48 protein-coding genes are annotated in these 57016 nt (G+C 71.0%); 36 read left to right on the forward strand and 12 right to left on the reverse strand.

Annotation, left to right across the window (positions count from 1 at the left end; translation table 11 throughout):
• Positions 1-117 precede the first annotated feature (117 nt).
• Together rplQ and truA are read left to right on the forward strand one after the other, a co-directional pair.
• The gene (gene rplQ, locus ACFWY6_RS03875) at positions 118-606 is read left to right on the forward strand and encodes a 50S ribosomal protein L17 (protein ID WP_360768549.1); all 489 of its coding nucleotides are present in this window, start codon (positions 118-120) and stop codon (positions 604-606) included.
• A gap of 82 nt (positions 607-688) precedes the next feature.
• On the forward strand, positions 689-1543 hold the full coding sequence (gene truA, locus ACFWY6_RS03880; protein ID WP_266869999.1) for a tRNA pseudouridine(38-40) synthase TruA: 855 nt from the start codon (positions 689-691) through the stop codon (positions 1541-1543).
• Positions 1544-1573: 30 nt separating this feature from the next.
• On the opposite strand, the gene ACFWY6_RS03885 is transcribed toward truA, so the two are convergent.
• Positions 1574-2422 carry a hypothetical protein gene (locus ACFWY6_RS03885; RefSeq protein ID WP_384686077.1) on the reverse strand — a complete coding sequence of 283 codons (849 nt, stop codon included), beginning with the start codon at positions 2420-2422 and terminating at the stop codon, positions 1574-1576.
• Positions 2423-2496: 74 nt separating this feature from the next.
• On the opposite strand from ACFWY6_RS03885, the gene ACFWY6_RS03890 reads away from it, so the two are divergent.
• From ACFWY6_RS03890 to glmM, 4 genes are all read left to right on the forward strand, one after another.
• A complete protein-coding gene (locus ACFWY6_RS03890; protein ID WP_384686079.1) occupies positions 2497-3732 on the forward strand; it encodes a glycosyltransferase family 87 protein in 1236 nt (411 codons plus the stop codon).
• A gap of 222 nt (positions 3733-3954) precedes the next feature.
• Positions 3955-4398 carry a 50S ribosomal protein L13 gene (gene rplM, locus ACFWY6_RS03895; RefSeq protein ID WP_135336143.1) on the forward strand — a complete coding sequence of 148 codons (444 nt, stop codon included), beginning with the start codon at positions 3955-3957 and terminating at the stop codon, positions 4396-4398.
• Between the two features lie 46 nt (positions 4399-4444).
• Positions 4445-4966 (forward strand): 30S ribosomal protein S9, encoded by a 522-nt coding sequence (gene rpsI, locus ACFWY6_RS03900; RefSeq protein ID WP_360768561.1) that lies wholly within the window; start codon positions 4445-4447, stop codon positions 4964-4966.
• 134 nt (positions 4967-5100) lie between these two features.
• Positions 5101-6459: a phosphoglucosamine mutase gene (gene glmM, locus ACFWY6_RS03905; protein ID WP_384686082.1), complete on the forward strand. Its 1359-nt coding sequence runs from the start codon at positions 5101-5103 to the stop codon at positions 6457-6459.
• Positions 6460-6473: 14 nt separating this feature from the next.
• On the opposite strand, the gene ACFWY6_RS03910 is transcribed toward glmM, so the two are convergent.
• Together ACFWY6_RS03910 and coaA are read right to left on the reverse strand one after the other, a co-directional pair.
• Positions 6474-7421: a DUF389 domain-containing protein gene (locus tag ACFWY6_RS03910; RefSeq protein ID WP_384686084.1), complete on the reverse strand. Its 948-nt coding sequence runs from the start codon at positions 7419-7421 to the stop codon at positions 6474-6476.
• Positions 7422-7441: 20 nt separating this feature from the next.
• The gene (coaA, locus tag ACFWY6_RS03915) at positions 7442-8422 is read right to left on the reverse strand and encodes a type I pantothenate kinase (protein ID WP_360769024.1); all 981 of its coding nucleotides are present in this window, start codon (positions 8420-8422) and stop codon (positions 7442-7444) included.
• Positions 8423-8525: 103 nt separating this feature from the next.
• Here coaA and ACFWY6_RS03920 point away from each other — a divergent pair, with 103 nt between their 5' ends.
• From ACFWY6_RS03920 to tsaE, 6 genes are all read left to right on the forward strand, one after another.
• Complete coding sequence (locus ACFWY6_RS03920) at positions 8526-8894, forward strand: holo-ACP synthase (RefSeq protein WP_266870012.1); 369 nt, start codon at positions 8526-8528, stop codon at positions 8892-8894.
• Positions 8895-8965: 71 nt separating this feature from the next.
• A complete protein-coding gene (locus ACFWY6_RS03925; protein ID WP_384686086.1) occupies positions 8966-10465 on the forward strand; it encodes an NAD(P)H-hydrate dehydratase in 1500 nt (499 codons plus the stop codon).
• A gap of 151 nt (positions 10466-10616) precedes the next feature.
• Positions 10617-11273 carry a L,D-transpeptidase gene (locus ACFWY6_RS03930; protein WP_384686088.1) on the forward strand — a complete coding sequence of 219 codons (657 nt, stop codon included), beginning with the start codon at positions 10617-10619 and terminating at the stop codon, positions 11271-11273.
• Positions 11274-11323: 50 nt separating this feature from the next.
• Complete coding sequence (gene alr / locus ACFWY6_RS03935) at positions 11324-12493, forward strand: alanine racemase (protein WP_384686090.1); 1170 nt, start codon at positions 11324-11326, stop codon at positions 12491-12493.
• A gap of 13 nt (positions 12494-12506) precedes the next feature.
• Positions 12507-13718, forward strand: a complete 1212-nt coding sequence (locus ACFWY6_RS03940; protein ID WP_384686092.1) for an alpha/beta fold hydrolase — start codon at positions 12507-12509, stop codon at positions 13716-13718.
• Positions 13719-13740: 22 nt separating this feature from the next.
• A complete protein-coding gene (gene tsaE, locus ACFWY6_RS03945; protein WP_384686094.1) occupies positions 13741-14253 on the forward strand; it encodes a tRNA (adenosine(37)-N6)-threonylcarbamoyltransferase complex ATPase subunit type 1 TsaE in 513 nt (170 codons plus the stop codon).
• A gap of 410 nt (positions 14254-14663) precedes the next feature.
• Here tsaE and ACFWY6_RS03950 read toward each other — a convergent pair whose 3' ends face one another.
• On the reverse strand, positions 14664-15218 hold the full coding sequence (locus ACFWY6_RS03950; RefSeq protein ID WP_384686096.1) for a hypothetical protein: 555 nt from the start codon (positions 15216-15218) through the stop codon (positions 14664-14666).
• A 108-nt stretch (positions 15219-15326) separates the two neighbouring features.
• Here ACFWY6_RS03950 and tsaB point away from each other — a divergent pair, with 108 nt between their 5' ends.
• From tsaB to ACFWY6_RS03970, 4 genes are read left to right on the forward strand one after another with little or no spacing between them, the layout of a single operon-like run.
• Positions 15327-15983 carry a tRNA (adenosine(37)-N6)-threonylcarbamoyltransferase complex dimerization subunit type 1 TsaB gene (gene tsaB, locus ACFWY6_RS03955; protein WP_384686098.1) on the forward strand — a complete coding sequence of 219 codons (657 nt, stop codon included), beginning with the start codon at positions 15327-15329 and terminating at the stop codon, positions 15981-15983.
• A 29-nt stretch (positions 15984-16012) separates the two neighbouring features.
• Positions 16013-16495, forward strand: a complete 483-nt coding sequence (gene rimI / locus ACFWY6_RS03960) for a ribosomal protein S18-alanine N-acetyltransferase (protein ID WP_384686170.1) — start codon at positions 16013-16015, stop codon at positions 16493-16495.
• The gene (gene tsaD, locus ACFWY6_RS03965; RefSeq protein WP_384686100.1) at positions 16488-17597 is read left to right on the forward strand and encodes a tRNA (adenosine(37)-N6)-threonylcarbamoyltransferase complex transferase subunit TsaD; all 1110 of its coding nucleotides are present in this window, start codon (positions 16488-16490) and stop codon (positions 17595-17597) included. Before rimI ends, tsaD begins: the two co-directional genes overlap by 8 nt.
• A complete protein-coding gene (locus ACFWY6_RS03970) occupies positions 17594-17851 on the forward strand; it encodes a hypothetical protein (protein WP_384686101.1) in 258 nt (85 codons plus the stop codon). The genes tsaD and ACFWY6_RS03970 overlap by 4 nt, the downstream gene beginning before the upstream one ends.
• Positions 17852-17890: 39 nt before the next feature.
• On the opposite strand, the gene ACFWY6_RS03975 is transcribed toward ACFWY6_RS03970, so the two are convergent.
• Positions 17891-18589, reverse strand: coding sequence for a TetR/AcrR family transcriptional regulator (locus ACFWY6_RS03975; RefSeq protein WP_384686103.1), 699 nt, complete (start codon positions 18587-18589; stop codon positions 17891-17893).
• A 56-nt stretch (positions 18590-18645) separates the two neighbouring features.
• Here ACFWY6_RS03975 and ACFWY6_RS03980 point away from each other — a divergent pair, with 56 nt between their 5' ends.
• The 3 genes from ACFWY6_RS03980 to ACFWY6_RS03990 all read left to right on the forward strand — a co-directional run bounded on the left by ACFWY6_RS03980 (position 18646) and on the right by ACFWY6_RS03990 (position 21914).
• Positions 18646-20136, forward strand: coding sequence for an MFS transporter (locus tag ACFWY6_RS03980; protein WP_384686105.1), 1491 nt, complete (start codon positions 18646-18648; stop codon positions 20134-20136).
• A gap of 45 nt (positions 20137-20181) precedes the next feature.
• On the forward strand, positions 20182-20538 hold the full coding sequence (locus tag ACFWY6_RS03985) for a YciI family protein (protein WP_266870032.1): 357 nt from the start codon (positions 20182-20184) through the stop codon (positions 20536-20538).
• Positions 20539-20684: 146 nt separating this feature from the next.
• A complete protein-coding gene (locus ACFWY6_RS03990; RefSeq protein WP_384686172.1) occupies positions 20685-21914 on the forward strand; it encodes an RNA polymerase sigma factor in 1230 nt (409 codons plus the stop codon).
• A 25-nt stretch (positions 21915-21939) separates the two neighbouring features.
• Here the strand turns inward: ACFWY6_RS03990 and ACFWY6_RS03995 are convergent, their stop codons facing one another.
• Complete coding sequence (locus tag ACFWY6_RS03995; RefSeq protein WP_384686107.1) at positions 21940-23151, reverse strand: methyltransferase domain-containing protein; 1212 nt, start codon at positions 23149-23151, stop codon at positions 21940-21942.
• Positions 23152-23233: 82 nt separating this feature from the next.
• Here ACFWY6_RS03995 and ACFWY6_RS04000 point away from each other — a divergent pair, with 82 nt between their 5' ends.
• From ACFWY6_RS04000 to groL, 3 genes are all read left to right on the forward strand, one after another.
• Entirely contained in the window at positions 23234-24169 is a 936-nt protein-coding gene (locus ACFWY6_RS04000) for a polysaccharide deacetylase family protein (RefSeq protein ID WP_384686109.1), read from the forward strand.
• Between the two features lie 508 nt (positions 24170-24677).
• A complete protein-coding gene (groES, locus tag ACFWY6_RS04005; protein ID WP_006347174.1) occupies positions 24678-24986 on the forward strand; it encodes a co-chaperone GroES in 309 nt (102 codons plus the stop codon).
• A gap of 116 nt (positions 24987-25102) precedes the next feature.
• Positions 25103-26725 (forward strand): chaperonin GroEL, encoded by a 1623-nt coding sequence (gene groL, locus ACFWY6_RS04010; protein ID WP_384686111.1) that lies wholly within the window; start codon positions 25103-25105, stop codon positions 26723-26725.
• Between the two features lie 157 nt (positions 26726-26882).
• Here the strand turns inward: groL and ACFWY6_RS04015 are convergent, their stop codons facing one another.
• Together ACFWY6_RS04015 and ACFWY6_RS04020 are read right to left on the reverse strand one after the other, a co-directional pair.
• Positions 26883-27656, reverse strand: coding sequence for an SDR family NAD(P)-dependent oxidoreductase (locus ACFWY6_RS04015; protein ID WP_384686113.1), 774 nt, complete (start codon positions 27654-27656; stop codon positions 26883-26885).
• 80 nt (positions 27657-27736) lie between these two features.
• Complete coding sequence (locus ACFWY6_RS04020) at positions 27737-28411, reverse strand: MOSC domain-containing protein (protein ID WP_384686115.1); 675 nt, start codon at positions 28409-28411, stop codon at positions 27737-27739.
• A 79-nt stretch (positions 28412-28490) separates the two neighbouring features.
• On the opposite strand from ACFWY6_RS04020, the gene ACFWY6_RS04025 reads away from it, so the two are divergent.
• Positions 28491-29387 (forward strand): LysR family transcriptional regulator, encoded by an 897-nt coding sequence (locus ACFWY6_RS04025; RefSeq protein WP_266870042.1) that lies wholly within the window; start codon positions 28491-28493, stop codon positions 29385-29387.
• Positions 29388-29409: 22 nt separating this feature from the next.
• On the opposite strand, the gene ACFWY6_RS04030 is transcribed toward ACFWY6_RS04025, so the two are convergent.
• Positions 29410-29760, reverse strand: a complete 351-nt coding sequence (locus tag ACFWY6_RS04030) for a WhiB family transcriptional regulator (protein WP_384686117.1) — start codon at positions 29758-29760, stop codon at positions 29410-29412.
• Between the two features lie 391 nt (positions 29761-30151).
• Here ACFWY6_RS04030 and ACFWY6_RS04035 point away from each other — a divergent pair, with 391 nt between their 5' ends.
• The 4 genes from ACFWY6_RS04035 (at position 30152) to ACFWY6_RS04050 (ending at position 34552) form a co-directional block, all read left to right on the forward strand.
• Complete coding sequence (locus ACFWY6_RS04035; protein WP_003948568.1) at positions 30152-30763, forward strand: response regulator transcription factor; 612 nt, start codon at positions 30152-30154, stop codon at positions 30761-30763.
• Positions 30764-31029: 266 nt separating this feature from the next.
• Positions 31030-31605 (forward strand): sigma-70 family RNA polymerase sigma factor, encoded by a 576-nt coding sequence (locus ACFWY6_RS04040; protein WP_055549856.1) that lies wholly within the window; start codon positions 31030-31032, stop codon positions 31603-31605.
• A gap of 152 nt (positions 31606-31757) precedes the next feature.
• Positions 31758-33266, forward strand: a complete 1509-nt coding sequence (guaB, locus tag ACFWY6_RS04045; protein WP_360768626.1) for an IMP dehydrogenase — start codon at positions 31758-31760, stop codon at positions 33264-33266.
• Between the two features lie 161 nt (positions 33267-33427).
• Positions 33428-34552, forward strand: coding sequence for a GuaB3 family IMP dehydrogenase-related protein (locus ACFWY6_RS04050; RefSeq protein WP_266870046.1), 1125 nt, complete (start codon positions 33428-33430; stop codon positions 34550-34552).
• Positions 34553-34637: 85 nt separating this feature from the next.
• On the opposite strand, the gene ACFWY6_RS04055 is transcribed toward ACFWY6_RS04050, so the two are convergent.
• Positions 34638-35891, reverse strand: a complete 1254-nt coding sequence (locus ACFWY6_RS04055) for a nucleotide sugar dehydrogenase (protein WP_384686120.1) — start codon at positions 35889-35891, stop codon at positions 34638-34640.
• A gap of 228 nt (positions 35892-36119) precedes the next feature.
• Here ACFWY6_RS04055 and ACFWY6_RS04060 point away from each other — a divergent pair, with 228 nt between their 5' ends.
• A complete protein-coding gene (locus ACFWY6_RS04060) occupies positions 36120-37826 on the forward strand; it encodes a glycerol-3-phosphate dehydrogenase/oxidase (RefSeq protein WP_384686122.1) in 1707 nt (568 codons plus the stop codon).
• A gap of 74 nt (positions 37827-37900) precedes the next feature.
• On the opposite strand, the gene ACFWY6_RS04065 is transcribed toward ACFWY6_RS04060, so the two are convergent.
• A complete protein-coding gene (locus tag ACFWY6_RS04065) occupies positions 37901-39154 on the reverse strand; it encodes a serine hydrolase domain-containing protein (RefSeq protein WP_384686124.1) in 1254 nt (417 codons plus the stop codon).
• A 134-nt stretch (positions 39155-39288) separates the two neighbouring features.
• On the opposite strand from ACFWY6_RS04065, the gene ACFWY6_RS04070 reads away from it, so the two are divergent.
• The 8 genes from ACFWY6_RS04070 (at position 39289) to ACFWY6_RS04105 (ending at position 55625) form a co-directional block, all read left to right on the forward strand.
• On the forward strand, positions 39289-41460 hold the full coding sequence (locus ACFWY6_RS04070; protein WP_384686126.1) for a serine/threonine-protein kinase: 2172 nt from the start codon (positions 39289-39291) through the stop codon (positions 41458-41460).
• A gap of 239 nt (positions 41461-41699) precedes the next feature.
• A complete protein-coding gene (locus tag ACFWY6_RS04075; RefSeq protein WP_384686128.1) occupies positions 41700-45002 on the forward strand; it encodes a protein kinase in 3303 nt (1100 codons plus the stop codon).
• 189 nt (positions 45003-45191) lie between these two features.
• Positions 45192-46814, forward strand: coding sequence for a serine/threonine-protein kinase (locus ACFWY6_RS04080; RefSeq protein ID WP_384686174.1), 1623 nt, complete (start codon positions 45192-45194; stop codon positions 46812-46814).
• A gap of 93 nt (positions 46815-46907) precedes the next feature.
• Positions 46908-48533 carry a protein kinase gene (locus ACFWY6_RS04085; RefSeq protein WP_384686130.1) on the forward strand — a complete coding sequence of 542 codons (1626 nt, stop codon included), beginning with the start codon at positions 46908-46910 and terminating at the stop codon, positions 48531-48533.
• Positions 48534-48637: 104 nt separating this feature from the next.
• Positions 48638-50344, forward strand: coding sequence for a serine/threonine-protein kinase (locus ACFWY6_RS04090; RefSeq protein ID WP_384686132.1), 1707 nt, complete (start codon positions 48638-48640; stop codon positions 50342-50344).
• Between the two features lie 6 nt (positions 50345-50350).
• A complete protein-coding gene (locus tag ACFWY6_RS04095) occupies positions 50351-52015 on the forward strand; it encodes a serine/threonine-protein kinase (RefSeq protein ID WP_384686134.1) in 1665 nt (554 codons plus the stop codon).
• A gap of 139 nt (positions 52016-52154) precedes the next feature.
• Complete coding sequence (locus ACFWY6_RS04100; RefSeq protein ID WP_384686136.1) at positions 52155-53771, forward strand: succinic semialdehyde dehydrogenase; 1617 nt, start codon at positions 52155-52157, stop codon at positions 53769-53771.
• A gap of 27 nt (positions 53772-53798) precedes the next feature.
• Entirely contained in the window at positions 53799-55625 is a 1827-nt protein-coding gene (locus ACFWY6_RS04105; protein WP_384686138.1) for a GMC oxidoreductase, read from the forward strand.
• Between the two features lie 134 nt (positions 55626-55759).
• Here the strand turns inward: ACFWY6_RS04105 and ACFWY6_RS04110 are convergent, their stop codons facing one another.
• On the reverse strand, positions 55760-56887 hold the full coding sequence (locus tag ACFWY6_RS04110; protein WP_384686140.1) for an LAETG motif-containing sortase-dependent surface protein: 1128 nt from the start codon (positions 56885-56887) through the stop codon (positions 55760-55762).
• Between the last annotated feature and the right edge of the window lie 129 nt (positions 56888-57016).

Raw genomic sequence — 57016 nt, forward strand, 5'->3', positions numbered from 1 at the left:
TTTTTTGGGGTGGGCGTGCGTTGTGGTGGCGCGCGCTGTCCCCCGCCCCCCTTACGGGGCGCGGTTCCGCTGACCCCGGTACCTGATACGGCCGGGGCAGACATCAAGGAGAAACACATGCCGAAGCCCACCAAGGGTGCCCGTCTGGGCGGCAGCGCCGCGCACGAGAAGCTTCTGCTGGCGAACCTTGCCAAGCAGCTCTTCGAGCACGGTCGCATCACGACCACCGAGGCGAAGGCCCGTCGTCTGCGTCCCTACGCGGAGCGTCTGGTCACCAAGGCGAAGAAGGGTGACCTTCACAACCGCCGCCAGGTGCTGTCCGTCATCACCGACAAGAGCATCGTGCACACGCTCTTCACGGAGATCGGCCCGCGCTACGAGAACCGCCCGGGTGGTTACACCCGTATCACCAAGATCGGTAACCGTCGTGGCGACAACGCGCCCATGGCGATCATCGAGCTGGTCGAGGCCCTGACCGTGGCGCAGGCTGCCACCGGTGAGGCCGAGGCGGCCACCAAGCGTGCCGTCAAGGAAGACGCCCTCAAGAAGGACGCGCCCGTCGAGGACGCTCCGGTTGAGGCCGCCGAGGAGTCCAAGGACGCCTGAGGCATAGCGCTTCTGTGAGCGGGTCCGCCCCCTGGGGGGCGGGCCCGCTTTCGTATGCACCTGGTGCTGAGAGGATTGCGGTGTGAGTGATGAAGTAGAGCCCGGCTTTGTGCGGGTGCGTCTCGACCTTTCGTACGACGGCAAGGACTTCTCCGGCTGGGCCAAGCAGCGGCAGGGGCAGCGGACCGTCCAGGGGGAGATCGAGAGTGCGCTGCGGACCGTGACGCGGTCGCAGGAGACGTACGAGCTGACCGTCGCGGGGCGGACCGACAGCGGGGTGCACGCCCGGGGGCAGGTCGCCCATGTCGATCTGCCGGAGAGCGTGTGGGCCGAGCACGGTGACAAGCTGCTGCGGCGGCTCGCCGGGCGGCTTTCGCACGATGTGCGGATCTGGAAGGTGGCCGAGGCGCCCGCCGGGTTCAATGCGCGGTTCTCGGCCGTGTGGCGGCGCTACGCCTATCGCGTGACCGACCATCCCGGCGGTGTCGACCCGCTGTTGCGCAGTCATGTGCTGTGGCACGACTGGGAGTTGGACCTCGACGCGATGAACGCGGCTGCCGAGCGGCTCATCGGGGAGCACGACTTCGCCGCCTACTGCAAGCGGCGCGAGGGTGCCACGACCATTCGTACGCTGCAGGAACTGCGGTGGGAGCGGCGGGACGACGGGATCCTCGAGGCGACCGTGCGGGCCGATGCCTTCTGCCACAACATGGTGCGGTCGTTGGTGGGTGCGATGTTGTTCGTGGGGGACGGTCACCGGCCCGTGGAGTGGCCCGGGAAGGTGCTCGCCGCCGGCGTTCGGGACTCCGCCGTGCATGTCGTGCGGCCGCACGGGCTGACCCTTGAGGAAGTCGGTTATCCCGCCGACGAGTTGCTCGCCGCGCGCAGCAAGGAAGCGCGCAACAAGCGGACGTTGCCCGGCGCCGGGTGCTGCTGAGCCCCGGTCGCCGGACCGTCGACTTCCGGTCTACTGCGGGGCGTTGGCCGCGGCGGAGGCCTGCGTCTCGCCCCGCCGGTTGATCTGCTGGAAGGTGAAGCGGGCCAGGTCGTCGCCGACGGAGTAGACCTTGCGGTCCTTCGTCGTGACGTCCTTGTCGCTGGTGAAGCCGGTGGTCGTGAAGTAGGCGTAGCGGCCGTACGCGTTGTACGTGCCGCGGCAGACCGCCGTACGGCAGAAGCTGGGCACGCCCTTGCCGGGGAGCGAGACGACGAGGCCCTTCTCCGCCTGCTTGTTGACCTTCTCGGCCTGGGCCGCGGTGTCGAAGACGGCCACACCGACCGTCACCGCCACGTTGTCCTTCACATAGCTGGCGCGGTACAGCGTCGTGCAGTCGTGCTTGGTGAGGAGCGCGCCCAGGGCGGCCTGGGTGACGCTCGCGCACTTCTTCGTGCCGCTGGTGGCGCCCTTCTTGTAGACGCTGTCGCCCGAGGTCAGCGTCTTGCCGGGGAAGAGGGTGTCGGCGCTGAGCGGCGCCTTGTCCTTCTTGGCGCTGGAGATGAACTCCTTGGGGTCCGGCGGGGGCGGCGGCGTCGTCTCCTCGAAGGACGGGCCGGGGTTCGTGCTCGCCCCGGGGATGTCCGCGGTCGTCGGCAGCTCGCTGGCCGGCTTGTTCGACGCGGAGGAGTTGTCGCTGTTCGCGGAGACGACCGCCACGGCCACGGCGGCGGCGACCGCGACCGTGGCGAGCGCGCCACCGCCGATCATCAGCCACTTGCGGCGCCGGGCGCGCGACTCGGACGCCTCGGCGAGCGCCGCCCAGTCAGGGGTCTGTCCATCGCCCGGACCCCACTGAGGTCCCCCTTGCCCAAAGCTCATGCGCCGCATCTTAGACGGGGAGTTGGGGATGTTGAGCCGGGGCCGGGGGAGGCTTCCGACCTAGCCTGATCTGTATGAATACGGGCAAAAGCGCTCTTAGTGGGGCTGATGGTGGGGCTCTTGGTGGGTGGTTGTCGCGGCCTGCGACCTGGCATGCCTGGGCGGCGCTCGGGGCGGTGCTGCTCGCCGCGGTCGTCCGGGTGGGGCTGCGCGGCCCGGACGGCGGGATGGACAACGCGATCGTGGTGCGGGCCGCCGAGGCCTGGCTGGACGGGCGCTCGCCCTACGCCGACCGGCATTTTCTGTATCTGCCGGGGGCCGTGCTCGCCGCGCTGCCCCAGGCGCTGCTCCCGCAGTCCGTCGTGCGGTTCCTGGTGCCGGGCGGAGTCACCGCCGCGCTCGTCGCCGGGTGGGCGTGCGCGCTGCGGATCCACGCGGTGCCGTGGCGCAGCCGGTTCGCGGCCCTTGGTCTTCTCGCGCTCGCCGTGGGGTTCGCGCCGTTCGGGCACCTCGTCGACCTTGGCAACTGGACGGTGGCGTCGGCGGCCGCGCTGCCCCTCGCGCTGTTGCTCGTGTGCCGGGGGCGGTGGGTGGCCGCGGGCCTGGTGATCGGGGCGGCCGTCGCCGTGAAGCCGCTGCTCGCGCCGGTGGTGCTGCTCTTCGTCTTCGCGCGGCGGTGGCGGGGGCTCGCGGGGGCCGTGCTCGTGCCCGGGGCGGTGTCCGTGGGGTCGGCGCTGCTCATGCCGGATCCGGCGGGGTTCTTCACGCGGACGCTGCCGTTCCTGCTGCGGGGCGACGACCGCTTCGTACGGCTCTATGAGGCGTCGCCCGCGGCGGTGCTTCCGCGTCTGGGGGTGCCGCAAGGGGCGGCTTCGCTGCTGGCCGTCACGGCTGCGGCGGCGGGGGTGTGGTGCGCCTGGCGGCGGTGGGGGAGCGGCGGCGCGGGGCCGCTGCGGGTGGTCGAGACGGCCGTGATGCTGATGCTGGCGGCCTTCCTGGTGTCCAGGCCGTCGTACGACCACTATCTGCTGGTCGTCGTGCCGCTGCTGCTCGCGGGGGCGCTCGTGCCGGGTGCGGTGGCCAGGGGGCCGTGGTTCTGGGTGGCGCTCGTGCCGCAGGTTCCGGGGTTCAGCTGGCCCTGGCTTGAGCCGGGTACCAGGAGGGCCTTCCGGGACTTCGTGACGCTCTGTGTGCTGGCTCTCACGGTCGCCCGGAGCTGCGCCCGGACGACGGGCGGGGCCGGCCCGGAAAGTGCAGAGCCGCCTGTGGTGGGGGAGTCGCCGGTGCGGGTCTCCAGGGCCGCGTTTTGACCCGTACGGGGCGGCGCGGGTACTCTCGGGGATTGTTATGCGTATTGGCTTCGTCGTTCTCACGCGAAGGGCCCATACGTAGGTTCCCTGGAGCAGTCACCAGTGGCTCGCATACGGGCAGCGTCCCCGGCATTGTGAGCCCCAGCTGCATGATCACTTCGTGATCGCTTCTGGGGTGCCGTGTGTCTGGACCCCATCCACTGAAGAAGCGAAGGCTACGAAGTGCGTACGTACAGCCCCAAGCCCGGCGATGTCACTCGCCAGTGGCACATCATCGACGCGCAGGACATCGTCCTGGGCCGTCTGGCGACCACGGCAGCGAACCTCCTCCGGGGCAAGCACAAGCCGACCTATGCGCCGCACATGGACATGGGTGACTTCGTCATCATCATCAACGCCGAGAAGATTCACCTCTCCGGCAACAAGAAGACCCAGAAGCTGGCTTACCGCCACTCCGGCTTCCCGGGCGGTCTTCGTTCGGTGCGCTACGACGAGCTTCTCGCGAAGAACCCCGAGAAGGCCGTCGAGAAGGCCATCAAGGGCATGATCCCCAAGAACACCCTGGGTCGTCAGATGCTCTCGAAGCTGAAGATCTACTCGGGCGACCAGCACCCGCACGCTGCCCAGCAGCCGGTGCCGTTCGAGATCACCCAGGTCGCGCAGTAGTTCCGGCCACACCCCCTAAGACGTAAAGAAAGATCTGAGGAGAATCGTGGCCGAGACCACCGTTGAGCAGCCGGTCGAAGAGACCGAGGTTGTTGACGTCGAGCAGTACACCACCGAGTCCGAGGCGCCCGTCGAGGGCGAGTACACCTCGGAGTCGAACGCCGCGCGCTTCGGCGACCCGCAGCCGGCCGCCGGCCTGGGCCGTCGCAAGAACGCCATCGCCCGCGTCCGGATCGTCCCGGGCACCGGCAAGTGGAAGGTCAACGGGCGCACGCTCGAGGACTACTTCCCGAACAAGGTCCACCAGCAGGAAGTCAACGAGCCCTTCAAGGTGCTCGAGCTCGACAACCGCTACGACGTCATCGCCCGCATCTCGGGTGGCGGCGTCTCCGGCCAGGCCGGTGCGCTCCGTCTCGGTGTCGCCCGTGCGCTGAACGAGGCCGACGTCGAGAACAACCGTGGCGCCCTCAAGAAGGCCGGTTACCTCAAGCGTGACGACCGTGCGGTCGAGCGCAAGAAGGCCGGTCTCAAGAAGGCCCGCAAGGCTCCGCAGTACAGCAAGCGCTAATCTGCCTGCTTGTACTTTCGCTCGCCCCGGCGGCACGTTGTTGTGCTGCCGGGGCGTTCGTTTATCGGAAACCCTGGTGATCACTGGGGCGGGACCCCGGTGATCCCGGGGTAGAAGTCCGGAGGAGGACAGCAGTGGGACGACTCTTCGGCACGGACGGCGTGCGCGGTGTCGCCAACGCGGATCTGACGGCCGAGCTCGCGCTCGGGCTCTCCGTGGCGGCGGCTCATGTGCTCGGCGAGGCGGGCACGTTCGAGGGCCATCGGCCGGTCGCGGTGGTCGGACGAGACCCCCGCGCGTCAGGGGAGTTCCTGGAGGCCGCGGTGGTCGCCGGTCTCGCGAGCGCGGGCGTGGACGTCCAGCTCGTCGGTGTGCTGCCCACCCCCGCGGTGGCGCATCTCACCGGTGCGCTGGGCGCCGACCTCGGCGTGATGCTCTCCGCGAGCCACAACGCCATGCCGGACAACGGCATCAAGTTCTTCGCGCGCGGCGGTCACAAGCTGGCCGACGAGCTGGAGGACCGTATCGAGTCCGTGTACGAGGAGCACCGCACCGGCGCTCCCTGGCAGCGCCCCACGGGCGCCGGCGTCGGCCGTGTGACGACGTACGACCAGGGCCTCGACCAGTACGTCGCCCATCTCATCGGCGTCCTGCCGAACCGCCTCGAAGGGCTGAAGATCGTCCTCGACGAGGCGCACGGCGCGGCCGCCCGTGTCTCGCCCGAGGCGTTCGCCCGCGCCGGTGCCGAGATCATCACGATCGGCGCCAAGCCGGACGGCCTGAACATCAACGACGGCTGCGGCTCCACGCACCTGGGCCTCCTGAAGGCCGCCGTCGTCGAGCACGGCGCCGACTTCGGTGTCGCGCACGACGGGGACGCGGACCGCTGCCTGGCCGTGGACCACACGGGCGCCGAGGTCGACGGCGACCAGATCCTCGCGGTGCTCGCGCTCGCCATGCGGGAGCACGGCACGCTGCGCTCGGACACCGTTGTCGCGACGGTCATGTCGAACCTGGGCTTCAAGCTCGCCATGGAGCGCGAGGGCCTGTCCCTCGTACAGACCGCCGTCGGCGACCGGTACGTCCTGGAGTCGATGAAGGAGCACGGCTTCGCCCTCGGCGGTGAGCAGTCCGGGCACGTGATCATCCTCGACCACGCGACGACCGGCGACGGCACGCTCACGGGCCTGCTGCTCGCGGCACGCGTCGCCGAGACCGGGCGTTCGCTCGCGGAGCTCGCCGGGGTCATGGAGCGGCTTCCGCAGGTGCTCATCAACGTGCCCGACGTCGACAAGTCGCGGGTCACGACCTCCGCGGAGCTGACCGCAGCCGTCGCTGAGGCCGAGGCCGAGCTGGGCGCGACGGGGCGGGTGCTGCTGCGCTCCTCGGGCACCGAGCCGCTGGTGCGGGTCATGGTCGAGGCCGCCGACATCGAGCAGGCCCGGTCGGTGGCCGGGCGGCTCGCCGATGTGGTGAAGTCCGCGCTGGGGTAGGGCTGTTGTCCGCTCTAGCGGAGTCCTGACTTCGCCGTACGTTCGTGCTGTCTGGTCCAGAGGAGCTTCTGGACCAGCAGCGTGAGCGTGCCGGCCAGGACGATGCCGAGCAGGTTGAGCAGCAGCTGCTCGGTGGAGCCCCAGGTCTGCTCCGCGTCTCCGTAGCTGAGCGCCACCGCCGCGTTGGCCGCCGCGGGGACCGTCGTCACCGAGATGGCGACGCCGACCAGCGCGCCTGACTTGGACGACGTCAGCGAGAGCGTCCCCGCGATCCCCGCGAGCACCGCCACGACGAACGAGAACCAGTCGGGCGCGTACACGAAGCTGGTGTTGGGGCGGTCCTGCTCCAGTTTCTCCTCGGTGAACAGGCCCACGGCGTCCATGAAGTAGCTGAAGCCGACCGTCACCGCCATGGCGATGGCGAAGCCCGCGAGGAGCGCGATCAGCGAGCGCAGCGCCAGGCGCGGGGCGCGCTGCACCAGGGCCGTGCAGAAGCCCGCGAGCGGGCCGAACTCGGGGCCGACCGCCATCGCGCCCACGATCAGGATCGCGTTGTCGAGCACCACACCGCAGGCCGCGATCATCGTGGCGAGCGTGATGAAGGCGACGTACGTGATCGAGAGCGTCGACTCCTCGTGCGTCGCGTCCGTGAGCTGCTCCCACAGGACCGCGTCCGCGCCCTCGCCCGGTGCCTCGTCCTCCGCCTTGTCGGCGCGCAGGGACAGGGACAGGTCGATGTTCTCCAGCGCGATCGAGCCGGTCTTGTCGATGCCGAGCGCGCGCAGGCCGCCGATGAGGGTGTCGCCGGCCTCGCGGGCGACATCGCACATCACGACGTCGCCCGCCGGGTTGCGGGCCACGCCCGGCATGACGGTGAGGTGGGTGGCGCCGACCGTCTTCTCGATCAGGCGCACCACGTCGTCGGTCTTGTCCGCCGGGGTGATCAGGCGCAGATGCAGCATCCGCGCAGCGTAGTCGTGGGCTAGAGCTTGCGGAGACTCAGGCGCTGCACCTTGTGGTCGGGGCCCTTGCGTACGACCAGGGTCGCGCGGCCCCGGGTGGGGGCCACGTTCTCCACCAGGTTGGGCTTGTTGATGGTCCGCCAGGTGGTGCGGGCGTAGTCGAGCGCCTCTTCCTCCGACACCTGGGTGTACTTGCGGAAGTACGAGGACGGGTTCTGGAAGGCCGTCGCGCGCAGCTTGCGGAAGCGGTTCAGGTACCAGCGCTCGATGTCCTCCGTGCGCGCGTCCACGTACACACTGAAGTCGAAGTAGTCGGCGAGGCCGACGCGGGTGCGGCCGTCCTTGCCGGGGAGGGCCGGCTGCAGGACGTTCAGGCCCTCGACGATGAGGATGTCGGGGCGGCGGACGGAGAGGCGCTGGCCCGGCACGATGTCGTAGATCAGGTGGGAGTAGACGGGGGCCGTCACCTCGTCCTTGCCCGCCTTGATGTCCGCCACGAAGCGGGTGAGGGCTCTTCTGTCGTACGACTCCGGGAAGCCCTTGCGGGACATCAGGCCGCGGGCCTCCAGCTCCTTGGTGGGGAGCAGGAAGCCGTCCGTGGTGACCAGTTCCACGCGGGGGTGCTCGGGCCAGCGGGAGAGCAGGGCCTGGAGGAGGCGGGCGACGGTGGACTTGCCGACCGCCACCGAGCCCGCGACCCCTATGACGAAGGGGGTTCCGGACTGGGACCCCTTCTCGCCGAGGAAGGTGTTGAGGGCGCCGCGCAGGCCGTCCGTCGCGCCGACGTAGAGGTTGAGGAGGCGGGAGAGCGGGAGGTAGATGTCCCGCACCTCGTCGAGGTCGATGACGTCACCGAGGCCGCGCAGCTTCTCCAGCTCTTCCGCGGTGAGGGGCAGGGGTGTCTTCTCGCGGAGAGCACTCCACTCGGCGCGGGTGAGGTCGACGTAGGGAGTCGCCTCCGGCTTGTGCCGGTGGGCGCTCCGGGGTGCCGTCGGGGGCACGGAGACCGAAGAGATCACAGTCCATTGTTACGGCTGTTTGAACGGGGCGGAGGGTGGGGTGCGTCACCCTGCGGGGCTGGGGCGGGGCTCTAGGCTGCTGCCCGTGATTATTGGGGTTGGTATCGACGTGGCCGAGATCGATCGGTTCGGTGCGTCGCTCGAGCGCACGGCCGGGATGGCCGAGCGGTTGTTCGTGGAGCGGGAGTTGTGGCTGCCGAGCGGGGAGCGGCGCGGGATCGCCTCGCTGGCCGCGCGGTTCGCGGCGAAGGAGGCGCTGGCCAAGGCGCTGGGGGCGCCGGCGGGGTTGCGCTGGACGGACGCGGAGGTGTTCGTCGAGGAGAGCGGGCAGCCGCGGCTGCGGGTGAAGGGGACGGTGGCCGCGCGGGCCGCCGAGCTGGGGGTACGGCAGTGGCATGTGTCGCTCAGCCATGACGCGGGGGTGGCTTCCGCTGTGGTGATAGCTGAGGGGTAGGGGCGGCCTTGGCGGTCGGCGGTGGTCGGTTGGCCGCTGCGGGCCGTGTTGTCGGCTGACAGACTCGGGGCATGCGTACTGCGTACTCCGTGGAGACGGTCAGGGCCGCCGAGCGGTCGTTGATGGCCCGGTTGCCGGAAGGCGCCCTGATGCAGCGGGCCGCCGCCGGGCTCGCCGTGGTCTGTGCCCAGGTGCTCGGCAAGGTGTACGGGGCCCGTGTCGTGCTGCTTGTGGGGAGCGGGGACAACGGGGGCGACGCGCTGTACGCCGGGGCGCGGCTCGCCCGGCGTGGCGCGGGGGTCGGCGCGGTGCTGCTCTCGCCCGATCGGGTGCATGCGGATGGGCTCGCGGCGTTCCGTGCGGCCGGCGGGCGGGTGGTTTCCTCTTCCTCTTCCGGTTCCGATTCCGGTTCCGGTTCCGATTCCGCGGAGGACGCTCTGCGGGGCGCCGATCTTGTCGTCGACGGGATCGTGGGCATCGGCGGGCAGGGCGGGCTGCGGGCCGGGGCCGCTCAAGTGGTGGGCCTGGTGCGGGAGTCGGGGGTGCCCGTGGTCGCCGTCGATCTGCCGAGCGGCGTCGACGCCGACAGCGGGGTGGTGGCCGGGGACGCGGTGCGGGCCGACGTCACGGTGACCTTCGGGGCGTACAAGCCGGGGCTGCTGATCGATCCCGGGCGGGAGTACGCCGGTGTCGTGCGGCTCGTGGACATCGGGCTCGGTGCGGTGCTCGGGGCTCCCGAGGCGGAGGCTCTTCAGTACGAGGACGTGGCCGCGCTGCTGCCGGAGCCGACGGGGGAGAGCGACAAGTACCGGCGGGGCGTGGTGGGTGTCGTCGCCGGGTCGGTGCGGTATCCGGGGGCCGCGGTGCTCGCGGTCGCGGGTGCGCTGCGGGGTGGGGCGGGGGCCGTGCGGTACGTCGGGCCTGCCGTGGACGCGGTGATCGCCCGGTTCCCCGAGGCGCTTGTCTCCGACGGGGCGCCGTCCAAGGCCGGGCGGGTGCAGGCGTGGGTCGTCGGGCCGGGGCTCGGGGACGATGCGGGGCGGCTTGAGGACGTGGTCGCCGCGGATGTGCCGGTGCTGATCGACGCGGACGGGCTGCGGCTCGTCGAGGCCGAGGTGGTGCGGGCGCGGTCCGCCCCGACTCTGCTGACGCCGCATGCGGGGGAGGCGGCGGCCCTGCTGGGGGTCTCGCGGGGGGAAGTGGAGCGGGGGCGCCTTGCCGCTGTGCGGGAGTTGGCGGGGCGGTATGGGGCGACGGTGCTTCTGAAGGGGTCCACGACGCTGGTGGCCGGCGGTGTGGGCGGACGTGGGGGTGGCCGTGGCGGTGGCCGCGGGGGTGTGGTGCGGGTCAATTCGACGGGGACGCCGTGGCTGGCCACCGCGGGCAGCGGGGATGTGCTGTCGGGGCTTGCCGGGGCTTTGCTGGCGGCGGGGCTTTCGGCGGGGGACGCGGGGGCGGTGGGGGCGTATCTCCATGGGCTGGCCGCTCGGCATGCGGCGGACGGGGCGCCGGTGGGGGCGCAGGACGTTGCGGCGGCGCTTCCGGTGGCTTGGCGGGACGTACGGGGGTAGGCCTGCGGCCTCGGGCCGCTTCTTGTCCCGCCGCTTCGCGTGTGCCGCGGAGGGAGTCGGTGGCCGCGGTGGGCGGAGGGCGCCCCCCCTTTGGGTGACGCCGCCGCGCGGCTCAGCGCCACGCACCTGCCCCGCAGGGTTCGCTCATCGCATGATCAGTCAGACCACCCGGCGCGGGCTCTCCCTGCTGCTGGCGATGGCCGCCGCCATCCCCGCGGGGCCCGCCCTCGCCGAACCCCCGCCGCCGCGCCCCGCATCCCCCGCGCCCGGCGTCCCGCTCCCTCCGTCATATTCCTGGCAGCAGGACACCCCGGACCAGGCCCTGGCGCCGGACACCTACACCCCAAGTGCCGAAGAAGACGCCGTCGAACCGGCCCCCGCCCGCGGCGAAGAGCTCGTCGAATCCGTGCCGCTCGGCGAAGTCGACACGAAGAAGTGCCCCACGCGCGCGTACCGCGTCGCCTGTGTCGATCTGCGGCGTCAGTTGATGTGGGTGCAGAAGGGGAAGCGCGTGCTGCTCGGGCCCATGCCCGTGCGGAGCGGGCGGGCCGGGTACGTGACCCGTACCGGGTGGCACAAGGTCTACTGGAAGCACAAGAACCACTGGTCGACGATCTATGAGACGCCGATGCCCTACAGCCAGTTCTTCGACGGTGGGCAGGCCTTCCACGGCATCTACGGCAGCATCCACAACCCGCCCGGCTCGCACGGCTGTGTGAACCTGCGGCTCGACGACGCACGTCGGCTGTGGAAGACGCTCCACAAGGGAGACCGGGTCTTCGCGTGGGGGCGCAGGCCCGGGACCTGAGGCGCGCGGCTGCGAGGGTGTCGGTGGGCTCTGAGAGACTGGTCGGCGTTATGACTGAGACCGCACCCTTGCGTGCCCGCGCCGAGATCGATTTGGCCGCCCTCCGGGCCAATGTGCGGACTTTGCGTGCCCACGCGCCAGGCGCCGCCTTCATGGCCGTGGTGAAGGCCGATGCGTACGGACATGGAATGGTGCCCTGCGCTCGGGCCGCGATCGAGGCCGGTGCCACCTGGGTGGGCACCGCGACCCCCGAGGAGGCGCTCGCGCTGCGCGCCGCCGGGATCCAGGGGCGCCTGATGTGCTGGCTGTGGACCCCGGGCGGGCCCTGGCGCGAGGGCATCGAGGCCGACCTCGACATGTCGGTGAGCGGATTGTGGGCGCTGCGCGAGGTCGCGGCCGCCGCGCGGGAGGCGGGGCGTCCTGCGCGTGTTCAGCTGAAGGCCGACACCGGGCTGGGGCGTAACGGCTGTATGCCCGCTGACTGGCCCGAGCTCGTCTCGCAGGCGCTTCAGGCCGAGGCCGAGGGGCTCGTGCGCGTCACCGGGCTCTGGTCGCACTTCGCGTGCGCCGATGAGCCGGGCCATCCCTCCATCGCCGCTCAGCTCCGGCTCTTCCGCGAGATGGTCGCCGCCGCCGAGGAGCGGGGGATCCGGCCCGAGGTGCGGCACATCGCCAACTCGCCGGGCACGCTCACCCTGCCGGAGACCCACTTCGATCTCGTACGACCGGGCATCGCGATGTACGGGATCTCGCCGAGCCCCGAGGTGGGGACGCCGGAGGACTTCGGTCTGCGCCCCGTCATGAGGCTCAGCGCCTCGCTCGCTCTGGTGAAGCATGTTCCGGGGGGTCACGGCGTCAGTTACGGGCATCACTACGTCACGCCCGGGGAGACCACCCTGGGCCTCGTCCCCCTGGGCTACGGGGACGGGATCCCGCGGCACGCATCGGGCACCGGACCGGTTCTCGTAGGCGGCAAGTGGCGGACGGTCGCCGGGCGTGTGGCCATGGACCAGTTCGTGGTCGACCTCGGCGGTGACGAGCCGGCGGCCGGCTCCGAAGCCGTCCTGTTCGGCCCCGGCGACCGGGGCGAGCCGACCGCCGAGGACTGGGCGCAGGCGGCGGGCACCATCGCGTACGAGATCGTCACCCGCATCGGATCGCGTGTTCCGCGCGTCTATGTGAATGAGCGGGCCGAAGAGGGCGACCGGCTCGACGACTGAGTAGGAGCGGCACGTGAGCGAGAGCAGCACGGGGGCGGCCGCGGAAGCGGTGACGGAAGTCGCCGCCGCGGCCGGGAACTGGCGCAGGGCAGGCATCGCCGGTGCCGCGATAGGTGTCGTCGCGGCGGGCGCGGCGGCCGGTGTCGCCATAGAGCGGCTGACCGTCGGCCGCGGCATGCGCAAGAAGGCACGGCTCGCGCTCGACGCATCGGGTCCTTACGGATCGCTGCGCGGCATGCCGGGCAAGGCGTACGCGGACGACGGCACGGAGCTCTCGTACGAGGTCGACGAGGTCGAGCCGGAGAGCGCGCAGGCGCCGCGGCGGCGCCGGCTCTTCGGGCGCAAGGTGCCCGCCCCGGTCACCGTCGTCTTCAGCCATGGCTACTGCCTGAGCCAGGACTCCTGGCACTTCCAGCGGGCCGCCCTGCGCGGTGTCGTGCGGTGTGTCTACTGGGACCAGCGCAGCCACGGCCGGTCCGGGCGCGGGGCCGCACAGCTCGACGACGGGAAGCCGGTCTCCATCGACCAGCTGGGGCGGGACCTGAAGGCCGTCATCGACGCGGCCGCGCCCGAGGGGCCGCTGGTCCTGGTCGGGCACTCCATGGGCGGCATGACGACGATGGCGCTTGCCGACCAGTTCCCCGAGCTGATCCGCGAGCGCGTCGTGGGGGTCGCTCTTGTGGGTACGTCGGCCGGGCGGCTCGGCCAGGTCAACTTCGGGCTTCCGGTGGCCGGGATGAACGCCGTCCGGCGCGTCCTGCCCGGCGTGCTGAAGGCGCTCGGCTCGCAGGCCGACCTGGTGGAGCGGGGGCGGCGGGCCACCTCCGATCTCTTCACGGGGATCATCAAGCGCTACTCGTTCTCGTCGAAGGACGTGGACCCGGCGATCTCGCGGTTCGCCGAGCGGATGATCGAGTCGACGCCGATCGACGTGGTCGCGGAGTTCTATCCGGCGTTCGCCGAGCACGACAAGGCGGAGGCGCTGCGGTACTTCGCCGAGCTGCCGGTGCTCGTGCTCGCCGGGGAGAAGGACCTGGTGACGCCGAGCGAGCACAGCGAGGCGATCGCCGATCTGCTTCCGGAGGCCGAGTTCGTGCTCGTACCGGACGCGGGGCATCTGGTCATGCTGGAGCACCCCGAGGTGGTCACCGACCGGCTCGCGGACCTGCTGGCCAGGGCGGGGGCCGTGCCTGCGGCGGCGGATGCGCGGACTTCAAGCGGCTGACGCAGCCGCTAACGTGGTCGGCATGGAAGCACCGCACGACCCGACCCCCGCCACCACCCTCAAGATCACCGTCAACTCGCCCGAGCAGATGGGCGAGTTGGGCCGCCGCCTTGCCAAACTGTTGCGCCCCGGCGACCTGGTGATGCTCACCGGCGAGCTCGGCGCGGGCAAGACGACCCTGACCCGGGGCCTCGGAGAAGGCCTCGGCGTACGGGGCGCCGTCACGTCCCCGACCTTCGTCATCGCCCGCGTCCATCCGTCGCTGTCCGACGGCCCGCCCCTTGTGCACGTGGACGCGTACCGCCTGGGCGGCGGGCTCGACGAGATGGAGGACCTCGACCTCGATGTCTCGCTGCCCGAATCGGTGATCGTCGTGGAGTGGGGTGACGGCAAGGTCGAGGAGCTCTCCGACGATCGGCTGCGCGTGCTGATCCACCGTGCGGTGGGCGACACCACGGACGAGGTGCGGGAGGTGACGCTGAGCGGCGTCGGGGCGCGCTGGGCCGAGGCGGACCTCACGCTGCTGGCCGCGTAGTCCCGTGCGGGGCGCTTTCGTACGTTCCGCTGAAGGTTCCGACAAGGCGTCGGGAAGATGTTGCGCCGGGCGCTCTGCGCGTGGTGACATGGGTACCGGTATTGGTTAGGTCTACCTAACCATGTCTGCCCCGGGAGCCCAGGAGGCATCCATGTCGGCTTCAGAACGTCGTGAGGTAGGGCGGGCCCCTGGGCCTTCGGGCGTTTCCATGAGCGTGTTGTTGGCTTCATGCGCGGCTGCTCGGGCGGTGTCCACGCCGCCGAGCGCGCCGGATCGGGCGCGGGCGCCTCGGGAGCGGAAGAGCGCCTAGGGCTCCGCCGGATTGCCGGTGCGCGGCTGCGGGTCTGTTGTGGTTGCTCGCGCAGTTCCCCGCGCCCCTTTGGGGCGCTCCAGCGTGCCTCTTTAAGGCCCTAAGGAACGACCACTACCTTCGCGCTGATCGTTGCGAACTCCCACATCGCGTTGCCGTTCTCGCGTGACTGGCGGATGCCGCCCGTCTTCTTCGACGGGTCCGGCTTCGGGGTCGAGCCGTCCACCGCCGAGCTGAATCCGATCGCGATGCCGTCCACGCTGGTGAAGCGCACGACGTGCTCGATCGGCACGCCGTCCGTTCCGGTGACCGTCCCCGAGCGCGAGGTGACGGCGTACGTCCCCGGTACGGGGTCCACCGTGCTCGGCGTGACCTTGTACGTGCGCTGCGCCTTGCCGGAGGCCTTGACCAGCCAGACGCGGTCCTCGCCCACCGAGTAGATGACCCGCTCGCCCGAACCGGAATGTGCGGGGACCGCCTTCGGTCCTGCCTTGTCCTTGGGGGAGCGTGACGCGGAGGCCGAGGGGTTGGCGTCCGGCTTCTGGCCGGCCAGGTGGTCCGGCGCGCTGGCCGACGCCTGGTACGCGAGGAAGCCGACCGCGGCGAGCGCGGCCGCGGTGAGCCCGGCCACGAATCCCGAGCTGCTCCTGGACAACTGCGCCACCCTCTTCGTACTCCGCACGGCTACGCGTTGACGGTAGCAGCAGGTGTGCGGCTTCCCCGGTCGGCCGTGCGCCGTGCGCCGGAGCCGTAGGCTGTTCGCGTGCTCTTGCTCGCTCTGGATACCGCAACCCCCGCCGTCACCGTCGCCCTGCACGACGGGTCGTCCGTCGTCGCAGCCTCCAGCCAGGTGGACGCCCGCCGCCACGGCGAGCTGCTGCTGCCAGCCGTCGACCGGGTGCTCGCCGACGCGGGGCTGAGACTCGACGCGGTGACCGGCATCGTCGTCGGCGTGGGCCCCGGCCCCTACACCGGTCTGCGCGTCGGCCTGATGACCGCCGACACCTTCGGCCTCGCGCTCGGTGTGCCGGTGCACGGCGTGTGCACGCTCGACGGCCTCGCGTACGAGTCGGGCATCGAGGGCGGCCCCTTCGTCGTCGCCACGGACGCGCGGCGCAAGGAGGTCTACTGGGCGCGGTACGCGGACCCCCGCACCCGCCTCACGGACGCCGCCGTGGACCGGCCCGCGGACATCGCGGAGGCGGTGGCGGGGCTGCCCGCCGTCGGTGCGGGCGCGGTGCTCTACCCCGACACCTTCCCGGACGCCCGCGCCCCCGAGCACGTCTCGGCGGCCGCGCTGGCCTCGCTCGCCGCGGAGAAGCTCGCCGCCGGCGAGGAGCTGCTGGCCCCCCGGCCGCTCTACCTGCGCCGCCCGGACGCGCAGGTCCCCAAGAACTACAAGGTGGTCACCCCCAAGTGACGTCCGTGACGACAGTTGTCCTGCGCGAGATGCGCTGGTGGGACATCGATCCCGTGTTCGTCCTCGAGAAGGAGCTCTTCCCGGACGACGCCTGGTCGCGCGGCATGTTCTGGTCCGAGCTCGCGCACGCGCGCGGCCCGCTGGCGACCCGCCGCTATGTCGTGGCGATGGACGGCGAACGGCTCGTCGGGTACGCGGGGCTCGCGTCCTCCGGTGACCAGGCCGACGTACAGACCATCGCGGTGGCCCCGAGCCACTGGGGCACGGGGCTCGGGGCTCGGCTTCTGACCGATCTCCTTGGCGCGGCGACGGCCTTCGAGTGCGCCGAGGTCATGCTGGAAGTGCGGGTCGACAACACACGGGCGCAGAAGCTGTACGAGCGCTTCGGCTTCGAGCCCATCGGCTTCAGACGCGGCTACTACCAGCCGGGCAATGTGGACGCCCTGGTGATGCGCCTGACCGATCCATCAACCTCAGTGAATCCCGTGCAAGGAACCGACACCCATGGCTGACGAACCGCTCGTACTCGGCATCGAGACCTCCTGCGACGAGACCGGCGTCGGCATCGTCCGCGGCACCACCCTGCTCGCCGACGCCGTCGCCTCCAGCGTCGACGAGCACGCCCGCTTCGGCGGTGTCGTGCCCGAGGTCGCATCCCGCGCGCACCTGGAAGCCATGGTGCCGACCATCGACCGTGCGCTGAAGGAAGCGGGGGTCGCCGCTTCTGATCTCGACGGCATCGCGGTGACCGCGGGGCCCGGTCTCGCGGGCGCGCTGCTCGTCGGTGTCTCGGCGGCCAAGGCGTACGCGTACGCGCTCGGCAAGCCGCTGTACGGCGTGAACCACCTGGCCTCGCACATCTGCGTGGACCAGCTGGAGCACGGCACGCTGCCGGAGCCGACGATGGCGCTGCTCGTGTCGGGCGGCCACTCCTCGCTGCTCCTGTCCGCCGACATCACTTCGGACGTACGTCCGCTGGGCGCGACCATCGACGACGCGGCGGGCGAGGCCTTCGACAAGATCGCGCGGGTGCTCAACCTGGGCTTCCCGGGCGGTCCCGTCATCGACCGGTACGCGAAGGAGGGCGACCCGACCGCGATCACCTTCCCGCGCGGGCTCACCGGGCCGCGCGACCCCGCGTACGACTTCTCCTTCTCCGGTCTGAAGACGTCCGTCGCGCGCTGGATCGAGGCCAAGCGGGCCGCGGGCGAGGACGTTCCCGTACGTGATGTGGCGGCGTCCTTCCAGGAGGCGGTCGTCGACGTGCTGACCCGCAAGGCCGTGCGGGCCTGCAAGGACGAGGGCGTCGACCACCTGATGATCGGCGGCGGCGTGGCCGCCAACACCCGGCTGCGTGCGCTCGCGCAGGAGCGCTGCGAGGCGGCCGGGATCCGGCTGCGGGTGCCGCGGCCGAAGCTGTGCACGGACAACGGCGCGATGGTCGCCGCGCTCGGCGCGGAGATGGTGGCGCGCAACCGCTCGGCCTCCGCCTGGGACCTGTCGGCGGATTCTTCGCTGCCGGTGACGGAGCCGCACGTGCCGGGGCACACGCACGATCACGACCACTCTCACGATCACGTGCACGAGGTCAGCAAGGAGAACCTGTACTCGTGACCGTCGCGCTGATGTGGGAGGCCCGCGCCGCCGAAGGGCGGGGCGCGGAGCTGCTCGCCTGGGCGCGGGCGCAGGTCCTGGACGGTGAGCCGGTCCGGCGGGAGAGCTTCCGCGCCCCGCAGGACCGGGTGCTCGTGCTGACCTGGTGGGACGCCGCGTACGACGCCGACCTTCCCGAACTGCCGGAGCCCGCACCGGAGTTGGTGACGCGGGCCGTGCACAGGTGGCGGTTCGAGTCGGTCGGCGTGGACTGACGCGGCGTACGCCGAGCCCTAGTTCGCGGCCCGGCAGTGTCAGGGGTGTCCCGCCTGCCCCAGGAGCCCGTCGATGACCGCTCCCAACTGTGTGGACACGTCGTAGTCCGCCGTCAGTTCCAGCCAGCGGTCGGCCAGTGCGGTCATGTGGGGCAGTTCCTCGGCGTCCGCGTCCGTGATCATTTCTGGGAAGTGGCGCTTGCGGTCGGGTTCTTCGGCGCGGCGGGCCATCGCCTGACGGAAGACCAGATCGCCGTACACGCAGTGCCAGATGGTGCGGTAGGCGGCGACGGCCTGGCCCGGGGTGAGTCCTAGCGTCATCGCCGAGCCGACGATCTCCTCGACCATCCACAGCGCGCCCTTGTCGGTGAGATCGCCGAGGCTCAGGACCTCGACCACCCAGGGCATGCCCGCCAGCGCGCCGTGCATGTGCACGGAGACCGCGAGCATCCGGTCGCGCGGGTCGTCGGGCAGCTCGGGGCGGGGGACCGAGTCGGCCGTGCCGGACAGGGTGAGCATCAGGAGCTCGTCCTTGTCGCGTACATGGTGGTAGAGCGCCATCGGGGTCGTGCCGACCTCCTTGGCGACCCGGCGCATGCTGAGGGCGGCGACGCCTTCCTCCTGCAGGATGCGGCGCGCGATGCCGACGATCGTGTCGAGGTCGATGCGGCTGGGGCGGCCGCGTTTCTTCTTCTCTTCGGTCTTCTCTTCTGCCTTTTCAGCTGCCACGTGGCTCATTGTCCGGGAACGCTTCCCGATTGATTTTCTATACGCGTATAGTAATGTTCCTTGGCATGGTGAAAACTGCTGACTCGACGCCCTCGCACCACCGTTGGCTGCTGCCGGTGCTGCTCACCGTGCAGTTCCTCGTCTCGCTCGACATGTCCGTCGTCAACATCGCGCTTCCCGACATCGGCGACGACCTCGGCTTCGGAGCCGATTCACTGATCTGGGTGGTCAACGCCTACGCACTGGCCTTCGGCGGCCTCCTCATGCTCGGCGGGCGGCTCGCCGACCTGGTGGGGCGGCGGCGCACCCTGATCGCCGGCTTCGCGGTCTTCGGCGCCGCCAGCCTGGCGGGCGGGCTCGCCGGCACGCCGGGGCAGCTCGTCGCGGCGCGGGCCGTGCAGGGCGCGGGCGCGGCGGCGCTCGCCCCCGTCGCCCTCGCGCTGATCACCGTCAACTACGAGGCGGGGGCCGCGCGTTCGCGGGCGCTCGGGCTCTGGGGGGCATCGGGCGCGCTCGGCGGTGCGGTCGGCGTGATGGCGGGCGGACTGCTCACGGACTGGGCCGGCTGGCGCTCCGTGATGCTGATCAACGTCCCGGTGGTCCTTGCCGCGCTCCTCCTCTCGCGCGACGGCGTGCCCGCCGACCGGCGCACCGGGCCCGCGCCGCGCCTCGACGTGGTGGGGGCGCTGCTCGTCACGGCGGGCATGGCGGTGCTGGTCCTCGGCCTGGTGCGCACGGAGACGTACGCATGGGGATCCGGTACGACCCTGGGCACGCTGGGTGCGGCGGTGGTGCTGCTCGCCGCCTTCGCCGTCGTCGAGTCCCGCAAGCGGGATCCGCTGCTGCGGCTCGGCCTGCTCGCGCACCGGCCGGTGCTCTCCGCGAACGCGTTCTCGCTCCTGATGTCGTCGGGCCAGTTCGCCGCCTTCTACTTCACGTCGCTCTATCTGCAGGAGGTGCTTTCGTACGGTCCGACGACGGCGGGGGCCGCGTTCCTGCCGTTCTGTGTGGGCGTCGTCGCCGGTTCGGTGATCTCGGCGCGGACCGTGGGGCGCTTCGGGGAGCGGGCGCTCCTGGTCACCGGCGGGCTGCTCGGGGCGGCGGGGCTCGCCTGGTTCGGGCTCACGGTGGGCGTCGACGGCACGTTCCTCAACTCCATCCTGGGGCCCTCGATGGTCGCGAGCGTGGGCATCGGCATGTGCTTCGTGCCGCTGGGCACGGCCGCGACATCCGGTGTCGCCGCCGAGGAGACCGGCATGGCGTCGGGGCTGCTCAACAGCTCCCGGCAGCTGGGCGGCTCGCTGGGGCTCGCGGTCCTGGCCACGGTGGCGTCGGGGGTCACGGGGGAGGGGCGGGGGCCGGGCCCGCTCGTCGACGGGTACGCGACGGCGTTCTGGGTAGCGGCGGCGCTCCTCGTCGCGGCCGCGCTGGCGACAGCCGTGCTGCATCGCGCGCCCGCACGGCTCCGACCTGCGCAGACGTATGCCCAGGAAGAAACTTCGAAGAATCTCGGCGACGATGTCGATCCGGGCGTCTCCCGTTCGACGCATGGGTGAGAGGCGGGAAGAAGCCCCGCCCGCGCACCGAATGGAGAACCGGTCATGCCGCGCTACCTGACGATGATCCGCATCGACGAGAAGAACTCTCCCGAGGGCGGCCCGAGCCCCGAGATGGGGCAGCGCATGGGTGAGCTGCTCGAAGAGATCACCAAGGCGGGCGTCATGCTCGACACCGCCGGCCTCACGCCGACGTCCGAGGCCTCCCGGGTGCACTGGGAGGGCGGCCGCCTCTCCGTCACGGACGGGCCGTTCACCGAGGCCAAGGAGGTCGTCGGCGGCTACTCGATCTCCCAGTGCAAGGACAAGGCCGAGGCGATCGAGTGGGCCAGCCGCTTCCTGAAGATCCACGACGAGGAGTGGACGGTCACGGCGGAGGTGCGGGAGATCATGGAGGGCTGAGTCTTCGCGGTGCGCCGCGTCTTTGCGGTGTCTGGCGCAGGGTGCTCTGATGGGTGGCCGTGACGGCCCACTCTTCTGAGCACCCTCGCCCTTCTGAGCACCCTCGCCCTTCTGAGCACCCTCGCCCGGACGCCTCCCGCGGCGCCATCGACACCGTCTTCCGGATCGAGTCGCCGCGCGTCGTCGCCGGTGTCGCGCGGATCGTGCGCGACGTGGGCATCGCGGAGGAACTGGCCCAGGACGCGCTGGTCGCCGCGCTCGAACGGTGGCCGGCGACCGGCGTCCCCGACAACCCGGGCGCCTGGCTGATGACCACGGCCAAGCGCCGCGCCATCGACCTCGTACGCCGCAGGGAGCGCTACGCGCTCAAGCTGGCCGAGATGGGCCGCGACCTGGAGGCGGCGCCGCCGTCCGCCGGCGACCCGGCCGACGCCGACCCCGACGACATCGACGACGACCTGCTGCGCCTCGTCTTCACCGCCTGCCATCCGGTGCTCTCCGCCGAGGCCCGTATCGCGCTGACGCTGCGGCTGCTCGGCGGTCTGACGACGGCGGAGATCGCCCGCGCGATGCTGGTCCCCGAGCCGACGGTGGCCCAGCGCGTGGTGCGCGCGAAACGCACCCTCGCCGCCAAGGGCGTGCCCTTCGAAGTTCCGTACGGCCCCGACCGCGAGGCCCGCCTCGGATCGGTCCTGGAGGTCATCTACCTCATCTTCAACGAGGGGTACGCGGCCACGGAGGGCGACGACTGGCTGCGTCCTTCCCTCTGCGAGGACGCGCTGCGCCTGGCCCGCGTGCTGTCCGGCCTGATGCCGAAGGAGCCCGAAGTGCACGGCCTGGCGGCGCTGTTGGAGCTGCAGGCCTCGCGCGCCGGTGCGCGGACGGGGCCTGCGGGCGAGCCGGTGCTCCTCGCGGAACAGAACCGCCGCCGCTGGAACCAGGCGCTGATCCGGCGCGGCTTCGCGGCGCTCGCGCGGGCGCGGGCGGTTTCCTCGGCGGCTCCCGGGCCGTACGCCCTGCAGGCCGCGATCGCGGCGAACCACGCGAACGCGGCTTCGTACGAGGAGACGGACTGGGCCCAGATCGCCGCCCTGTACGCCCTGTTGGCCGAGCGGGCGCCCTCGCCGGTGGTCGAACTGAACCGCGCGGTGGCGGTCTCGATGGCCTCCGGCCCGTCGGAGGGGCTGCCCCTGGTGGACGCGCTGGCCTCCGAACCGGCCCTGAGGGGGTACCACTTGCTGCCGAGCGTGCGGGGAGATCTGCTGCTGCGGCTCGGGCGCCGGGCCGAGGCGCGGGAGGAGTTCGAGCGGGCGGCGGGGCTTGCGCGGAATGTGCGGGAGCGGGAGCTGTTGCTGGCGCGGGCGGCCGACTGCTGAGGTCCTTAGCCGACTGCTGAGGTCCTTATGGGACCGGGTGGCCGATCAGCATCGTCGGCGCCCCACCTGCCCGCGTGAGGAAAACCGTCGCCGAGTTCTTGCCCTGCGGCTTCACCTTCCGGCGCAGTTCCTCCGGTTCCACCGCCGACCCCCGCTTCTTCACCGTCAGGATCCCGACCTCACGCTCCCTCAGCACCGCCTTCAACTTCTTCACCCCAAAGGGGAGCTGATCGGTGATCTCGTACGCCACCGCGTACGGCGTCTCGTGCAGCGAGTCCGAGGTGACGTACGCGATCGTCTCGTCGATCAGACCGCCCTCGACCCGCGCGGCCACCTCCGCCACCAGATGCGCACGGATGACGGCGCCGTCCGGCTCGTACAGATAGCGCCCGACGGGCCGCACCTCCGGATCCGGCAGCATCGCGTCGAGCGAGGACCACAGCGAGGCCCCCGATGGCAGCAGCGTCGCGCGGTGCGAGGCGGGGGACTGGGTGCCGAACCACAGCACGGCCTCCTTCACGTCCCCGCCGTCCGAGATCCACTCCGCAGCGGCGTCGTCCGGCACCGCCTCGTGCGGAATCCCGGGAGCGATCTTCAGCGCCGCGTGCGGCGCCTTGCGGGCTGCCTCGATCGCCCAGGAGAGGGGCGGCGAGTAGGCCTCGGGATCGAAGATGCGGCCCCTGCCCCCGCGTCGCGCCGGGTCCACGAAGACAGCGTCGTACGCGGATGTGTCGACCTCGGTGACATCGCCCTCGCGCACCTCGATCAACTCCGCGAGCCCCAGCGCCTGTGCGTTCGCGCGCGCCACCGCGCACGTCAGCGGGTCGCGGTCGACGGCGAGGACCGCGATCCCGGCCCGCGCGAGCGCGATCGCGTCGCCGCCGATGCCGCAGCAGAGGTCGGCCACGCTGCGTACGCCGAGCGCCTTGAAGCTCTCGGCGCGGTGCACGGCCACGCTCGTGCGTGTCGCCTGCTCGACGCCGTTCGGCGTGAAGAACATCCGCCCCGCGTCGTCGGCACCGAACTTCGCCACCGCCCGCCGCCGCAGCCGCGCCTGCGCGAGGACCGCCGTGACCAGTTCCGCCGGGTGCTCGCGGCGCAGCCGGGTGGCGACGGCCAGCTCCCGCGCGGGCTCGGCCTCCCGCACCTCGTCGAGATCGAGCAGGGACCGGCCCTCGGGGGTGAGCAGCGCGGAGAAGGAGGCCAGGGCGTGGTCGAGGTCGTTCACCCGGCCCATTGTGGGCCAGTCGGTGGATGGTGCGCGCGCGGCGGCGGTGTCGGCCCCTCGTCAGGGCTGTGAGCTGCAAAGATCCGGCGCCATGCAACTAGTACGACAAAACGATCAATACGGCAGAAGACGGAAGCGGCGGAGGGGCCGGACGCGGGTCACCGCGGCTGTCCTCACCGGCGCCGCGATCGCCTCCGGCTGTGCCGTCGGAGGCGATTCGGACGGCGTGAAGCCCGCCCCCGGCCGGCAGCGCCTCGACGCCCCGCCGGCCCGCGCCCTCGACGCCTACGCCCACAAGCTCCGCGTCGCCCAGGTCGCCCGCGCCGCCGCCGCGAAACGCTGGGGCCTGGCGAAGACCCCGCTCGCCGCTCCCGCGGCCCCCGCCAAGAAGCCGCGGATCACCACCCGCAAGGGCTTCGAGGTCAAGGGCCAGGCGGGCCTGCCGCCGGTCTTCACGACCATCCCCACCAAGCGGAAGGTCGTCTTCCTGACCATCGACGACGGCGCCGAGAAGGACCCGGCGCTGCTGAAGATGATGACCGAGCTGAAGATCCCGTACACCGCGTTCCTCAGCGACTACCTGGTCAAGGAGGACTACGGCTACTTCAAGAAGATGCAGTCCCGCGGCGCCTCCCTGAACAACCACACCCTCAACCACCGCTATATGCCGGGACTTTCGTACGCGGGCCAGCGCCGCGAGATCTGCGGCATGCAGGACATCATCAAGAAGCGGTACGGCAAACGGCCCGAGCTCTTCCGCCCGCCGTACGGCAACTACAACGAGGACACGCTGCGCGCCGCCAAGTCCTGCGGCATCAAGGCGGTGCCGCTGTGGGCGTCGGAAGCCTTCACCGACCGCATGGAGTGGCGCGAGTGGGACAAGGACCTGCACCCCGGCGACATCATCCTCACGCACTTCAGGGGGCGCGAGCACTGGAAGGGCACCATGCCCGACATGATCCGCAAGGTCATGAAGACGGTCACGGACAAGGGGTACGCGGTGGCCAGACTGGAGGACTACCTGTGACCGGGCGGGCGCGGCGATTCCTTGCCGGAGCCCTCGCGGCAGCCGTCCTCGCGCCCGCACTGCTCACGGGCTGCGCCCAGTCGGTGGACCCGATCGAGAGGCTGGGCAGAAAGGCGGCGGAGAAGATGCCGCAGAAGAAGCCGCCCTCCGGCTGTGGGCAGGCGTTCCGCAAGGCGGAACGGGTGGGCACAGCCCCACCTGCCGGGCCACCGAAAACGCAACGGCACGAGGCAACGGAGACGGAACCCCCAACCACGGAGAAACGTTGCCCCGAGGGGCCCGGGGCATCCCCCGCACGTCCAGAAGGCACCCCACCCCGCTAAGACCCGCGTCAGCAATTGGCACTCCGCTTGACCGAGTGCTAATCCCCGTCCTAGTCTCAGCTCTGGCACTCCCCACTGGAGAGTGCCAATAGCGACGGGCAGGTCCGGCACCCGCGACGACGGATCCACCTGGTCGCCACTTCAGACTGTTAACCCCGTAGATCTCCGAAGGGGGAGACCGGATCGTGACGACCGCCAGCTCCAAGGTTGCCATCAAGCCGCTCGAGGACCGCATTGTGGTCCAGCCGCTCGACGCCGAGCAGACCACGGCCTCGGGCCTGGTCATTCCGGACACCGCGAAGGAGAAGCCCCAGGAGGGTGCTGTCCTCGCCGTGGGCCCGGGCCGCTTCGAGAACGGCGAGCGCCTGCCGCTCGACGTCAAGGTCGGCGACGTCGTGCTGTACAGCAAGTACGGCGGCACCGAGGTGAAGTACAACGGCGACGAGTACCTCGTCCTCTCGGCTCGCGACGTGCTCGCGATCGTCGAGAAGTAATTCACCCGAAGCAGAACATTGCTTTGAGCTGCGCCCCTGGTCACCCCGCTGATTGCCGGGCGGCAAGGGGCGCAGTTCGTTCAATCCCGAGTTTTCGAGAGGGCTGAACCGCTCCCATGGCGAAGATCCTGAAGTTCGACGAGGACGCCCGTCGCGCCCTTGAGCGCGGCGTCAACAAGCTTGCCGACACGGTCAAGGTGACGATCGGCCCCCGCGGCCGCAACGTCGTCATCGACAAGAAGTTCGGCGCCCCGACCATCACCAACGACGGCGTCACCATCGCCCGTGAGGTCGAGGTCGAGGACCCGTACGAGAACCTCGGCGCCCAGCTCGTCAAGGAGGTGGCGACCAAGACCAACGACATCGCGGGTGACGGCACCACCACCGCGACCGTGCTCGCCCAGGCCCTGGTCAAGGAAGGCCTGCGCAACGTCGCCGCCGGCGCCTCCCCGGCCGCCCTGAAGAAGGGCATCGACGCCGCCGTCGCGGCCGTCTCCGAGGAGCTCCTCGCCACCGCCCGTCCGATCGACGACAAGGCCGACATCGCGGCCGTCGCCGGTCTGTCCGCCCAGGACCCGCAGGTCGGCGAGCTCATCGCCGAGGCGATGGACAAGGTCGGCAAGGACGGTGTCATCACCGTCGAGGAGTCCAACACCTTCGGTCTTGAGCTGGACTTCACCGAGGGCATGGCCTTCGACAAGGGCTACCTGTCCCCGTACATGGTGTCCGACCAGGAGCGTATGGAGGCCGTCCTCGACGACCCGTACATCCTCATCCACCAGGGCAAGATCTCCTCCATCCAGGACCTCCTGCCGCTGCTCGAGAAGGTCATCCAGGCCAACGCCTCGAAGCCGCTCCTGATCATCGCCGAGGACGTCGAGGGCGAGGCCCTTTCGACCCTGGTCGTGAACAAGATCCGCGGCACCTTCAACGCCGTCGCGGTGAAGGCCCCCGGCTTCGGCGACCGCCGCAAGGCCATGCTCGGTGACCTCGCCACCCTCACGGGCGGCACCGTCATCGCCGAAGAGGTCGGCCTCAAGCTCGACCAGGTCGGCCTCGACGTGCTCGGCACCGCCCGCCGCGTGACCATCACCAAGGACGACACCACCGTCGTCGACGGCGGCGGCGACGCCTCCGAGGTCGAGGGCCGCGTCAACCAGATCAAGGCCGAGATCGAGGCCACGGACTCCGACTGGGACCGCGAGAAGCTCCAGGAGCGCCTCGCGAAGCTGGCCGGCGGCGTGTGCGTCATCAAGGTCGGCGCCGCCACCGAGGTGGAGCTGAAGGAGAAGAAGCACCGTCTGGAGGACGCCATCTCCGCGACCCGCGCCGCGGTCGAGGAGGGCATCGTCTCCGGTGGTGGCTCCGCTCTGGTGCACGCCGTCAAGGTCCTCGAGGGCAACCTCGACAAGACCGGTGACGAGGCCACGGGTGTCGCGGTCGTCCGCCGCGCCGCCGTCGAGCCGCTGCGCTGGATCGCCGAGAACGCCGGCCTCGAGGGCTACGTCATCACCTCGAAGGTCGCCGAGCTCGACAAGGGCTTCGGCTTCAACGCCGCGACCGGCGAGTACGGCGACCTGGTCAAGGCCGGTGTCATCGACCCCGTCAAGGTGACGCGCTCCGCGCTCGAGAACGCCGCGTCGATCGCCTCGCTGCTGCTCACGACCGAGACCCTGGTCGTCGAGAAGCCGGCCGAGGAAGAGGCTGAGGCCGGGCACGGCCACGGTCACTCCCACTGACCGCTGCCGCGTAGCTGAACCGGAGGCCCGGTACCCCGTGGGGGTGCCGGGCCTCCGTCGTTCTCGGGGATGCGTCTGCCGGGGTGCGCGTCCTTTCCGGCTGCGGACCGTGGTCCGTCCTCGCGCAGTTCCCCGCGCCCCTTAAGGGGCGGGACTTCTACTGCGGGCCGTATTTCCTTCCCGTACGGGATGTGACTCCGCCCAGCAGGGCCCTTGGCGTCACCTTCACCACCCCCATCAGTGTCTTGTACCTGGGGTCCGGGATTGACAGGGTCTTGCCCCGCGCCAAGTCGGACAGGGCCGCCGCGACCAGCTTGTCGGCGTCGAGCCACATCCACTTGGGGATGTTGGACGTGCCCATCCCGGCGCGCTCGTGGAACTCCGTACGGACGAAGCCGGGGCACAGCGCCATCAGCCGCACCCCGGAGCCGGCCAGGTCCTTCGCCGCACCCTGGGTGAACTGCACGACCCACGCCTTCGAAGCGCCGTACGTCCCGCGCGGCACGAACGCCGCCACCGACGCGACGTTGACGACACCGCCACGGCCCCGCTCCCGCATCGCTTCCGCGGCCGCCGACGTCAGCCGGAGCACCGCCTCGCAGTGCACCTTGAGCATCGTCAGCTCGTCGGTCATGGGCACCTCGAGATATTCGCCCTTGTTGCCGAACCCGGCGTTGTTGACGAGGAGATCGACCGGGTTCCTGCGGTCCGCGAGCCGCTTCTCGACGGCCTCGATCCCGCCGTCCGTCGCGAGGTCCGCGGTCAGGACCTCCGCCTCGATGCCGTGCCGGTCGTGCAGTTCGGTCGCCTGTTCCCGCAGCCGCTCGGTGTTCCGTGCCACGAGGACCAGGTTGTGGCCGTCACCGGCGAGCCGCCGGGCGAAGGCCGCGCCGATACCGGCGGTCGATCCCGTAATCAGAGCCGTAGTCATGGGCCAAGGCTAGTGAGATCTTGCGACCGCCGTTTCGCCCCGACTCGTCGGTTGGTCAACTGGCGTCTGCAGGTGGTCAGTTAGGAATTCTCGCCGTACTTCTCCGCGTACTTGTGTGCCGCTTCGATCGACTCGGGGTGCAGCGCGGAGCCCGCGGCGAGCAGCCTCGGCAGCAGATTCTTCTCCGTCGTCACCGCCCTGAACTGGAAGGCCACGGTGACCTCGTGGTCCGGGCGGTGCACGATCTCGATCGCGTCGCCGCCCCGGATCTCACCCGGCTCGATCACCCGCAGATACGCGCCCGGTGCGCCCTGCTGGGTGAAGCGCTTCACCCACGCCTTCTCGCCGACATGGCCCTGGAACGTACGGCAAGGGATGCGGCTCGACGTCACTTCGAGGACCAGCTCGGGGCCGACGCGCCAGCGCTCGCCGATCTTCGCGCCGCTCACGTCGAGCCCGGCGGTCGTGAGGTTCTCGCCGAACCCGCCGTTGGCCAGCGGCCGCCCGAGCGTGTGCTCCCACTGGTCGAGGTCCTCGCGCGCGAAGGCGTACACCGCCTGGTCGTTCCCGCCGTGGTGCCGCAGATCGCAGACCTCGTCCCCGGCGAGGCCGCTCCCGCCGACCCCCTTCTCGCCGGGCGCGCTCACCCGGATGGCCCCATCGGCCGGCTGCTTGTCGATGCCGGTGCCGCCCGAGGGCGCGTCGGTGTACTCGACGGCCTTGAGCCGGCCCAGATTCACAGAGAGAAGCTTCATGAGGGCAGGCTAGGGGAGCCCGCTCAAAGCGTCGACGCAATATTGGGCACTTCGCCCAAGCGTCGCTTATGCTCGAACCATGATCGAGGCCCGTCATCTCCGCGTCCTGCGTGCGGTCGCCGCCACCGGCTCCTTCTCCGCCGCGGCGCGCGAGCTCGGCTGCACCCAGCCCGCCGTCAGCCAGCAGATGAAGGCGCTCGAAGGCTCGGCAGGCACCCCCCTGCTGATCCGCACGGGCCGCGAGATGCGCCTGACCCAGGCGGGCGAGGCCCTGGTCCGGCACGCCGCCGGGATCCTGGCGGGGCTCACCGCCGCCGAGGAAGAGGTCGCCGCCATCGCGGGCCTGCGGGCGGGCCGTGTCCGCCTCGTCTCCTTCCCCAGCGGCAGCTCGACCCTGGTGCCGAGCGCGCTCGCCGCCCTGCGCGCCGCCCACCCCGGCACCCGGGTCTCCCTGGTCGACGCCGAGCCACCGCGCTCGGTCGAGATGCTGCGCGAGGGTGACTGCGATGTGGCGCTCGCCTTCCGTTACGAGGGGGCATCCGCCGCCGAGGAGTGGGACGACCTGGTGGTGCGCCCTCTGCTCGCCGACCGGCTCGTCGGTCTCGTGCCGGACGGGCACCGGCTGGCGAAGGCGGAGTCGGTCGCCATCGGGGAGCTTGCCGACGAGCCGTGGATCGCGGGCTGTCCGCGCTGTCGCAGGCAGCTGGTGGAGGTCTGCGAAGGGGCGGGTTTCGTGCCCCGGATCGATTTCGCGACGGACGACTATCCGGCGGTGATCGGCCTGGTCGGCGCGGGCCTCGGGGTCGCGGTGCTGCCCGAGCTCGCCATCGAGTCGGTACGCCCCAAGGGTGCGCGCACGGTGACGGTGGAGCCCGCCGTGCAGCGCGAGATCGTCGCGCTCACCTTGCCCGACCTGGCGCAGGTGCCCGCGGTGGCCGCCACGCTTGACCACCTCGCGCGGGCCGCAGAGCGCTGAGCGCCTGCGAAGAAACGTTCCTTCAAGAACGCGAGACCGGGCTTCCGCCGACCGCCGAGTGCGGCGCCGGTGCCGCTGACGCCGCGACCAGGCGGTTGCGGGCCCGGCCCATGAGTTCCTCGCGCTCGTCCTCCGTCAGCCCGCCCCACACGCCGTACGGCTCGCGCACCGCGAGTGCGTGAGCGGCGCACTCCGCGCGCACCGGGCACCTCATGCAGACCTCCTTGGCGGAGTTCTCACGCGCGCTTCGTGCCGCGCCCCGCTCGCCCTCGGGGTGAAAGAAGAGCGAGCTGTCGACCCCGCGGCAGGCCGCGAGGAGCTGCCAGTCCCACAGATCTGCGTTCGGTCCGGGAAGGCGGGAGAAATCTGCCATTGCTTGTCTCCTGGTAGCCGTTCTGCGCGGATACGGTGCCCATGACCGTACATCTACTGTCTAAGGAGATGAAAATATGACTCATTGGAAAATCTAGTCACAGACACCGGTAAAAGGGAAGGAAACCGGCTAAATGGGGCATGGCTTGTGATGAAAGGTTGAGGGTCTCCTGCGCCGCCCCCGCTGTGTCCGCGCCCTCACGTAGAGTGCCGAAGGAGGCTGACCGCCCCGTAACTCTTTCGGGTGACCGTCGTTGAGAGTGCGGAGGCGGTTGAAAGAACAAGCGCTCGGGCAGATGTCCGAGAGCGTCAACCGCACAGGTGACGAACATGTATCCAGCCTGGAGGCTCAAGGTGACGCGCAGCAGCTGTGAGAGCCGCGGAGGACAGTCATGACATCCGTCCTCGTCTGCGACGACTCCCCGCTCGCCCGAGAGGCGCTCCGCCGCGCGGTCGCGACCGTGCCCGGCGTCGAGCGTGTGACGACAGCGGCCAACGGCGAGGAAGTCCTCCGCCGCTGGGGCGCCGACCGCTCGGACCTGATTCTGATGGACGTACGCATGCCCGGTCTGGGCGGCGTGGAGACCGTCCGGCGGCTGCTGTCCGCCGACCCCGGTGCGCGCATCATCATGCTCACCGTGGCCGAGGACCTGGACGGCGTCGCGCTCGCGGTCGCCGCCGGCGCCCGCGGCTATCTGCACAAGGACGCCTCGCGCGCCGAGCTGCGTGCGACCGTCACCCAGGCGCTCGCCGATCCGACGTGGCGGCTTGCTCCGCGCAGACTGCGCTCGGCCGAGATGGGCGCGGCGCCCACGCTCACCGCGCGTGAGATCCAGGTGCTCGAGGGCATGAGCCACGGCCGGTCGAACGCCGAGATCGGACGTGAGCTTTTTCTCTCCGAGGACACGGTCAAGACGCACGCCAGGCGGCTGTTCAAGAAGCTCGGTGCCTCGGACCGCGCGCACGCCGTGGCGCTCGGATTCCGCTGGGGCCTGGTTCGTTAAGTGTGCCGCCGCGGGGGCACGGCGGTCCCCGCCCGCCGTCCGGTGGGCGGGGCGAGCGATGCCTGTCGCGCCCCTTCGCGGGAGCGGTTGCAGCCGCTTCGCCGCCGATGCCGCATCCTTGATGTGTGGAGTTCCTCGGGGACAAGTCGGTCGAGCGGGAGGGGAGGGCGCAGGAGATGAGTTCCGGCGCACCTGCTCATAACGCTTCGGTGCACAACTACGGACGCGGTGCCGCGGATCAATCGGCGCCAAGGCACCATGGACCGATGCGCGATGACAAGACGACGGTGATCGGTGCCCTCGTTCTTCGCGCGGTCGAGGGTGATGAGCAGGCCACGCACGATCTCCTGGCCCATGTGCACCCCCTGGCACTGCGTTACTGCCGTACGCGGCTTTCCCGACTGCCCGGTGACGCACGGCACTTCGTGGAGGACCTGGCGCAGGAAGTGTGTGTCGCCGTCCTGCTCGCGCTGCCGCGCTACAAGGACACGGGGCGTCCCTTCGAGGCGTTCGTCTTCGCGATCGCGGCGCACAAGGTCGCCGATCTGCAGCGTGCGGCCATGCGCCACCCCGGTTCGACGGCCGTGCCGTCGGACGAGATGCCCGAGCGGCCCGACGACTCGCTCGGCCCGGAGGAGCGGGCGCTGCTCAGCAGCGACGCCGAGTGGGCGAAGAAGCTCATGGCCAACCTGCCGGAGAACCAGCGCGAGCTGCTGCTCCTGCGCATCGCGGTCGGGCTCACGGCCGAGGAGACCGGGCAGATGCTGGGGATGTCCCCGGGGGCCGTGCGGGTGGCGCAGCACCGGGCGCTGAGTCGGTTGCGGGCGCTGGCCGAGCAGTAGCGGTCGAGGACCGGCTGACGGCTGTCTTCGGCGGTCGTTCATGATGTGTGAACGTACAAACCTGGTCGATGATCTTGATCGTGGAATGAGACACCCTCGGATCCCGTTAGCATGGACATCCGCACCGATCAAGGCCATTTGGGGAAGGTGTCATGACTGCAAACGTCGACGGAGTGCCCGAGAAATTCGCGACGCTCGGGCTGACCTACGACGACGTGCTGCTGCTGCCCGGCGCGTCCGACATGGCGCCGGACCAGATCGACACTTCCTCGTTCATCTCGAAGAACGTGCGGGTGAACGTCCCGCTGCTGTCCGCGGCGATGGACAAGGTCACCGAGTCCCGCATGGCGATCGCCATGGCGCGGCAGGGTGGCGTCGGCGTGCTGCACCGCAATCTCTCCATCGCCGACCAGGCCAACCAGGTCGACCTGGTGAAGCGCTCCGAGTCCGGCATGGTCACCGACCCGATCACGGTGCACCCGGACGCGACGCTCGGCGAGGCCGACGCGATCTGCGCCAAGTTCCGCATCAGCGGCGTCCCGGTGACCGACGCGGCGGGCAAGCTGCTCGGCATCGTCACCAACCGTGACATGGCCTTCGAGTCGGACCGTACGCGCCAGGTGCGCGAGGTCATGACGCCGATGCCGCTGGTCACCGGCAAGGTCGGCATCTCCGGCGTGGATGCCATGGAGCTGCTGCGCCGCCACAAGATCGAGAAGCTTCCGCTGGTCGACGACGCGGGCGTCCTCAAGGGCCTCATCACGGTCAAGGACTTCGTCAAGGCCGAGAAGTACCCGAGCGCCGCCAAGGACAAGGAAGGCCGCCTCCTGGTGGGCGCCGCCGTCGGCGTCGCCGGTGATGCCTTCGAGCGTGCCCAGGCCCTCGTCGAGGCGGGCGTCGACTTCATCGTCGTCGACACCGCGCACGGCCACTCCCGCCTGGTCGGCGACATGGTCGCCAAGATCAAGTCCAATGCCTCCGGCGTGGACGTCATCGGCGGCAACATCGCCACGCGTGACGGCGCCAAGTCGCTCATCGACGCCGGTGTCGACGGCATCAAGGTCGGTGTCGGACCGGGCTCCATCTGTACGACGCGTGTCGTGGCCGGCATCGGTGTTCCGCAGGTCACCGCCATCTACGAAGCCTCGCTCGCCGCCAAGGAGGCCGGGGTCCCGGTCATCGGCGACGGCGGCCTGCAGTACTCGGGCGACATCGCCAAGGCGCTCGTCGCCGGCGCGGACACGGTCATGCTGGGCTCGCTGCTCGCCGGCTGCGAGGAGTCGCCGGGTGAGCTGATGTTCATCAACGGCAAGCAGTTCAAGTCGTACCGCGGCATGGGCTCGCTGGGTGCCATGCAGACCCGTGGCGAGCGCAAGTCCTTCTCCAAGGACCGCTACTTCCAGGAGGGCGTCGCCTCCGACGAGAAGCTGGTGCCCGAGGGCATCGAGGGCCAGGTTCCCTACCGCGGCCCGCTCTCCGCGGTGGTGCACCAGCTGGTCGGCGGTCTGCGCCAGTCGATGTTCTACGTAGGCGGGCGCACCGTTCCCGAGCTCCAGGAGAACGGCCGTTTCGTACGGATCACCTCGGCGGGCCTCAAGGAGAGCCACCCGCACGACATCCAGATGACGGTCGAGGCGCCGAACTACACGAACAAGCGCTGACTCGAGCGCTGACCCGAAAACGCCGCGCACGCGCGCGTGGGGGCGGCCCGGATTACCGGGGCCGCCCCCTTGGCGTGCGTCGGGGATACTGGAACGGCAGACAGAGTGCCGAAGTGGCGAAGTAGTGCCGAAGTACCGAAGAAAGCTGAAGGGCCACCCACGTGACTGAGATCGAGATCGGGCGCGGCAAGCGCGGCCGCCGGGCGTACGCCTTCGACGACATCGCCGTCGTACCGAGCCGTCGGACCCGCGACCCGAAGGAGGTCTCGATCGCCTGGCAGATCGACGCCTACCGCTTTGAGCTGCCCTTCCTGGCCGCGCCGATGGACTCGGTCGTCTCGCCGCAGACCGCGATCCGCATCGGTGAGCTGGGCGGTCTGGGCGTACTGAACCTCGAGGGCCTGTGGACGCGGTACGAGGACCCGCAGCCGCTGCTCGACGAGATCGCCGAGCTGGACACGGACAACGCGACCCGCCGCCTCCAGGAGATCTACTCCGCGCCGATCCAGGCCGACCTGATCGGGCAGCGCATCAAGGAGGTGCGCGACTCGGGTGTCGTCACCGCCGCCGCGCTCTCCCCGCAGCGCACCGCCGAGTTCTCCAAGGCCGTCGTGGACGCCGGTGTGGACATCTTCGTGATCCGCGGGACGACCGTCTCCGCCGAGCACGTCTCCGGTGCCGCCGAGCCGCTCAACCTGAAGCAGTTCATCTACGAACTCGACGTGCCGGTCATCGTCGGTGGCTGCGCCACCTACACCGCCGCGCTGCACCTGATGCGCACCGGCGCTGCCGGTGTCCTCGTCGGCTTCGGCGGCGGCGCCGCGCACACCACGCGCAACGTCCTGGGCATCCAGGTGCCGATGGCCACCGCCGTCGCGGACGTCGCGGCCGCCCGCCGTGACTACATGGACGAGTCCGGCGGCCGGTACGTGCACGTCATCGCGGACGGCGGCGTTGGCTGGTCCGGCGACCTGCCCAAGGCCATCGCCTGCGGCGCCGACTCGGTGATGATGGGCTCCCCGCTGGCCCGCGCCACGGACGCGCCCGGCAAGGGCCACCACTGGGGCATGGAGGCCGTCCACGAGGACGTGCCGCGCGGCAAGCGCGTCGACCTCGGTGTGGTCGGCACGACCGAGGAGATCCTCACCGGTCCCTCGCACATCCCGGACGGCTCGATGAACTTCTTCGGGGCGCTGCGCCGGGCGATGGCCACGACGGGCTACAGCGAGCTCAAGGAGTTCCAGCGCGTCGAGGTGACGGTCGCGGACTCGCAGCACAAGCGCTGACGGTTTGGTTCTTGGACGGTTTGGTTTTCGGACCGACGTCTACGGAGGGCCCCGGTACTGCTCGTACCGGGGCCCTTCGCGTGTCTCAGAGGCGGTGTGCCGCGCCCGCCGGGGTGGCGCCCCTTGTGTCGAGGAGTAGTTGGGCCTTCACGGCCAAGCCCTGCAGGTCGTACGTGCGGTGGTGCTGCAGCAGGATCGTGAGGTCGGCGTCTGCGGCCGCTTCGTAGAGGGAGTCCGCGCGGGGGACGGGGTGGCCCAGGACGCTCCAGTTCGGGACGTAGGGGTCGTGGTAGCTGACGGCGGCGCCCAGTTCCATCAGGCGGGTCGCGATCTCCTGGGCGGGGGAGCCCTGCTGGTCGGCCAGGTCGGGCTTGTAGGTGACGCCGAGGAGCAGGACGCGGGCGCCGCGGGCGGACTTGCCGTGTTCGTTGAGCAGGGTCGCCGAGCGCTGGATGACGTACTGGGGCATGCGGTCGTTGACCTGCTGGGCCAGTTCGACCATGCGCAGGGGGCGGACGCCGCGGGACGGGTTGGGGATGTCCAGGGGGACGCCGTGGCCGCCGACGCCGGGTCCTGGACGGAAGGCCTGGAAGCCGAAGGGCTTGGTCTCGGCGCAGCGGATGACGTCCCACAGGTCGATGCCCAGGTCGTGGCAGAGCACGGCCATTTCGTTGACCAGCGCCATGTTCACGTGCCGGTAGTTGGTCTCCAGGAGGTGCACGGTCTCGGCCTCGCGGGGGCCACGCGCGCGTACGACCTTGTCGGTGAGGCGGCCGTAGAAGGCGGCGGCCGATTCGGTGCAGGCGGGCGTGATGCCGCCGATGACCTTGGGGGTGCCCGCGTAGCCGTGGGTGCGGTTGCCGGGGTCGAGGCGGCCGGGCGAGTAGGCGAGATGGAAGTCGCGGCCCGCGCGCAGGCCGGAGCCCGACTCCAGGATCGGGCGCAGGAACTCCTCCGTCGTGCCCGGGTACACGGGCGATTCGAGGATGACGGTGGTGTGCGGGCGCAGCCGTGCGGCCAGGGCGTGCGCGGCGTCGGCCACTTGGCTCAGGTCGAGCGAGCGGTCCGCCGCCGGCGGGGTGGGCGCGCAGATGACGGCGGTGCGGACCCGGCCGAGCTCGACGGGGTCGGTGGTCGGCCTGAAGCCCCCCGAGAGCATCCGGCGGACGTCGGCGGCGGTGAGGGTGCCCTCGGCGCCGTCGCAGGGCAGGCGGCCGCCTGCCAGGTCGGTGGCGCGGACGGGGTCGTAGCCGATGGTGGCGATGCCGCCGGCGACGGCGGCCTGGGCGAGGGGCAGGCCGAGGTGGCCGAGACCGATGACGGCGAGATCTGCGGGCATGGCGGTGGGCCGTCCTCCCAATAGCCGGAGTGGGACGAGCGCGCAAGCCCTGTGGACAAGGTGGACCAGCGCAATGTCAGACTAGGAGTAAATATGACCGTTATGCGGCATTGCATGGCGCCGGATCTTGGAGTGTTGTCCACAGGCGGCGGCCGAACTCAGCGGGCTCGACCAGAATCTGGGCATGATGTGAGCGCGACCACACCCGAAACGAAACGGGAGGCAGCGGTGAGGACAGCGACACTGGGGCCGGCGGAGCGTGCCGAGTCACTTGCGGAAATGGCCGAGCGGGAGCTGGACGTCCTGGTCGTGGGAGCGGGAGTGGTCGGCGCGGGCACCGCGCTCGACGCCGTGACCCGCGGTCTCTCCACGGGCTTGGTCGAGGCGCGGGACTGGGCGTCGGGCACGTCGAGCCGGTCGAGCAAGCTGATCCACGGCGGCCTGCGCTATCTGGAGATGCTGGACTTCGCGCTGGTGCGTGAGGCGTTGAAGGAGCGCGGCCTGCTCCTGGAGCGGCTCGCCCCGCACCTCGTGAAGCCGGTGCCGTTCCTCTACCCCTTGCAGCACAAGGGCTGGGAGCGGCTCTACGCCGGGTCGGGCGTCGCGCTGTACGACGCCATGTCGATGTCCCGCGGCCACGGCCGCGGGCTGCCGATGCACCGCCATCTGAGCCGGCGTCACGCCCTGCGCGTCGCCCCGTGCCTGAAGAAGGACGCGCTGGTCGGGGCGATGCAGTACTACGACGCGCAGATGGACGACGCCCGCTATGTGGCGACGCTGGTGCGCACGGCGGCCGCGTACGGCGCGAAGGTCGCCAACCGGGCCCGGGTGATGGGCTTCCTGCGGGAAGGCGAGCGGGTTGTCGGTGCTCGGGTGCAGGATGTCGAAGGCGGCGGGGAGTACGAGGTCAGGGCCAAGCAGATCGTGAACGCGACGGGTGTCTGGACGGACGACACCCAGGCGATGGTGGGGGAGCGGGGGCAGTTCCACGTCAGGGCGTCCAAGGGCATCCACCTGGTCGTGCCCAAGGACCGGATCAGCTCCACGACCGGGCTGATCCTGCGGACCGAGAAGAGCGTCCTCTTCGTCATCCCGTGGGGGCGGCACTGGATCGTGGGGACGACGGACACCGACTGGGACCTGGACAAGGCGCATCCGGCGGCATCCAGCGCCGACATCGACTATCTCCTCGAGCATGTGAACTCGGTGCTCGCGGTGCCCCTCTCGCGGGACGACGTGCAAGGGGTGTACGCGGGCCTTCGGCCGCTGCTCGCCGGGGAGTCGGACGCCACGAGCAAGCTGTCGCGCGAGCACACGGTGGCGCATCCGGCGCCGGGCCTCGTGGTCGTCGCGGGCGGCAAGTACACGACGTACCGGGTGATGGCGAAGGACGCGGTGGACGAGGCGGTGCACGGCCTGGACCAGCGGGTCGCCGACTGCGTCACCGAGGACATCCCGCTCGTCGGCGCGGAGGGATACAAGGCGCTGTGGAACGCACGCGCCAGGATCGCCGCGCGCACCGGGCTCCATGTGGTGCGCGTGGAGCATCTGTTGAACCGGTACGGCTCGCTGGCGGAGGAGGTGCTCGCGCTGATCACCGACGATCCCTCGCTGGGCGCGCCGCTGCAGGCGGCCGACGACTATCTGCGCGCCGAGATCGTCTACGCCGCGTCGCACGAGGCGGCGCGGCATCTGGACGATGTGCTGACCCGGCGTACGCGCATCTCGATCGAGACGTTCGACCGGGGCACGCGCAGCGCGCGGGAGTGCGCCGAGCTGATGGCACCGGTGCTCGGCTGGGACAAGGACCAGGTGGAGCGGGAGGTCCAGCACTACGAGAAGCGGGTGGAGGCGGAGCGGGAGTCGCAGCGGCAGCCGGATGATTTGACTGCTGACGCGGCGCGGTTGGGGGCGCCGGACATTGTGCCGCTGTAGCGCCGCTGGCAGACCGGCCCCTGTCTGCGGGTGCGTCGTGGCTGGTCGCGCAGTTCCCCGCGCCCCTTCGGGCGCTACTCGCAGAACTCGGCAGCCAGGAGCGTTCGTTCCAGTGTCGGGTCCGCTATTCCGTCCGTGTTGACCCGGAAGGTCAGGACGCGGTCGCCGTCCCGGGTGGCGGCGGTGCGGACGTAGCTGCCGGCGATGTGGCCGTTGTGGCCCCAGACCGTGGTGCCGCAGGGCAGCTTCTGCGGGTAGAGGCCCATGCCGTAGCGGCCTTGTGCGGCGCGGGTGTTGAGCATCTGGTGGAGCTGGGTCGCGGGGAGCAGCCGGCCGCCCAGCAGGGCGGCGTAGAAGCGGTCCAGGTCGGCGAGGGTGGAGATCAGTTCGCCCGCGGCGCCCGCGACGCGCGGGTTGAGGGCGGTGACGTCCTCGCCCTCGCTCGTGTACGCCCGGCCGTGCGGGGAGGGGAGAGTGGTGCGGGCGCCGGGGAACGAGGTGCCGGACAGGCCGAGCGGGGTGATGATGCGGTGCGTGGCCTCGGTGGCGTACGCGTTGCCGGTGACCTGCTTGATCACCATGCCGAGCACCACGTAGTTGGTGTTGGAGTAGGACCAGCGGCCGGGTGTGGTCGCCGGCAGGGCCAGGGCGGTGCGGACCGCCTCCAGGGGAGTGACGGGGATGAGGCCTTTGGTTCCGGCGGTGTAGTCGGCGAGACCGCTCGTATGGGTCAGCAGTGCGCGCAGGGTGAGGGTGCGGCCGTCGAGGTCGGTGGCGTCCGTGTCGTTCTCGCCGCGGATGAGGCCCGGCAGGTGACGCTCGACGGAGTCGGACAGCGACAGGCGTCGTTCGGCGGCGAGTTGGAGTACGACCGTCGCGATGAACGTCTTGGTGATGCTGCCCGCGCGGAAGTGGTCGGTGCGGCGGATGCCGGGAGTGGAGCCGGTGGCTGAAGCCGTGACTCCGGGTGTGTCGGTGGTGCCGGTGCCAGTACCGGTTTCAGCGCTCGTATCGGTGCTGTTGCTGTTGCTGTTGCTGTTGCTGTTGCTGTCCGTGCGGGCGATGAGGGCCTTGTAGGTCTGCGTGAAGTGCCAGCGTGGGCGCTGGTCCGGTTGTTGGGCCGCCTGGGGTTCGGGCTGCCCCGGCGACGCCGGGGGCCACGGGTCCTCGCGGGTCAACAGAGCCGCGGCCGGGGCCTTGCCTCGGGTTACAAGGAGCGGAAGAGTGACGTCCGTCGCGGGTGCCGCGGCGAGCGGCGAACTGGCGGTCGGCAGGCCGAAAAGGGCCAACGCGAGGGGTATGACCAGCAGTGTCCGCGATTTGGGCATGACCGTGCCTCCTTGTGCGAGCCCATCATGGGGGACGGTGGACCCTGGGCGTAGAGCGGTCCCCGAGTGAGGGACAATGAAGGCTCTGTCAGGGCGGGTTGCGCGGGTAGCAGCGGTAGCAGCAGAGGGGACGCATGTCGGACGCGGAGAAGACGGGCCAGTCCCGTCAGGACAAGAGCGAACGTCTCCTCTCCGGGCGCTACCGGCTGGGGGAAGTGCTCGGCCGCGGCGGAATGGGAACCGTCTGGCGCGCCAAGGACGAGACACTCGGCCGTACGGTCGCGGTGAAGGAGCTGCGCTTCCCGTCGAGCATCGACGAGGACGAGAAGCGCCGCCTGATCACGCGTACGTTGCGTGAGGCGAAGGCGATCGCGCGGATCCGCAACACCAGCGCGGTGACCGTCTACGACGTGGTCGACGAGGACGACCGCCCGTGGATCGTGATGGAGCTGGTCGAGGGCAAGTCGCTCGCCGAGGCCATTCGCGAGGACGGTCTGTTGACGCCGCGGCGCGCCGCCGAGGTCGGCCTCGCCGTGCTCGACGTGCTGCGCTCCGCGCACCGCGAGGGCATCCTGCACCGTGACGTGAAGCCGTCCAACGTACTGATCGCAGAGGACGGCCGGGTCGTCCTCACGGACTTCGGCATCGCGCAGGTCGAGGGCGACCCGTCGATCACGTCCACCGGCATGCTCGTCGGCGCCCCCTCGTACATATCGCCGGAACGGGCGCGCGGGCACAAGCCCGGTCCCGCGGCCGACCTGTGGTCGCTCGGCGGGCTGTTGTACGCGTCGGTGGAGGGCGTGCCCCCGTACGACAAGGGGTCGGCCATCGCGACCCTCACGGCGGTGATGACGGAGGACGTCGAACAGCCGACGAACGCGGGCCCCTTGGAGAAGGTCATCTACGGCCTGCTCGCCAAGGACCCCGAGCTGCGGCTCGACGACGCGGCGGCGCGGGCGCTCCTGCTTGACGTCATTCACGCGCCCGAGGCCAAGGACGAGCCGGAGCCGGTCGAGGCGACGAAGGTGGTGCCGCTGCCGCCCGCTCCTCCGGAGAAGCGGGCGAAGGCCGCGCGGTCGCCGCGGGTGGGGATGGCGAAGCGGTTCGGCAAGGGTGGTTCCGGACGTGGGGCCGGGGCGGCTGGTGCGGGGGCCGCGGGTGCGGCTGCGGCGTCGGCCGCGGTCGGTGCGCCGGGTGCGAAGAGCACCGACGCGCCGTCGGACGCGGCCGCTGCGGCGAGTGCCACCGACACGGCGGCGGCCGGCAAGTCGGGCGATGCGTCCACGGCTTCGGATGCCGCGGACTCCGGTGCGGGCGTGGGCACCTCTGGGGTCGGCTCCGCAGGCAGGAGCAAGAAGTCCGAGGAAGCGGCCGAGCGGCTGCGCGGTGCGCTCAAGTCGGTGCGGAAGGCGGCGGCTTCGGCCCCCGCGACGGCGACCACGCGGGGTGCGGAGACGAACGCCGGTACGGCGGCCGGGAATCCGGAGGGTGCACCGCCGGTTCCCGCGGCACCGCCGCGCGGGCCTGCCAAGACCTCGGCCTCGCTCACCGATGTGGTGCCCCGGCGCACGCTCGTGATCATCTCGGTGGTCGTCGTGCTCGCGGTGCTCGGAACCGTGCTTGCCCTGGCGCTCGGCGGCGGGGACGACGGCGGTGCGCGGGACAGCAAGGGCAGCGACAAGGCCGCGTCCAGCGGGGCGACCGCGGGCGGCGGCGAGAAGGACCCGGAGAAGGACGGCGGCGCCGAGAAGGAGAAGGACGAGGGCAAGGAGGGCTCGGGAGCGGGCACCGACCCGGGGTCCGACCCGGGCGCCGACGCCGGTGAGGGCCACGACCCGAGTGAGGGCGACGACGGCGGCAAGGAGCCGGACGACGGCGCCGATTCGACGTACAAGCACTCCCAGGGATTCTCGATCGGGCTGCCGAAGGGCTGGAAGTACCAGTCCACGGCGATCGCGGGCGCCCGCTTCAGCGGGCCCGACGGGCAGAAGCTCCTGATCGGCTGGACGACGACGCCCAAGGACGACCCGGTCGCCGACTGGAAGAACCAGGAGTCGGGCATGGTCCGGTCCCAGTACAAGCGGATCCGGATAGAGAAGGTCGGCTTCCGCGGCTGGAACACGGCCGACTGGGAGTTCACGTACGTCGACGGCGGCACGAAGTACCGGTCGATAGACCGTGGGTTCGTCGTCAACGGCGGTCTGGGCTACGGGATGATGTACACCGCGAAGGCCGACGACTGGGACAGCGACCGGCGCAGGGACACGTGGCGGACCTTCACGCGGACGTTCGAGCCGAAGAAGTAGCCGAGCCGGAACGACGAAGTAGGCGAGCCGGAACGACGAAGTAGGCGAGCCGGAACGATGAAGTAGGCGAGCCGGCCGGGGCGGGAGGTGGCCCTCCCCGGCTCGCTGTTCTGTGAGATCTCGCATCCCCTCAATACGCTTCGGCTCCGGCACGTATCGTGAGTGCTTGCGGACCGTACGCAGCCGCAACAGGGCGTAAGACGAACGGAATTGACCACCGGGCGGACGGGGGAGGCGTCGTGGACGAATACGCGGGGCGGGTACTCGCCGACCGCTATCGCCTGCCGTTGCCTCCGGCGGATGAGTACGAACTCGCCGAGACCCGTGCCTTCGACACCTACAGCGGGCAGGAAGTCCTGGTCAGGCAGGTGCCGTTGCCCGAGGTCGTCGACGCGGAGGTGCTCGAGCTCGACGAGCGTGACTTTCCCGACGGGGAGTTGCCCGCGGGGTTCGTGAGCGCGGGGGCGGTGCGGCGGCCGTCGGCGCGTACGACGCGCAGGCCGTCGGATCCGGCGGTGCGGCGCGCGATCGAGGCCGCGCAGGCCGCCGCGCAGATTCCCGACCATCCGCGGCTCGACCAGGTCTTCGACGTGTTCGCCGAGGGCGGTTCGCTGTGGATAGTCAGCGAGCTGGTGGCGGCGAGGCCGCTGGCCGCGCTGCTTGCGGAGCGTCCGCTGAGTCCCTACCGCGCGGCGGAGGTCGCGTCGGACGTGGTGACGGCGCTGCGGGTGCTGCACGCGCACGGCTGGGTGCACCGCAACATCACGGCGCGCACGGTGCTGGTCTGCGACGACGGCCGGGTGGTCCTGACGGGCCTGGCGGCGGGCGCGGCGGAAGAGGCACTGTGCGGCTACGACCCGCGCCCCGAGGAGATCCTCGGGGGCTTCGAGGCCGACGGCTCTGCCGCTGCCGCTGCCACTGAAGAGACGGACGATGAGGGTGGGTACGCGGAGATAGAGCCCGGCGGCGGGGGCGCCGACGCCGACGAGTCTCCCGAGGAGCCGGCCGCCGAGCCCGAGCCTCAGCTCGATGTGCGGGCGGCGCGGGCCGGTGCGATAGCCGCGTATCGCGCCGGGACACGGGCCGCGGCGCGGCTGAGCGAGGGCGAGGTGCCGGGGCCGCGGGGCGGCGGCGCTTCGGACGAGGCGGGGCGGCGCGACGGTTTCGAGGCGTACGACGATGAAGGCTCGGACGGATACGGCGCGGACGGATACGGCGCGCGCGGGTACGGCGGTGGCGACAGCGGCGGCGGCGAAGCCGATGTGGCCGGGCGGATCCTGGACCCGTACGGCGTCGCGGGCACGAAGCCGTGGCATGGGGCGGTGCCCAGGGGCGGCGGCGAGGTGTCCCGTCGCGAGGGACAGGGGGTTGCTCCGCAGCGTGGCGGCCCCGGTGGTCCGGCGCCGGGGCCGGACGGGATTCCGGGCCAGGCGTCGGGTTATGGGGCTTCCGGTTCTGGGGCGGGTCGCGGTGTTCCTGGGGCTGAGTCGGGTCGTGGTGGCTCCGGTTCCGGGGCGGGTTATGGGGCTTCCGGTTCCGGGTCGGGTCGCGGTGGTCCTGGATCTACGCCGGGCCGCGGTGAGTTGAGTCGTGGTGGTCCCGGTTCCGCGTCGGGCCGCGGTGAGTTGAGCCACGGAGCTCCCAGCCCCGCGTCGAGCCGAGGCGAACTGGGCCACGGCGATCCCGGGTTCACTCCGTCCCGCGGTGAGCTGGGCCGTGGCGGTCCGGGTTCCGCCGCGTCCCGCGGTGAGCTGGGCCGTGGCGGTCCGGGTTCCGCCGCGTCCCGCGGTGAGCTGGGCCGCGGCGGTCCCGGTTCCGCCCCGTCCCGCGGTGAGCTGGGCCACGGCGGTCCCGGTGCCACCCCGTCCCGCGGTGAGCTGGGCCATGGCGGCCCGGGTTCCGCCCCGCCCCGCGGCGAGCTGCGCCACGGTGCTCGAGGTCGGGTGTCCGCCTCCGGTGGCGCCGCCTCCGGAAGTCCGAGCGCCGGTCCTTCGAACCCCGGCAGCGCGACCCCCGGCCCCCGCAGCGCCCGCACCCCCGACTCCGCCCCCAACCCCGGCAATTCCGGGCACACCTACTGGGACGCTCTCGTCGCCGAGCGCAGTGGGGTCCGGCGGGGGCCCGCCACCGCCTTGGCCGCCGAGCGGGCGCGGCATGCGCGGATGACCGTGGTGGGGGCCGTCACCGAGCGGTGGGCGCCCGAGCAGGCCGGGCCCGTGCACGAGAACTGGCAGCTTGCCGCGCCCATCGGGCCCGCCACGGACCTGTGGGCGCTTGGCGCGTTGCTGTTCCGTGCCGTGCAGGGCCATGCGCCGTACCCGGAAGAGAGCACGTTCGAGCTCGTCCAGCTGGTCTGCGCCGAGCCGCCCGCCTTCGCCGAGGAGTGCGGTCCGCTCCGGCCCGTGGTCGAGTCGCTGCTGCGGCAGGACCCGACCGAGCGGCTCGACTTCGAGGAACTGAGCGGCTGGCTGCGGTCGTTGGTCCGCTCGGCGCCCGAGCCGGAGGCCGGTGCGAACGTCGTGCCCGCGCCGCCGTTCGACGCCCGACGGCTGCCCATCCTGCGTCGCCGTGGCGAGGTCGTGCGCCGCCGCCGCGCCGCCGCTCAGGCCGCCGCCGTGTCGCGGCAGAACGGGCGGCGCAAGCACAAGGCCGGGTCCAAGGCCGGGTCCAAGGCCGGGTCCAAGGTCAAGGGCAGGGCCAACCCTCAGCGGGGGCGCGAGAGCAGGGCCGCGATGCCGGCCGCCGCTCCGCCGCCCAGACGCGCCACCGCGCCGCGCCAACCACGCAGCAGCGCGGGACAGCGGCCGCGCTCCCTGGGGCGCGTACTGCTCCTGCTCATCCTCGTCGGCCTCGTCGCGGCAGTCGCGTACGCGATGGTCTTCATGCCGAAGTCGGGGGAGACGGAAGGCGGTGACAGCGGGCGGGCCGGTTCCGCGGGGGACGTCGGGAGCAGTCAGGCGCCGACGCCTGACAGCAGTTCCAGTGCGCGCCCGGGCCAGGACGGGAAGCCGGGCAACTCCGGTGAGCCGAGCGACAAGCCGGAGAAGAGCCCGAGTTCGGAGCAGCCGCAGACCAGCGGGCCCGAGGTGCCGCAGGGCTTCACGCTCCGCAAGGACGCCGAGGGCTTCCGGGTGGCCGTCGCCAGCGGCTGGGACCGGCAGCCCAAGAACGGGCGCGGGCAGGTCCTTTACACGCACGGCGACTTCCAGCTGATCGTCGTGCCGGGGCGGGACGGCACGGACGAGTACGGCAGCGATCCCATGAAGTACCAGCGGGAGCACGAGCGGGAGCTGCAGCCGTTCCGGGACTCGACGTGGGCCACGTCCAGCGGGATGCGCACCGTGGACGTGGGCGGGCGGACCATGGCCGAGGGGCAGTTCACCTGGCAGGACGCGGAGGGACGCGAGATCTTCGTACGCAATCTCGCGATGCCCGTCGGCGGGAAGTACCACGTCGTGCAGCTGCGGGGCCCCGAGGCCGAGCGGGACGAGGTGACGCGGCTCTTCGAGCAGGCGTCGGCGACGTATCAGGTCGCCGACTGACCGTCCAGGCGCGGAAGTTGACCGTCCGTGACCAGTACTTTCGGGCGTCCGGCCGACGCGCAAGGCGGCGCGCCCACAGTGCGTGAAGCGTCACAGTGCGATCTCCGTGCACCCCCGAAGGTTCCCTGTACGCTGCCCCCTCCCTAATCTGGGCCCTGTCAAGAACAATGATGGGGAAACGTGAATCAGATGCAGGGCCTGCTCCTCGCGGGCCGCTACCGGCTCGGTGAGTCCATCGGGCACGGTGGCATGGGGCGGGTGTGGCGCGCGCGGGACGAGGTCCTGCACCGGGCCGTCGCCGTCAAGGAGCTGACGGCCGCGCAGTGGGTGCAGGAGGCCGACCGCGCGGTGCTCTTCGCGCGCACGCACGCGGAGGCGAGGGCCGCCGCCCGCATCAACCACCCCGCCGTCGTCACCGTCCACGACGTCCTCGAGTACGACGACCGGCCCTGGATCGTGATGGAGCTGGTCGACGGCTGTTCGCTGGCGGACGCCGTGAAGGACCAGGGCCGCGTCGACCCGGTCGAGGCCGCCCGCATCGGCCTGTGGACCCTGAAGGCGCTGCGTGCCGCGCACGCCGCCGGGGTCCTGCACCGTGACGTCAAGCCCGGCAACGTACTGCTGGCGGACGACGGCCGCATCCTGCTCACCGACTTCGGGATCGCCGCGATCGAGGGCGACACGACGATCACGCGGACCGGTGAGGTCGTCGGCTCCGTCGACTATCTGGCGCCGGAGCGGGTCAGTGGCGCCAACCCCGGGCCCGCGTCCGACCTGTGGGCGCTCGGCGCCACGCTCTACACGGCGGTCGAGGGCAACTCCCCCTTCCGGCGCACGTCGCCCCTCGGCACCATGCAGGCCGTGGTCGGCGAGGAGCCCGCACCGCCCCGGAACGCGGGGGCGCTCGCGCCCGTCATCGGCGCGCTGCTGAGCAAGGACCCGGAGGACCGGCCCACCGCCGAGGAGGCCGAGCTGATGCTCGCCGAGGCGGCGGAGGGGCGGCGGCCGAGCGGGGCGCAGGCGTACGTTCCGACGCAGGTGCACGTGACCGGGCAGCAGCCCGTGCCGCAGTCTGTGCCGCAGGCCGCACACTCGGCGGAGCCGGGGACGGCCGTCCAAGGGGCGACGGGAGCAGCGGCCCATGGCCATGGCTCCGGCACGTTCGTCCACGACGGTCACTCCCACCACCCCCCGAAGCGCCGCAAGTGGCCCGTGATCGTCTCTTTGGTCGCGGCCGCCGCACTGCTCGGTGGCGGCGGGGCCGCCGCGTATCTGTACCTCGGGGGCGGCAAGCACGAGGCCAGTACGCAGGGGGCGGGGGACGGGGATCCCGGCAAGGCGGTCGGCGGCATCCCCGCCGACTGGCCGCGGGTCAAGGACCCCGAGGGCTTCAGCCTCAGGCTGCCCAAGAACTGGGTGCGCGAGATGGACGGCAACCAGATCGACTACACGCCGGACCACGGACGCCATTTCGTACGCATCAGCATCGACCGCAAGACGACGTGGGAGAGCCCCTACCTGCACCAGCTCGACCTGGAGAAGAACATGAAGGTCAAGCTGCCCGCCTACAAGAGGCTGCAGCTGGACTCGAACACCTTCCGCGACCGGGCCGGGGCCCTCTGGGAGTTCAGCTGGACGGCGGGTGCGAACGACACGACGGCGGGAAAGCGCCGCGCCATCTCGCAGTCGTATCTCAGCCGGGACGGCATCGAGTACGTGATCTACATGTCCTCCCCCGCCGAGGACTGGGACACCGCGCGGCAGCAGTTCGACGCGATCCTCCGGAGCTTTGGTGAGAAGCCGGTCAGCTAGGCACGCACGAGGCGGGCGGTACGAGCGGCCGGAACCAGTCCGCCGCCCGGGCCCACAGGGTCCGGGCCCGCACAGGTGGGGCATGATGGCCGCATGGGGAGCGTGGGGGACAACGCCCGGGTCATAGCTGGCCGTTACCGCCTCGAGGCGCGGCTCGGCCGGGGCGGCATGGGCGTGGTCTGGCGGGCCACCGACCAGTTCCTCGGGCGGCGGGTCGCCGTCAAGGAAGTCGAGCTCGACGACACGCTCTCCGATGCCGAGTCGCTGCTGCAGCGGGAACGCACCCTGCGCGAGGCGCGGGCGGCCGCGCAGCTCAGACATCCGCACATCATCGTCGTACACGACGTGGTGGTGCAGGACGAACACCCCTACATCGTCATGGAGTTGATCGAGGGCGGTTCGCTGGCGGGGCGGATCGCGCGGCAAGGACCGATGGACGCGCGGACGGTCGCCCGGATGGGCATCGATCTGCTCGGCGCGCTGCGCGTCGCGCACGCCGCGGGGGTCCTGCACCGCGACATCAAGCCCGCGAACGTACTCCTGGAGGAGGCGACCGGCCGCGTCGTCCTCACCGACTTCGGGATCGCGCAGGTCAGCGGGGCGACGACGCTCACCGAGACCGGGTCTTTCGTGGGCTCGCCCGAATACACCGCGCCCGAGCGGATGTCGGGCGAGAGCACCGGGCCCGCGTCCGACCTCTGGTCGCTGGGAGCGCTCCTCGTCGCCGCGCTGACCGGGGAGTCGCCCTTCCGCAGGGACTCGATCGGCGGTGTCCTGCACGCCGTCGTCTTCGACGAGATACGCCCGCCGCCCGCCGCCGCACCGCTGCTGCCCGTCGTGCTCGGCCTTCTGGAGCGTGATCAGCGGCGGCGGTTCGACGTGGCGGAGGCGGAGCGGCTGCTTCGGCTGTACGTCGAGACGGGGCGGATGCCCTCGACGGCGGCGGGCCGGGCGGGCGGTCAGCCGTCGGCGCTGCCGGACGGCTACACGCCCACCCAGCGCGACCTGCCGGTCCGTCCGGCGGCGGGTCCTGCCGCGCCCTTCCGGGGGCGGCGCCGCGTGCTCCTCATCGCCGCCGCGCTGGTGGCCGCGGTGGCCGGGGCCGGGGTGTCGGCCGCCGCGCTCCTGATGGGCGGGGGCGGCGACGGTGGCGGTGGTACGCCGACGAGTTCGGCGCCGCGTACGCCGCAGACCACGGGGACGGCGACGGGCAGCCCTTCGCCCACCCCGACGGTGACGGTCACCCGCGGCGACACCGCGACGCCGTCCACGCCCGCGGCCCCCGACGGCTACCGCATCGCGAAGGACCGCAGGGGCTTCACGCTCGCCGTGCCGGAAGGTTTCGCCCGCGAGGTCGACGGGCCCCGCACCTTCTACAAGTCCCCCGGCGGCACCTTCCGCATCGGCATCAAGGAGTCCGCCCCCGACCCCGGCGGCCCGCTGGCCGTGCAGCGCCGCTCGGACGCCAAGGGCCCCGAGAACAACCCTGGTTACCGCGACGCCGAGATCACCCAGACCACGCACAACGGCCGCCCCGCCGCCCTGTGGGAGTTCACCTGGGACGGCTTCAGCGCGGCGGAGGGCGCCCGGCACACGTACGACCTGTGCTGGGAGGAGGGCGGCCGGATGTACGACGTGTGGGTCTCGGCGCCGGTCGGCAAGGCCGAGGAGAGCAGGCGCTATTTCGACACGGCGGTGGACACGTTCATGAGCCGCTGACGCCCCGACGGGTTCCCGGTGGACTTCTGTACGAAGCATCACCACGGTCACAAGTCAGTGACCCGAGTGGAACCGGAGGCCCCCGGCAGGGTACTGATGTGGGCATGAGCAATGACGGGGGAGCCTCCTACGGCCCGTATGAACCCACCAGTTTCGGACTGCAGCCGCCGCAGTCCGGCGTTCCCGGACAAGGGGTACAAGGTGGGCAGTACGGTGGCCAGTACGGCGGGCAGCACGGTCCCGCCGCGCCGACGCCGCCTCCGTCGCCGTACGCCCAGCCCACCCAGGTGGTGCCGAACCAGCCCTCGGAGCCCGACCCGGGCGCGGGGCGCGTGATCGCGGGCCGCTACCGCCTGCTGTCCAAGCTCGGGCACGGCGGCATGGGCACGGTCTGGCGCGCGAAGGACGAGACGGTGGACCGCGAGGTCGCGGTCAAGGAACCGCGCATTCCCGACCACTTGCCGGAGCGGGAGCGCGCCAACGCATTCGAGCGGATGCGCCGCGAGGCGCGCGCCGCGGCCCGCCTCGACCACCCTGCCGTGGTCAACGTCCATGACGTGGCCGTGGAGGACGGCCAGCCGTGGATCGTCATGGAGCTGGTCCAGGGCCGCTCGCTGGGCGCCGCGCTCCAGGAGGGCACCCTGGGCGCGGGCGAGGCCGCCCGCGTCGGCCTGGAGGTGCTCAACGCCCTTGACGCCGCCCACCAGGCGGGCATCCTGCACCGCGACGTGAAGCCGGACAACGTGATGCTCGGCTCGCACGGCCGTGTCGTGCTCACCGACTTCGGCATCGCGCAGATCGAGGGCGAGACGAACCTGACGGACACCGGCGGCTTCGTCGGCTCTCCCGAATTCATCGCCCCGGAACGGGTGTTGGGCCAGCGCCCCGGCCCGGCCTCCGACCTCTGGTCGCTCGGCGTCGTCCTGTACGCGGCGACGGAGGGCGTCTCGCCGTTCCGCCGCAACAACACGCCGGCGACCCTGCAGTCGGTCCTGAACGCGACACCGGCGGCCCCCGCCTCGGCCACGGGCCCCCTGGCGGACGCGATCAACCGCCTCCTGACCAAGGAGCCGGCCCAGCGCCCTAACGCCGGGCAGATCCGCACGCTCCTGGAGGAGGCGGTGCGGCCTCCGCAGGTGGCGCCGACGCGGGTGGTGCAGGTCAGTGGTGATTCCGGTGGGGCCAAGGGCGTCACGATCGGGCGCAAGGGGCTCATCGGCATCGGTGCGGTGGTCGTCGCGGCGGTGGTCGCCGGTGTCCTGGTGGCCATGAACCCGTTCGCGGCGGATGCCGCGGACGACTGGAAGAAGCACGAGGAGAAGGCGCTGGGCGCGACGGTGGCGGCGCCCCCGGACTATGTGAAGTCCGTGCCGGACGGCATCGACAAGACGGAGCACTGGGTCAGTTACACCGACCCGAGCACCGCGATCTCGATCACCCTGTACCTGGAGAAGAAGTCCGAGGACAGCATCGGCGAGATCGCGGGGTCACCGGCCGCGCAGGCGTACAGCGACGCCGACAAGATCAAGAACGGCGACGAGAGCGGCATGGCGGAGCAGCCCGCTCCCCGTAGCAAGACGGAGAAGACCTCGTACGAGGGCAAGGAGTCCGCCGAGAACACGGTCACCTATGTCGACGACTCTGACTCGGAGACGATGAAGCCGCGCGAGGCCAAGGTCTTCTACTTCAAGGACAAGTCCGGCGACATGTACAAGCTCTGGATCGACTACCCGGGCAAGGGCGACTTCGTGGAGCGCGGTCGTGAGGTCGCCAAGGCCGCCATCGCGAACCTGAAGATCGCGAAGCCCTGACCCGGCATGGCCGATGACGGGGGACGTCTGATCGGCGGCCGCTACCGCCTCGCGGAACGCATCGGCTCCGGCGGCATGGGCACCGTATGGCGTGCCGTCGACGAGCTGGTCGGGCGGGACGTCGCGGTCAAGCAGCCCCGGCTGCCGGGGGATCCGCACGACGCGGCGCAGCGGCGCATGTACGCCCGGCTGCAGCGGGAGGCGCGGGCCGCCGCGCAGGTGGAGCATCCGGCGGCGGTGGCGATCCACGACGTGGTCGTGGAGGACGAACTGCCGTGGATCGTCATGGAGTTGATCCGCGGCGATTCGCTGCACGAGCTGCTCAAGCGGGGCGCGCTGCCGCCCGCCGAGTCCGCGCGGATCGGCCTCGCGGTGGTGGGCGCGCTGGCCGCCGCGCATGCCAGGGGCATCGTGCACCGTGACGTGAAGCCCGCGAACGTACTCATCGGGCCGCACGGCCGTGTCGTCCTCACCGACTTCGGGATCGCGCACATCCAGGGCGAGGAGTCGCTCACGGTCAGCGGCGAGTTCGTCGGCTCGCTCGAATTCATCGCGCCCGAGCGGATGTCGGGCAGCACGGCAGGCCCCGAGTCCGACCTGTGGTCCCTTGGCGTGCTGCTCTACGCGGCCGTGGAGGGCTGGTCCCCTTTCCGGCGTACGACGCTGGAGTCCACCCTGGCGGCCGTGCTCTCGGCGGAGGTGCCGCCGCCGGTCAGGGCGGGCGAACTGGGCCCGCTGATCGAGCGGTTGCTGTCGAGGAACCCCGCGCTGCGGCCCGCCGCGTCCGAGGTAGCGCTCGCCCTGGAGGCGGCGGCGGAGGGCCGGCCGCTGCCGGAGCCCTTCGACGGCGAGGTGGCCCAGGATCCTTCGGGGCTGCGGGAGTTGTCGGACGACGTGGGGACGGTGCGCCTCACCCCCGCTCCACGGCCCGCACCGGACGCGGGCGAGACCGCCTCGGCCGAGCCCGCCGCCAAGCCGCCCGCGCGCGCCAAGGGGCGCCTGATCGCCGCCGTGCTCCTGGGCGTCGTACTGGTCGGAGGTGGCGTCTGGCTCGGCACCTCGCTGGGCGACGGCGGTGATACGAAGGTGGAGGCGGACACAGGCAAGAAGGACGGCAGCGAGAAGCCGGACGACGACAAGAAGGAGAAGGGCGAGGCGAGCCCCTCGGGCGGCGGCGACTGGACCGTCCACAAGGAGCCCAAGGTCGACGCCGAGATCTCCGTCCCCGCCACGTACACCGAGATCATCCGCGACCCGGCCAACCCCATCGTCGAGTACTCCGAGCCCGACGGCGCGGTCTCGCTGCGCGTCACCAAGCCGGCAACCGCCGCCACCCCCGCCATGACCTGGGCGAACGCCGAGGCCAAGGAGTTCGAGGGCGCCCCCTACGAAGAAGTGAACACCGAGACCACCCCGACCAGCTTCCACGGCCAGGACGCGGCCCTGCTCGACGCCACGTACACGGAGAGCGCGGAGGAGGACCTGGTCGAGCCGGTCGTCACCCGCGAGTTGCACCTCCTGATCGTCACGGACGCCGGGGAGCACTACGACCTGATGGTGCGGATGCCCAAGGGCGTCAAGACGTACGAGAAGCAGGGCACCGACCTGTTCAAGGCGGCGCGCGAGCGGCTCGGCGTGGGGAGCCCGCTGGTCGGCGGCTCCCGAAATTGATGGGCTGACTTGATCAACTCTGCTTAAGCCCCTGATCAGGGGCTTTGCCGCCAGCGATCGCTGGCACTGTGTGTGTGCCCGGTGAAAGCTGATTACCGACGGGTACCCAAAACGTTGACCTGGGCCTACGCTCTGCCCCATGACGGACTCGCAGGCCACCGCAGCGCCCCTCGGAACGAACCCGACAGCCACCGCCCCCGAAGGCGCGCGCACCGCCGCCGACGTGGTGACGCCCGAGCTGATCGCGCAGCTCACCCGGGACGTCGTCGGTTCGGGGCGGACCGCCAACCACACGCCGTTCACCGGCGAGAAGCTGGCGGACCTGCCCGAGTCCACCCCCGAGGACGTGGCCACCGCCTTCGAGCGGGCCCGGGTCGCCCAGGTCGCCTGGGAGCGCACCCCGGTCCGGCAGCGCGCGGCCGTCCTGCTCCGCTTCCACGACCTGGTGCTGCAGCGCCAGGCCGAGGTCCTCGACCTCATCCAGCTGGAGACCGGCAAGGCCCGGCTGCACGCGCACGAGGAGCTGCAGGCCGTCGCCGTCGCCGCCCGGCACTACGGCCGCAAGGCCCCCGCGTATCTGAACCCCAAGCGGCACACCGGCGTCGTACCGACCCTCACGAAGGTCACCGAGAACCGGCAGCCGCGCGGCGTCGTCGGCCAGATCGCGCCCTGGAACTACCCCTTCGAGCTGTCCATCGGTGACGCGCTCCCGGCCCTGGTCGCGGGCAACGCGCTGGTGATGAAGCCCGACACGGAGACCTGCCTGACCGCCCTGTGGGCGCGTGACCTGATCATCGAGGCCGGGCTGCCCGCCGAGGTCTTCCAGGTCGTCATAGGCGAGGGACCGGTCGTCGGCCCCGAGATCGTCAAGCACGCCGACTACGTCTCGTTCACCGGCTCCACCCGCACCGGCCGCGAGGTCGCCCAGGGCGCGGCGGGCCGTCTCGTCGGCGTCTCGCTCGAACTCGGCGGCAAGAACGCCATGCTGGTCCTGCACGACGCCGACGTCGACAAGGCCGCGGCGGGCGCCGTGCGCGCCTGCTTCTCGTCCGCCGGTCAGCTGTGCATCTCCATCGAGCGGCTGTACGTCCACGAGTCGATCGCGGACGAGTTCGTGGAGCGCTTCGCCGCGCGGACGAAGGCGATGCGGCTCGGCAAGTCCCTCGCGTACGGCGCCGAGATGGGTTCGCTGGTCGGCGAGCGCCAGCTGGAGACCACCAAGCGGCATGTCGAGGAGGCGGTCGCCAAGGGCGCCACGCTCGTCGCCGGCGGTGTCGCCCGGCCCGACATCGGCCCCTTCTTCTTCGAGCCGACGATCCTGGACGGCGTCGAGTCCCCGATGGCGGTCTGCGCCGAGGAGACCTTCGGCCCGGTCGTTTCCATCTACCGCTTCACCGACGAGAACGAAGCGGTCGAGCTCGCCAACTCCACGTCGTACGGCCTCAATTCCTCGGTCTGGACGAAGGACGGCAGCCGCGGCCGCAAGATCGCCGCCCGTCTGCGCACCGGCACGGTGAACGTGAACGAGGGCTTCGCGCCCGCCTACGGCAGCGTGCAGTCCCCGATGGGCGGCATGAAGGACTCCGGTCTCGGCCGCCGCCACGGCTCCGAGGGCATCCTCAAGTACACCGAGGCGCAGACCGTCGCGCACCAGCGTCTGATCCCGCTCGCGCCGTCCTTCGGCATGGACGACGAGAAGTACGCGGCGTTCATGAGCCTGAGCCTGAAGGTCATGAAGTCGCTGCGGCTTCGCTAGTGCGTTAGTTCTCAACGAGGAGAGTCGATGTCACAGGAGAGCTCTGTCCAGAAACAGCCGGACAGCGAGGCGGGAGGGTACGACGAGGCGTCGTACGACTACGACGTCCTCGTCGTCGGCTCCGGCTTCGGCGGTTCCGTCTCCGCCCTGCGGCTGACGGAGAAGGGCTACCGCGTCGGCGTACTCGAAGCGGGCCGTCGCTTCACCCGCGATGCGCTCCCGAAGAACTCCTGGGACCTCAAGAACTACCTGTGGGCACCGGCGCTCGGCCTCTACGGAATCCAGCGCATCCATCTGCTGGGCAATGTGATGGTGCTGGCGGGGGCGGGCGTCGGCGGAGGTTCGCTCAACTACGCGAACACGCTCTACGTACCCCCCGCGCCGTTCTTCAACGACCCGCAGTGGAAGGACATCACGGACTGGCAGGACGAGCTCAGCCCTTACTACGAGCAGGCCAAGCGCATGCTCGGGGTGCGGCTCAACCCGACCACGACACCGTCCGACATCCACCTGAAGGCGACCGCCCAGGCCATGGGAGTGGGCGACAGCTTCCACATGGCGCCGGTCGGCGTCTTCTTCGGAGACGAGCAGGACGCCTCAGGATCTTCAACGGCCGAGCCGGGCCAGGAAGTTCCCGACCCCTACTTCGGCGGCGCGGGCCCCTCGCGCAAGGCCTGCACCGAGTGCGGCGAGTGCATGACCGGCTGCCGTCACGGCGCGAAGAACACCCTCAACGAGAATTACCTCTACCTGGCGGAGAAGGCCGGCGCCGTCATCCACCCGATGACGTCCGTCGTCACCGTCACCGAGGACTCGCGGGGCGGATTCGCCGTCGCCACCCTGCCCACCGACGCCAAGCGCAAGGGCAAGGGCCGGACGTTCACGGCCCGCAAGGTCGTCGTCGCCGCGGGCACCTACGGCACGCAGACGCTCCTGCACCGTATGAAGGACAACGGGCTGCTGCCGCACATCTCCCCGAAGCTCGGCGCGCTGACCCGCACCAACTCCGAGGCCCTGGTGGGCGCCCAGACCACCGACCGCCGCTACCGCAAGGCACACGGCGGCGCGAAGCCGGACTTCACCAAGGGCGTCGCGATCACCTCGTCGATCCACCCGAACGACTCCACGCACATCGAGCCGGTCCGCTACGGCAAGAAGTCCAACGCGATGGGCGGCATGACGATCCTCCAGGTCCCCTACAGCGCGAAGGCGCGCGTGGCGGGCTGGCTCGGGAACGTCGCCAAGCACCCCTGGCTGATGGTCCGTTCGCTCTCCAACCGGCGCTGGTCGGAGCGGACCATCATCGGCCTGGTCATGCAGTCCCTCGACAACTCCTTGATCACGTACCGCAAGGAGAAGGGCATCGGAAAGGGCCTGCTCACCGCCCGGCAGGGCCACGGCGCGCCCAATCCGAACCAGATCCGCGAGGCCACCGAGGCCGCGACGCTGCTCGCCAAGGAGATCAACGGCTTCGCGGGGTCGAACGTCGGCGAGCTGATGGGCACCCCGCTGACCGCGCACTTCCTGGGCGGCTGCCCGATCGGCGACTCCGCCGACACCGGAGTCATCGACCCCTACCACCGCCTCTACGGCCACCCGGGCATCTCGGTCGTCGACGGCGCCGCGGTCTCCGCGAACCTCGGCGTGAACCCGTCCCTGACGATCACCGCGCAGGCCGAGCGCGCGATGTCCTTCTGGCCCAACAAGGGCGGCGAGGACACCCGTCCCGCACAGGGCACGGCGTACGTACGTCTCGCGGCCGTCGAGCCGAGGACCCCCGCGGTGCCGGACGACGCGTTCGGCGCGCTGAAGCTGCCGTTCCTGGGGATGCCGGCGGTACCGGCGAAGAAGTAGCGCCCGCGCCCTGTTGAACGTACGTACGCGAAAGGACCTGCGCCCCCCTCCGAGCGCAGGTCCTTTCGCGTGCTCAGGTGCCGTCGCGAGACGGCGTACCGCGGTGCGGTGTACCGCTGTGCGGCGTACCGCGCTTACGCGGTGGCGTCGGCCTTCTTGCGGCGGACGATGAAGACGGCGCCCGCACCGGCGACGACGGCGACACCGCCGACGAGACCGATGGTCGGCAGCATCGAGCTGGAGCCGGTCTCGGCGAGGTTGCCGGTGGCCGGGATCTCGTTGGTGCCGCCCTGCGGCGCCTTGCCGCCCTGCGGCTTCTTGCCGTCCTGGCCCGGCTTCTCCTCGGCCTCACCCGGGTTCTCGTTGCTGCTGCCGGCCTTCAGGACCGTGAACTCGTAGAACGCGAAGGCGTTGTGCACGCAGTTCGCCTCGGAGTCCAGGTAGCCGCCGAGGCCGAGCGCGTAACCGTCGCCGGCCGGGGCCTTGGCGCTGATGTTGACGCGCAGCTTGATGTCGACCTTCTCCTTGGCGCCCAGCTCCGTGGCACCGAAGTAGAGACCGCCCGTGACCTCGTCCGCGATGGACTCCCAGGACTTGGAGTCCGGGTTGAAGTACTGGATCTGCGCGTAGTTGGCGAGCCAGTCCTGCTCGTCCTCGCTGTCCGACCAGTTGTCCACGGCGGCCAGCCACTGGACCTCGCCGAGGTCCTCGTCGCTCGGGTTCGACGCGGTCAGCTTGAACTGGTGCCAGCCGCTGCCGGCGACGATCTTGCCGGGCAGACCCGAGAGTCCGAGCTCCAGCTTGGAGTCGACGTCGACGCCCTCGTCGTCGACCGGGCAGTCCGTGGGGGCCTCGGTGGGCTCCTCGGTCGGCTTGGCCGTCTCGGTGGGCTTCTCGGTCGCGGTCGCCGTCTCGGAGGGCTTGGCCGTCTCCGTCGGGGCAGCCGTCTCGGTGGGCTCGGCCGTCTCGGACGGGGCCGCAGTCTCCGTGGGCTCGGCCGTCTCGGACGGGGATGCCGTCTCGGAGGGCTCGGCCGTCTCGGTGGCCGTCGCGCTCGGAGACGAAGTGGTGGTGTCCTCGGTCGCGAAGGCGGCAGGGGCCGACAGCAACGCGATCGGGGCAATGGCAGCGGTCGCGGCCGCGGCGGCCATGACACGGCGAAGCTTCATGAAGACCTCAGGAAGTCCGGCGTACTGCCTGGTGAGCAGTACGGAGGTGGAGGCCTCCGCGGTGGGGACGCGGGTGTGGCCGTTGTTACGCATGCATGACCTGCGTCCCCTGTGAATGGTTGTCCTGGAACTCACATAATTCTTATGTGGCTTGAATCACATGGCTTGTGCGGTTGTCGCGGGGTGCCGTAGAAATTCCTCCGCCCGACGGCGAACCGCCGC

Origin of the sequence: Streptomyces sp. NPDC059037, assembly GCF_042740015.1 — a bacterium.
GTDB lineage: Bacteria > Actinomycetota > Actinomycetes > Streptomycetales > Streptomycetaceae > Streptomyces.

Bases quoted from the DNA above. Each gene is read 5' to 3' on its own strand.
- ACFWY6_RS04065 (WP_384686124.1), bottom strand. From the start codon at position 39,154: ATGCCCAAATCGCGGACACTGCTGGTCATACCCCTCGCGTTGGCCCTT.
- ACFWY6_RS04100 (WP_384686136.1), top strand. From the start codon at position 52,155: ATGACGGACTCGCAGGCCACCGCAGCGCCCCTCGGAACGAACCCGACA.
- ACFWY6_RS04110 (WP_384686140.1), bottom strand. From the start codon at position 56,887: ATGCGTAACAACGGCCACACCCGCGTCCCCACCGCGGAGGCCTCCACC.
- ACFWY6_RS03980 (WP_384686105.1), top strand. From the start codon at position 18,646: ATGGTGAAAACTGCTGACTCGACGCCCTCGCACCACCGTTGGCTGCTG.
- ACFWY6_RS03985 (WP_266870032.1), top strand. From the start codon at position 20,182: ATGCCGCGCTACCTGACGATGATCCGCATCGACGAGAAGAACTCTCCC.
- ACFWY6_RS04030 (WP_384686117.1), bottom strand. From the start codon at position 29,760: ATGGCAGATTTCTCCCGCCTTCCCGGACCGAACGCAGATCTGTGGGAC.
- ACFWY6_RS04095 (WP_384686134.1), top strand. From the start codon at position 50,351: ATGGCCGATGACGGGGGACGTCTGATCGGCGGCCGCTACCGCCTCGCG.
- ACFWY6_RS04035 (WP_003948568.1), top strand. From the start codon at position 30,152: ATGACATCCGTCCTCGTCTGCGACGACTCCCCGCTCGCCCGAGAGGCG.
- tsaD (WP_384686100.1), top strand. From the start codon at position 16,488: ATGGCTGACGAACCGCTCGTACTCGGCATCGAGACCTCCTGCGACGAG.
- guaB (WP_360768626.1), top strand. From the start codon at position 31,758: ATGACTGCAAACGTCGACGGAGTGCCCGAGAAATTCGCGACGCTCGGG.
- tsaE (WP_384686094.1), top strand. From the start codon at position 13,741: ATGGAAGCACCGCACGACCCGACCCCCGCCACCACCCTCAAGATCACC.
- ACFWY6_RS04020 (WP_384686115.1), bottom strand. From the start codon at position 28,411: ATGAAGCTTCTCTCTGTGAATCTGGGCCGGCTCAAGGCCGTCGAGTAC.
- ACFWY6_RS04070 (WP_384686126.1), top strand. From the start codon at position 39,289: ATGTCGGACGCGGAGAAGACGGGCCAGTCCCGTCAGGACAAGAGCGAA.
- ACFWY6_RS04025 (WP_266870042.1), top strand. From the start codon at position 28,491: ATGATCGAGGCCCGTCATCTCCGCGTCCTGCGTGCGGTCGCCGCCACC.
- alr (WP_384686090.1), top strand. From the start codon at position 11,324: ATGACTGAGACCGCACCCTTGCGTGCCCGCGCCGAGATCGATTTGGCC.
- ACFWY6_RS04080 (WP_384686174.1), top strand. From the start codon at position 45,192: ATGCAGGGCCTGCTCCTCGCGGGCCGCTACCGGCTCGGTGAGTCCATC.
- groL (WP_384686111.1), top strand. From the start codon at position 25,103: ATGGCGAAGATCCTGAAGTTCGACGAGGACGCCCGTCGCGCCCTTGAG.
- ACFWY6_RS04040 (WP_055549856.1), top strand. From the start codon at position 31,030: ATGCGCGATGACAAGACGACGGTGATCGGTGCCCTCGTTCTTCGCGCG.
- ACFWY6_RS03930 (WP_384686088.1), top strand. From the start codon at position 10,617: ATGATCAGTCAGACCACCCGGCGCGGGCTCTCCCTGCTGCTGGCGATG.
- rimI (WP_384686170.1), top strand. From the start codon at position 16,013: ATGCGCTGGTGGGACATCGATCCCGTGTTCGTCCTCGAGAAGGAGCTC.
- rplQ (WP_360768549.1), top strand. From the start codon at position 118: ATGCCGAAGCCCACCAAGGGTGCCCGTCTGGGCGGCAGCGCCGCGCAC.
- ACFWY6_RS04090 (WP_384686132.1), top strand. From the start codon at position 48,638: ATGAGCAATGACGGGGGAGCCTCCTACGGCCCGTATGAACCCACCAGT.
- ACFWY6_RS04055 (WP_384686120.1), bottom strand. From the start codon at position 35,891: ATGCCCGCAGATCTCGCCGTCATCGGTCTCGGCCACCTCGGCCTGCCC.
- ACFWY6_RS03995 (WP_384686107.1), bottom strand. From the start codon at position 23,151: ATGGGCCGGGTGAACGACCTCGACCACGCCCTGGCCTCCTTCTCCGCG.
- ACFWY6_RS04085 (WP_384686130.1), top strand. From the start codon at position 46,908: ATGGGGAGCGTGGGGGACAACGCCCGGGTCATAGCTGGCCGTTACCGC.
- ACFWY6_RS03890 (WP_384686079.1), top strand. From the start codon at position 2,497: ATGAATACGGGCAAAAGCGCTCTTAGTGGGGCTGATGGTGGGGCTCTT.
- ACFWY6_RS04105 (WP_384686138.1), top strand. From the start codon at position 53,799: ATGTCACAGGAGAGCTCTGTCCAGAAACAGCCGGACAGCGAGGCGGGA.
- ACFWY6_RS03885 (WP_384686077.1), bottom strand. From the start codon at position 2,422: ATGAGCTTTGGGCAAGGGGGACCTCAGTGGGGTCCGGGCGATGGACAG.
- ACFWY6_RS04015 (WP_384686113.1), bottom strand. From the start codon at position 27,656: ATGACTACGGCTCTGATTACGGGATCGACCGCCGGTATCGGCGCGGCC.
- ACFWY6_RS03975 (WP_384686103.1), bottom strand. From the start codon at position 18,589: ATGAGCCACGTGGCAGCTGAAAAGGCAGAAGAGAAGACCGAAGAGAAG.
- ACFWY6_RS03910 (WP_384686084.1), bottom strand. From the start codon at position 7,421: ATGCTGCATCTGCGCCTGATCACCCCGGCGGACAAGACCGACGACGTG.
- ACFWY6_RS04000 (WP_384686109.1), top strand. From the start codon at position 23,234: ATGCAACTAGTACGACAAAACGATCAATACGGCAGAAGACGGAAGCGG.
- ACFWY6_RS03925 (WP_384686086.1), top strand. From the start codon at position 8,966: ATGCGTACTGCGTACTCCGTGGAGACGGTCAGGGCCGCCGAGCGGTCG.